The following is a 53,667-nucleotide window of genomic DNA, read 5'->3' as shown; positions in this document are numbered from 1 at the left end:
CTTTTACTGCGAAGGGACGCTGCAGGATCGGCTCCGCCCAGTCCTGCCATTCCAGCCAATGCGCGGTTTCGGTCACCCGCATCGTGTGGGCGGAAAATTCCGGATACAGGTGGGTCGACATCGGGATGCCTGCGGCACCGGCGATCGCGGAGGCCCGCAGCCATCCGGTAACGCCGCCGATCCGCATCAGGTCTGGCATAACGAAGTCGCAGGCCTTCGCAGCCAGCGAATCGGCAAGATCGCGCGGACCGTAGAAATTTTCGCCGAGCTGGACCGGCGTCTTGAGCTGCGCGGCCAGTTTGGCGGCTCCGGAAAAATTCTCGTACAGGATCGGCTCCTCGATCCAGGTCAGTCCCAGATCGTCGATCGCCGGACAGCGCGCGAGCGCTTCGGCCATGTCGAGCCCTTGGTTGAAATCCGCCATCAGGTCGATGTCGTCGCCGACGGCTTTCCGGATCGCCTCGATCGCCGCAACATCGTCGCGAAGCCGGTTGCGTCCGAGCCGGAGTTTCAACCCGCGGAAGCCGCCTTCGTCGCGCAGTGCCGGCGCCTCCGATGCAACCTCCGCCGCGTCCGCGAGCCAGAGCCCATTGCTGTTATACGCTCGCACCGGTCCGATGCTGCCGCCCAGCAACACACAGAGCGGCAAGCCCGCGGCCTTTGCCAGTGCATCCCACGCCGCCATGTCTAGCGCCGAAACCGCGATCATCGACACGCCGGAATAGCCCGTCAGGTGCAGCGACCGCCGCGCGTTCGCATAGAGATCGGCCGGCGCCACGGGCTGGCCCCTGAACAGAACGCCGAAGTCGCGAATGACCGGCAAGAGATACTGGATCGACGCGGCGTTGTACGGCCCGACATAGCTGCGGCCGGTGATCCCTTGCTCGGTCTCGAGATCAATCAGGATCAGCGGCCAGTCGGAAATGGTCATGATCCGCGCCACGATCGGGCGCTTCAGTTTCAACACGACCGCGCGCGCCGTGATACTGCGAAGGATGAGGGGACTGTGTTGCATTGTCCGCTCCGCAAAATGACGATGGAGCGTGTCAATCCCGCCGTCCGGTGTAAACTCACTGTGCGGTATATTTATCGGGAGCGCAGGCCATGCGCAGGAAAACCGAAATCACGCAACAGCGCATCGTCGATGCGGCCTATGAATGCTTCTGGCGGGCCGGGTTCACCCGCACCTCAATCGATACCATCGCTGCACGGGCCGACGTGACCAAACGCACGCTGTATTCCTATTTTCGCAGCAAGGACGACCTGCTCGCGGCGGTGATGTCGCATCACAACGCGCTCGCAGCGCAGCGGCTGCAACGCATCGGCGATCGCATGCCGCAAGATCGCGACGGCCTGATTGAATCGTTCTTCGGTCAGCTTTCCGGCTGGGCCAATGCAACGCCGCGATGGTCGGGCTCGGGATTCACGCGCCTGGCGATCGAGCTAGCAGATCTTCCCGGCCATCCGGCCCGCGCGCTTGCGCGCCGCGTCAAGGGCACGACCGAAAGCTGGCTTGCCGAACGGTTGGCGCGCGCCCGCGTCGTCGATCCGGCCGGACGCGCCTGCGAGATCATGTTGCTGATGGAAGGCGCCATGGCGTTGACGCTGATTCATGGACATCGCCGCTATTTCGTTGCGGCGGCACATGCGGCCAGGCGTCTTGTTGCTGCACCGGCGAAGCGCGCGAGGCGGTCCGGCTGACGCTCCGGCGTGCGGTGTCGCACATAAAAAAAACCGGGCCGCGAGGGGAGCGGCCCGGTTGAGTTTCATGTCGGCGCGGGAGGCCGACAATCACCTTCCAGAGGGGAATCACTGTCCGCGAAGGCCTGCGATCTGGGAGGATTCGAAAGCCGCCCGCGTCCAGTATCTGAAAAGTATGATCACCCGCAGCGCTTCCCGCAACGCATTGTCACGGTGGTCAGCCATGCGCGCCTCGCAAGACGATCTGCCATGCGCGCCCCGCAAGTCTGCTCCCGAAGGTAACGTGATGCGTAGCGATCAGAAGGTCCAGCGCTGCGCTTTCGACACCAGGAAGTCGCGGAATACCTGCACGCGGGCGACAGACTTGAGTTCTTCCGGATAGACGAAATAGGCATCCAGCGTGATCGGATCGGACTCACTCAGCAGCTGCACAAGTCCGCCATTTTCCTCGATCAGGTAATCCGGCAGCAGGGCGATACCAATTCCTTGCTGGCAGGCACGCAAGAGCGACAGGATGTTGTTCACGACCAGAGCCGGCGTGCGTGCGGCCTTGCCTTCGCGGCCCGCTTCCAGCGGCCAGTTGCGGTTCTGCAGGAAGGTCGGAATGTTCCCGCCGCCGAGCAGCATGATCCGGTGATTGTCGAGATCCTCGATCTTGGTCGGTGTGCCGAAACGCTTGAGATATTCCGGCGACGCATAGACGTGGAAATGCACCGAGAACAGCTTGCGCTGGATCAGGTCGGGTTGCGTCGGAATGCGCAGGCGGATCGCCACATCGGCTTCGCGCATGGCGAGGTCGAGTTCCTCGTCGGTCATGATCAGCGAGATGCGGATATCCGGATAGAGGTCGACGAATTCGCCGATCTTCGGCGTCAGCCAATGCGTGCCCAGCCCGACCGTGGTGGTGACCTTGAGGTCGCCGTTCGGACGCTCGCGGCTATCGGTCAGCTTGGCGCGCGCCGATTCCAGCTTCATGAACACTTCGTGCGCGGTGCGATAGAGCAGTTCGCCCTGTTCGGTCAGGATCAGTCCGCGCGCATGACGGTGGAACAGCGACACGTTGAGCGCCTGCTCGAGCGCGCTCACCTGCCGCGACACGGCCGATTGCGACAGGCCGAGTTGCTCGCCCGCATGGGTGAAGCTTCCGGCTTCCGCGGCCGCGTGAAAGACCTTGAGCTTGTCCCAATCCATGGCGCTCATCGCAAAACGTGATCGCTGCTGAAGCAAAGCGGCACCGCCTTTTATTCTGCAGCCGCGCGCAAGCCTTCCTGCGCGGCGAGGAATCGTTCCGCTTCCAGAGCGGCCATGCAGCCCATGCCGGCGGCGGTCACCGCCTGGCGGTAGATATCGTCAGTCACGTCGCCGGCCGCGAACAGGCCGGGCACCGAGGTCGCGGTGGAGAAGGGCGCGGTCGCGACATAGCCGTTCGGCTTCATCTCCACCTTGCCTTGCACCAGTTCGGTCGCAGGCGAATGCCCGATCGCAACGAACACGCCGTCGACCTTGCGTTCGGTCACGGCGCCGGTCTTGAGGTTGCGGACGAATGCGCCGGTCACCTTGTGCGGGTTGTCGTTGCCGACGAGGTCGTCGACCACCGAGTCCCAGATCACCTCGATCTTCGGGTGCTTGAACAGCCGGTCCTGCAGGATGCGCTCGGCGCGCAGACTGTCTCTACGATGCACCAGCGTCACCTTGCTGGCGAAATTGGTCAGGAACAGCGCTTCTTCGACCGCGGTATTGCCGCCGCCGATCACCATGACCTCCTTGCCGCGATAGAAGAAGCCGTCGCAGGTGGCACAGGCGGATACGCCATAGCCCTTGAATTTCTCCTCGAACGGCAGCCCGAGCCAGCGCGCCTGCGCGCCGGTCGCGAGGATCACGGCATCGGCGAGATAGATGTCGCCGGAATCGCAGGTCAGGCGAAAAGGCCGGCCGGAGGTATCGAGGTCGTTGATGTGGTCGGTCACGATACGGGTGCCGACATGCTCGGCCTGCTTCTGCATCTGTTCCATGAGCCAGGGGCCCTGGATCACATCGGCGAAGCCTGGATAGTTTTCCACATCGGTGGTGATCGTGAGCTGGCCGCCGGGCTGATAGCCCTGGATCAGGATCGGCTCCAGCATGGCGCGGGCCGCGTAGACCGCGGCCGTATAGCCGGCGGGGCCGGAGCCGATGATGACAACCTTGGCATGGGTGGTCTTGGACATCTGAAATCCGTCGGGAAAAGCCGAAAGCGCCGCGGCAGGGCCGGGAACACGCGCACTCGCGTAGGGAATTTAGGCATTTGCCGGAGCTATGCAAGTAACGCAACCCGGAGAACCGGGATAAGCAAGGAATGCTCCGGGACGGGTTTTCGCGCAATTTTATTTCGTGAATGCGGCGAACTGGCTATGGTCGTATGGAAGCGACCCCAACGGAGACTGAGGCGGCATGCTCGCGCGACTGGACGCGATCGACTGGAAAATCCTGGCGGAACTGCAGGAGGACGGCCGCATCACCAATGTGGAATTGGCCCGCCGGGTCGGGATCTCGGCTCCGCCCTGCCTGCGCCGGGTGAGGGCGCTGGAGGAGGCCGGCATCATCCGCGGCTATCGCGCCTTGCTGGACGAAAAGCGGCTCGGCTACGAGGTCACGGTCTTCGCCCTGGTCCATCTGTCGAGCCAGGCGGAGCCCGACCTGGCGGCGTTCGAAGCCTTCGTGCGCGCACAGCCATTGGTGCGGGAGTGCTGGATGCTGTCCGGCGAGGTCGATTTCATCCTCAAATGCGTGGCGCCCGACCTTTCGACCTTCCAGACCTTCGTGACCGAACTGACCGGCGCGCCGCATGTGCGCAATGTGAAAACATCGCTGACGCTTCGGGTGTCCAAGGACGCCGCGATGGTGCCGATGGAGCGATCGCGGCCTGCGGCGCTTTGACACTTCCAAACGATTGGCCTGTCGATAACATCGCCCCCACAAGTCGGGAGACGAACGCGCCGTACCATAATCAAGTTCGAATAAGTTGACGCGGCGCAGCCGAGAATAATGTCCGGAAAACCGGATGGCTCGACAGCGCGAAACCGTTCCTCGGGAGGAATCGACCATGCAATTCACACGACGGACATTTCTTGCCGGCAGCTCGGCGCTGGTGGCCGCAAGCGGCTTGCCGTTCCCGGCCTTCGCCCAGGACGAACTGAAGCTCGCGACATTCGTGCCGCCGTCCCATCCGATCCCGCATCACGTCTTTACGGCATGGTTTCCCGAGGTCGAGAAGCGGAGCGGCGGCAAGCTGAAGATCAAGCTGTTTCCCTCGATGCAGCTCGGCGGCAAGCCGCCCGAACTCTACCGCCAGATGATCCAGGGCGTATCCGACATCTGCTTCACGCTGCCGGGATATACGTCGAATGATTTCCCGCGGATGGCGCTCACCGAATTGCCCGGTCTGTCCAACACCGGCGAAAAGGGAACGCGCAATCTCTGGGCCGCGCTCGACAAATATCTGTCCCCCGAACTGAAAGGCGCCAAGGTTCTGGCGCTCTGGAACAACGACGAAGCGGCGCTGATGAGCAAGTCGAAGCCGATCCGTACGCTTGACGACATGAAGGGCATGAAGATCCGCACGCCGTCGGCCGCGCAATCCTCGCAGCTCGAAGCGCTCGGCGCCGTGCCGATCGATATGCCGGCGAACCAGATCTACAATTCGCTCGATCGCGGCGTGGTCGATGCCGCGATGATCCCGATCTCCGGCGCGATCGACTTCAAGCTGATCGAGGTTGCGCGTTACTTCACGCTGAATGCGCCGCTTGGCCGCTCGCCGTTCATGGTCGCGATGAACCAGGCGCGCTACGACAAGCTCGGTCCCGACGAAAAGAAGGCGATCGACAGCACCACCGGCCTCGACCTCAGCCTGAAGGGCACAGAGGTTTACGAGGCGCGCGGCCGCATGGCGGTCGAGCAGATCAAGAAGGATCGTGAGCTGATCGTGCTGTCGGATGCCGAGCACAAGCGCTGGATGGATGCGTTCAAGCCGCTGATTGCTAGCAAGGTGGCGGAGGCGGAAAAGGCGGGAATTCCGGCCAAGGGTCTGCTTGGCGCTTACGGTATGTCGGTGTAAGCGCAGCAGCGTGACGGCCGAGCGGGGGCGACGGCGATAAGATGAAGTCATTCGAGCGCGCACTACGCGCCCTCGCGCTCGCGAGTGGCTTCATCCTGCTGTTCGTGATGGTCTACACCGTCGCGGACGTGATGATGCGGTATGCTTTCAACCGGCCGTTCAGCGGCTCGGTTGAAGTCACCGAATTCTCGATGTCGCTGATCATTTTCCTCGCCTTGCCGTATACCGCTTGGGTCGGGGCGCATATCTCCGTCGATCTGTTCGAGAAGCAGCTGGACCGCCCGTGGCTGCGCTTCCTGCCCGCTGCGCTGTCTTTCATCGGCGCGGCGCTGTTCGCGCTGATCGCGTGGCGCGTGCTTCTCGAGGCGCTGGCCACGCTCAACCAGACCAGCAACATGCTGCGCATGCCGCATTATCCGTTCCGCTTCGCGGTGGCGTTCTGTTCGCTTGTCTTTGCGGTGGTGATGTCCATTCAGGGCTGGCAGGCACTGCGCCACCGCCCGGTGAGCAACGGCATGCATAAATGACACTCGACCGGGAGATGATCGGGGTCATCGGTATCGTCGTGATGCTGATCCTTCTGGCGCTGCGCATGCCGATCGGCATCGCGATGCTGCTGGTCGGCATCTCCGGCTTCGCCTGGCTCAACGGCATCCCGGCGGCGCTGTCGTCGCTTGGCAATGCGCCGTATTCCTATTCCACCGTCTACGATCTGGCCGTCATTCCGCTTTTCGTTCTGATGGGCAATTGCGCGGCGGTCTCGGGCATGAGCCGCGACCTCTATTCCGCGGCCTATGCCTGGCTCGGGCATCTGCGCGGCGGGCTTGCATCGGCGACGATCGCGGCCTGTGCGGGCTTTGCTGCGGTCTCGGGATCGAGCATCGCCTCGGCTGTCACCATGGGACGCGTGTGCCTGCCGGAAATGAAGCGCTACAAATATTCTGACAGCCTCGCCACCGGCACGGTCGCCGCCGGAGGCACGCTTGGCATCCTGATCCCGCCCAGCACCGCGTTCGTCATCTACGCGATCCTTACCGAGCAATCGATCGGCCGGCTGCTCCTCGCCGGCTTCCTGCCCGGATTGCTGCTGTCGCTGCTCTTCATCGTGACCATTATGATCTGGACTTATTTCAAGCCCGAGATCGGACCGCCGGGCGCGCGGGCAAGCCGCGAGGAGCGCCTTCGTACATTGATGCAGTCCGGGCCGATGATCGCGATTGTCGCAATCAGCATCGGCGGCATTTATGTCGGCGCCTTCACGCCGGGCGAAGCGGCCGCGGTCGGCGCCTTCCTGTCCTTCGGGCTCGCCCTGTGGCGCCGGACGATCACCTGGGAGTCGCTGTCGACCATCCTGATCGATACGGTGAAGACCACCGCATTCGTCTTTCTGATCCTGATCGGCGCATTCGTATTCGGGCCGTTCCTCGCACTCAGCGGCCTGCCGGAGGCCTTGGCGCAGGGCCTGCTCGCGATGGAATTGCCGCGCTATTTGATCCTGTTCGCCCTGATCCTGATCTACATCGTGCTCGGGATGTTCCTCGAGGGCTTTTCCATCCTCGTGCTGACGCTTGCGATCGTGATCCCGATCGTCGACGCCTTGGGGTTCGACCTGATCTGGTTCGGCGTGATCATGGTGATCGTGCTGGAGATGGGCCTGATCAGCCCGCCGGTGGGCATCAACGTGTTCGTGGTCAAGGGCCTGGTGCCGGATACGCCGATCGGCGAGATCTTCAAGGGGATCATGCCATTCTGGGCGGCGATGGCGGTTTGCATCGTGTTGCTGATCCTGTTCCCGCAGATCGCGCTGTTCATCCCGAATACGATGATCCGATAGCGGCGTGAAATCGCGCCGCTATCACGTGTGAGGTGCCGGATCGAACGAGCCTCGGCAACCCGATGCGTTCCGCCCGTGGTGCGCCGGTACATCGGCAAGCCGTCTTGCGGCGGTTTCGATTTCTGAAAAAAAATCGCCGGGCAGGCGCCCGGCGATTTTCAACAGACCAGCGTGAAGCGTTTGCGGGGCGTTACCGCCACTCGACCTTCAGCACCTCGTAAGCCTTGGCGCCGCCGGGTGTGACCACCTCGACATTGGCGCCCTTCTTCTTGCCGAGCAGCGCGCGCGCCAGCGGCGACGAGATCGAGATGCGGCCCGACTTGGCGTCGGCCTCAGGTTCGCCGACGATCTGCCAGACCTGCTTCTTCTCGGTATCCTCGTCGATCAGCGTGACGGTCGCGCCGAATTTCACGGTATCGCCCGACAGTTTGGAGACGTCGATCACCTCGGCCCGCGCCATCTTGTCCTCGAGCTCGGCGATGCGGCCCTCGTTATGCGATTGCGCCTCCTTGGCGGCATGATATTCCGCATTTTCCGAGAGGTCGCCGTGGCCGCGCGCCTCGGTGATTTGCTGAATAATGCGCGGGCGCACCTCCTGCTGGCAATGCTTCAGCTCGGTCTCAAGAGCCGTATAGCCCGCTGCGGTCATCGGGATCTTGTCCATCGTCATCCAACCTCCAGCCCCTGCGGCCGGTCCCGGCCCTTGGAGCGCGCCCTTTCGGGCAGATAGAGACAAAAGTGATGATCGCAGGCCGACGCGGATTTGTCCGGCACGCGATCGGAACCTCTGTCAAAAAACAACCGTCACCCAACACGCCGGGACTTGTTCAGTTCCGGCCGCCGAAATAGCTCTGCAGCGCGCGGACTTCGAGATCTCCCTCAAGGAAGGCTTTTATTCCTCGCGCTGCCGCGACGGCTCCGGAAAGAGTGGTGTAGTACGGGACTTTATGCAAGAGGGCTGCGGTCCTGAGCGAGGTCGAATCCGCCAGAGCCTGGGCCCCCTCGGTGGTGTTGAAAACCAGCTGGACGTCGCCGTTCTTGATAGCGTCTACAATGTGCGGCCGGCCCTCGAGCACCTTGTTGATCTTGGTCGAAGGCACCCCGTGCCCGTCCAGGTAGCGCTTGGTGCCGGAGGTGGCGATGATCCGGAACCCGAGGCCGACGAGCGTCCGGAGCGCCTCCAGAATCCGCGGTTTGTCGGAATCCCGGACCGAGACGAACACGGTGCCGGACCGCGGCACGCGGGTGCCGCCGCCCAGCTGCGACTTGGCGAAGGCGGTCTCGAAGCTCCGCGCAATGCCCATCACCTCGCCGGTGGATTTCATCTCCGGCCCCAGCACGGTATCCACACCCGGGAAACGGGCAAACGGGAACACCGCTTCCTTGACGCCGATATGCTCGATGCGCGGCGGCTTGAGGCTGAAGCTCGCCAGGCTCTCGCCGGCCATCACCCGCGAAGCAATCTTGGCCACCGGAAGGCCGATCACCTTGGCGACGAACGGCACCGTGCGCGAGGCGCGCGGATTGACCTCCAGCACATAGATGTCGCGATCCTTGATCGCGTATTGCACGTTCATCAGCCCGCCGACTTTCAGCGCCAGCGCCAGCGCGCGGGTCTGCTCCTCGAGCCGCGCGATCATCCCGGCATCGAGCGAATGCGGCGGCAGCGCGCAGGCGCTGTCGCCCGAATGCACGCCCGCTTCCTCGATATGCTCCATGATGCCGGCAATGAACGTGTCCTTGCCGTCGGCGATGCAATCGACGTCGACTTCGGTGGCGTCCGACAGATAGCGGTCGAGCAGCAGCGGGCGCTTCGCCGACACCACGAGTTCGGATGGGCGGTCGAGATCGCCGATCAGTCGGGCGAGATAGCGATCGAGCTGGTGCACGTCATGCACGATTTCCATCGCCCGGCCGCCCAGCACGTAGGACGGCCGGATCACGATCGGGAAGCCCATCTCGCCGGCGATCTTGCGCGCATCCTCGGGAGAGGTGGCGATGGCGTTTTCGGGCTGCTTCAGGCCGAGCTGATCGAGCAGCTTCTTGAAGCGGTCGCGGTCTTCCGCGAGGTCGATCATGTCGGGCGAGGTGCCGAGGATCGGCACCTTGGCGTTCTCCAGCGCTTCCGCGAGCTTGAGCGGCGTCTGTCCGCCGAATTGCACGATCACGCCATGCAGCGTCCCGCGCGAGCGTTCGACGTCAATGATCTCCAGCACGTCTTCCGCAGTCAGCGGCTCGAAATAGAGGCGATCCGAGGTGTCGTAATCGGTCGACACGGTTTCCGGATTGCAGTTGACCATGATGGTCTCGTAGCCCGCATCCTTCAACGCGAAGCAGGCATGGCAGCAGCAATAATCGAACTCGATGCCCTGGCCGATCCGGTTCGGGCCGCCGCCCAGGATCACGACCTTCTTGCGATCGGACGGGGCCGCCTCGTTCGACGCCTTGCCGGCGAACGGGGTCTCGTAGGTCGAATACATGTAGGCTGTGGGCGAAGCGAATTCCGCCGCGCAGGTATCGATGCGTTTGAACACCGGCCGCACGTCGAGCGCATGGCGCTTCGCCGTCACATCGGCTGCACTCTGCCCGGTCAGCTTGCCGAGCCGCGCATCGGAAAAGCCCATCGCCTTCAGCCGGCGCATCGCGCCCGGCGTCGTCGGCAGACCGCGGGCCTTGATCTGCGCTTCGGTGTCGATGATGCCGCGGATCTGCGCCAGGAACCACGGATCGATCTTGCAGCTTTCGTGGATCGTCTCGTCATCCTGACCTAGCCGCATCGCCTGCGCGACTTTCAGCAGCCGGTCGGGTGTGGGCGTGCCGAGTGCGGCACGGATCGCGTTCTTGTCGTCGCCTTCGTCCACGCCCTCGATCTGGATATCATCCAGTCCGGTCAGGCCGGTTTCGAGCGAGCGCAACGCCTTCTGCAGCGATTCCTGGAAATTGCGCCCGATCGCCATCGCTTCGCCGACCGATTTCATCGAGGTTGTCAGCACCTGCGAGGCACCCGGGAATTTCTCGAATGCGAAGCGCGGAATCTTCGTCACCACATAATCGATGGTGGGCTCGAACGACGCCGGCGTCGCGCCGCCGGTGATGTCGTTGGCGATCTCGTCGAGCGTGTAGCCAACCGCGAGCTTGGCCGCGACCTTGGCGATCGGAAAGCCGGTCGCCTTCGAGGCCAGCGCGGAGGAGCGCGACACCCGCGGGTTCATCTCGATGACCACGAGGCGGCCATCCGCCGGATTGACCGCAAACTGCACGTTCGATCCGCCGGTCTCGACCCCGATCTCGCGCAGCACCGCCAGCGAGGCGTCGCGCATGATCTGGTATTCTTTGTCCGTCAAAGTCAGCGCCGGCGCGACGGTGATCGAGTCGCCGGTATGCACGCCCATCGGATCGAGATTTTCGATCGAGCAGACGATGATGCAATTGTCCGCCTTGTCGCGGACGACCTCCATCTCGAATTCCTTCCAGCCGAGCACCGATTCCTCGATCAGCACTTCGTTGGTCGGAGACGCATCGAGCCCGCGCTCGATGATGTCGAGAAACTCCTCGCGCGTATAGGCGATGCCGCCGCCGGTGCCGGCCAGCGTGAAGGACGGCCGGATGATCGCCGGAAGGCCGATCACCGTCAGCGCTTCCAGCGCCTCGATCAATCCGCGCTCGATGTATTTCTTCTTGCGCTCGGCTTCGCCCGCGGCCCAGCTTGTGTTGAAGGCAGCGAGCGCCTTCGCCTCTTCCCCCGCCGGCAGTTTCTTCGCCTTGATCGCGGCGATTTCGGCGGTCTGTTTTTCGCGGTCGGCCTGTTTCAGGATCGAGGCATTGGCGAGCGCGGAACGCGGCGTCTCCAGCCCGATCTTCTTCATCGCCTCGCGGAATTGCTCGCGATCTTCGGCCTTGTCGATCGCTTCGGCGGTGGCGCCGATCATCTGCACGCCGAGCTTGTCGAGCACGCCCATTTTCTTGAGCGACAGCGCGCAATTCAGCGCGGTCTGCCCGCCCATGGTCGGGAGCAGCGCATCCGGACGTTCGATCTCAATGATGCGCGCAACGATCTCTGGCGTGATCGGTTCGATATAGGTGGCGTCGGCCAGTTCCGGATCGGTCATGATCGTGGCCGGATTGGAATTGACCAGAACGATCCGGTAACCCTCTTCGCGGAGCGCCTTGCAGGCCTGGGTGCCGGAATAGTCGAATTCGCAGGCCTGTCCGATGACGATTGGGCCTGCGCCGATGATCAGGATCGATTTGATGTCGGTTCTTTTGGGCATCGGCTCCGCTACATGTCCGGGGGCGGCTCGCGCATAAAAAAAGGGCGCGCCTTGCGCGCGTCCTTGGCCACCGGGCGGGACGGCTAATGCCCCGCGCGGGCCGGTGTCTAGACCAGAATCGGACGTGGGGGAAGGCAAAAGCGGCCGATTCCCGCAACTTTCACGGCTGCTTTGCGTTGGCGGAACAGGCTTGCCTTCGGCCGGCCGCGCACCGGTCTGCGGACCCAAATTTTCGGCCAATCCGGGATTTCATGTCCGTACAGGCGCACAAGGCTCAAAACGCGGAAACCCGGCCCACGCCCTTATGGGTGCAGGGTCTTGTCATGGCGGCCGCCTATGCGGTCGCCCGCTTCGGCGGGGGCAGCCCCGCCCGGGCTGCGGCAAAGCCGCGCGATCCACGTCCGGACATGCCGCAGGCCGCGGGTCTGGACGCGCCGTCCGGCATTGACGTCCATACGCGGGAGAAATCCGCATTCTTCGGTGAAACCAAGGTCGACGGGACGCCCGCCGAGCAGCGCGATCGCGCGGCGCAATCCGGGCGCGGCCGCCGCGCCGAATCTCCGCTCCAGATTCCACTGACGGGCTGGAAGGACATTGGATGGCGCGTCGTCGCCGGGATCGGCAATGACCGCCTGCTGGCGGTGGCGGCTGGCGTCGTCTTCTACGGATTGCTCGCCTTGTTTCCGGCGATTACCGCGCTGGTATCCTCTTATGCGCTGTTTTCCGAGGCGGCGACCATTTCTCGCCATCTGGCTTTTGTTGCGGCGTTGATGCCTCAGGGCGCTTTCGGGATTGTGGAAGAACAGATCACCCGGATCGCGCAGGGCAGCAGCGGCGGACTGAGCACGGCCTTTATCGTCGGCTTCCTGATCGCGTTGTGGAGCGCCAATGCCGGCATGAAGGCCATGATCGATGCGCTCAACGTGATCTATGGCGAGACCGAGAAGCGCGGCTTCATCAAGCTCAATCTCCTGACGCTCGCGCTGACCCTGGCCGGGCTGGTGTTTCTGCTGCTCGCCATCAGCGCGGTGATCGTGCTGCCGCTGGTTTTCGCGTGGCTCGGCATCGGCGGCTGGGCCGAATGGGCCTTCGCCTGGCTGCGCTGGCCCGCGATCATGATCGTCATCGTGCTCGGTCTCGCGGTGCTGTATCGCTTCGGTCCCAGCCGCGAGCACGCGCAATGGCGCTGGCTGACTGTCGGCGCCGTAGTCGCGATGGTGTTGTGGATCGCGGGCTCGGCCTTGTTCTCATGGTATCTGTCAAACTTCGCAGATTTCAACGCCACCTACGGCTCGCTCGGCGCCGGTATCGGCCTGATGATGTGGCTGTGGCTGACTTCCATCGCGATCCTGCTCGGGGCTGAGATCAATGCCGAGATCGAGCACCAGACGGCACGCGACACCACCACCGGCTCACCGAAGCCGCTCGGCACACGAGGCGCAGCGATGGCGGATACGGTCGGCGAGGCGCAATAGCAACAATACGGATTGCGACAACGATGGACGATGAGAGCACGACCAAACGGCAAGCCGTGTTTCCGCCCGGTCGCAGGGCGCTGTACGACAAGCATCGTTATTCGGCCGCCATACGCTCGGGCGATCTGCTGTTCGTGTCCGGCCAGGTCGGCAGCCGCGAGGATGGCAGTCCAGAGCCGGATTTCAAGCGACAGGTCGCGCTGGCCTTCGACAATCTCCGCGCCACGCTGACGGCCGCAGATTGCGGACTGGACGACATTGTCGACGTGACAACCTTTCATACCGATCCGGGCAGTCAGTTCGATACGGTCCTTGAAATCAAGAACACGATATTCCCCGAGCCGCCTTATCCCGCCTGGACGGCAGTCGGCGTCACCTGGCTTGCGGGCTTCGATTTCGAGATCAAGGTCATTGCCCGCATCCCGGCAAAGGCTTGACGCTTAGCCGGGCGCCTGCGCGGTAACCTTCAACAACGGCAGGAAACTTGTCGCGCGGAGCGGCGTTGAACTTCATGGCAAAAGAACCGATCCAACCACCCAAGCCGCCGGCGGAAGTGCCCGAGAAACCCTATCCGGTCGAAAGTCCGCCCGAGCCTCACCCGAATGAAGACCTGCCGCTGGTCGATCCGGTGCCGCCGGACAAGCAGTTGCCGCGCATGCAGCAACAGGACGCACGCGGCTCAATGAAGCGCGACCAGCCGTCGCAACCCAATGGCGCACCGGATCAGCAGCCGGGCGCGGTTCGCGGTCTTTGACGCGCGTTAAACGGTTCAACGCAACCGCGACCTTTTGGCCCCCAAAAAAAAAGAACCCGGCGCGAGCCGGGTTCTTTCATATCGGGTGGTTGAACGCTCGGCGACGCCTGCCGCTAATACGCCCAGGCGGTCCCGTAATAATCCGACACCTTGCGGCCGCGCGCCGGATCGTTCCAATCCCACTCATTCTCGTTGGCGTATCGTGGCGCGCCCTTGAGTTGATCCTCGGTGATGTGGGTCTGGTAGCCGCCCAGTTCGGTATTGTATTTCAACGAGGCCCACGGCAGCGGGTAATGCTCGTCGCCGATGCCCAGAAAGCCGCCGAAGCTCAGCACGGCATAATCGACTTTCCCGGAACGCTTGCCGATCATCACGCGCTCGATCGATCCGATCTTGTTGCCGTCCGGCCCATAAACGTTGGTGCCTTCGACCTTGTCGCTGCCGATCAGGTCGTAGGTTTCTCTGCTCTCGGTCATGGATGCTCCTCCTGTTGCCTACAGGATGAAGCGACAAGCCAACCGATGGTTCCTCTGTGTCATTTCACATAACGGAACGTGCTGCGCGTCAGCAACGTTGGCTCGCTGCGGAGATCATTCCGCAAGGGAGCAAGAAAGCCATGAGCCAGAACAATCAGCAGAACCAGCAAGGCGGACAGGGCGGCCAGCAGGGCGGCCAACAGGACCGTGACCGCGACAATCAGCAGCAACGCCAGAACCCGGGCCAGGGTGGTCAGCAGGGCGGTCAGCAGGATCGCCAGCCGGGGCAGGGTGGACGGCAGAGCGATCAGAACCGCTAGGCAGCGGCTCGCTGAAATTGATACGCGTCGGAAATGAAAAGGCGGGGCTCGATGATCATCGAGTCCCGCCTTCTAAACTGGAGGCCCGGCCTGGATTCGAACCAGGCTAAGATAAGGTCTTGCAGGACCTTTTGCGTCTCCGCTCCGCCACCGGGCCAACGCCGACGATAACGGAGCGGTGATTGCGGGCAAGCACAGCACGGCCCTACAGCTAACGTTTATGCTGAATACACTCTGTTAGGGTTAACTTGCCGCCGGTTCCCTGCGCGCGACAAAGGTCATCCGTGTCTGCAGATGTCCGATATTGCGCGCGGCGCGCGCGCTCTGAAAGCCCGCAGCGCCCAGTTTGGATGTCATCTCCTGTTCGCTGTAGCGCGTCAGTCCGGCATTCTTGCGCAGCTTCGCATAATCCGAGAACACCGTGCGCATGAGTCCGCGGAGTGCGGCGAGGAAGAAACCGTCGCGCCATCCGAAGCGGAGCAGCGCCAGCGCATCCTTCCAGGCCGGCGTATCGGGCTGAACCACGTCGCCGATCACGAGCTTGCCGGCCGGCTGCAGCAGGCGGCGAAATTCCGCGAGCAGATCTTCAAGATCCTTTGGAGACAGATATTGCGACACCGAATGCATGACGATGACGTCGAACGAGCCGTCCGGCAGCGCCGCGACCGCTTCCGGTGACAGCACCGCGATACTGCGCTGATGCGCGACGCGCGCGGCCAGGCGCTCGCGCAAGGTCGGCGCCGCTTCGCACAGCGTCAGTTGCCCGGCCTTGCGGAGCAGCCGCTCGGCATAGGCCGCCTCGCCGCAGCCATAATCCAGCACGCGGTCGCCGTCATTGATATGATCGAGCATGCCATCGCCGGTGATAATGGCGTGCACCTGCTTGTGCCGCGCATTCACATAGATGGCGTGATCGGAATCGAAGAAGGTAATCCAGTCGCTCATGCGGCCTTATAGCGTGCTGCGCCGGGCCGAAGCTACCGGCTATCGCCTCGGCCGATCGGCCACGAGACCGGACATTTCCACCACCTCGAAGTCTTTCGTGGTCACCCGGCGAAGCTCGCGCAGCGCCGCCATGTTCCAGCGCGGGTCCGGCGCGCCGGTGATGAAATTGTCGCTGCCATTGTCGGCGAGGATCATGCCGTAGGTCTTCAGCGCCTGCAGGATCACCCGCGCTTCCGGCGAGAAGCCTGACAGGTCGTAATCGGCCTTCAGACGCATGCGCATGCCCATCGGCGCCAGGTCGTCATCGAATGCCTTGCTTGCCCAGTGACTCGCCGGCGGGATGTAGGCGCGCCGTGTGTTCACCAGCGTGAAACGGATCGCGTGCTCGACCTTGCCGGCGCCGACTACCTCGTCGTACCGGACGAGACCCGGAAGGATCGGCAGGCCCGCGGCGTCAGCGGAAGTCCAGCGCGCCGGGCGCTCCTGGTTCTTTTTCAGGTCCCAGATCGCGCCGCTGCCCGCATTCCAGCCGCCCTTGCCATCCGGAAATGCGTTGAAGAGTTCGTACAGAACCCACGCATCGCGATCGAGCACCAGCACATGGCGATCGCCCTTGCCGTTCGGGCCGCCTTCGATTGGGGCGTCGGCGGGGATCGGGTAGGGGCCGGGATCGCTCTCCTGCGGCGCCTCGGTGAAGGCGACCGGCACGCGCGGCTGATGGCCCGGCACCACCACATACGGAATGCCGATCGGCGCGCCTTCATATTCGGTACCGAAATCGGGATGCAGCGGCTTGTCCCAGCCAATGCGCGCCAGGATGCGCGACGAGTTCGGATCAACCGGCTCTCTGGAGATGTCCCGGTGCCACGGGCTGTCATCGGGCAGGAGCCGCCGGCCCTTCAGATCGGCATTCACGCCGAGGTCGATGCCCGAACCCCGGTCGGCGGCGGGAGCAATCTCGAACTTGGGACGCGCATATTGCGCGTTGCTTGTCGTGAGCAAGACGGCGCTGCCGATCAGCGCCACCAGCAGGCGGAATGCATTCGTCATGGGAGACACGCGTCTGCGAACCTGGGGCAATCGCGGCAATGCAATCAGAACCGGCCGCTGCTGTCACGACCATTCGCGGATCAGCGGGCCGTCCCGCCCGAAAAACGGATCTGTCTCCGGCCGCGCCACGCCCGGTATTTTCACCAGCGCGCGTTCGTATTCCGGCCGCGTGCCGAGGCAAAGATCGTAGATGCCCTCGGCCGGATAGGCGCCGACGACCAGAAGATCTTCCGATGCCTCGATGCATTGGTGGCCGGTCCCGGCGGGAAGGACCGCCGCGTCGCCCGGCTCGACGCTGAAGTTTTCGCCATGCGCGCCGCCGAACCGCAATGTCGCGCTCCCGCGTGCGACGACGAGCACTTCGTGAATGCGCGGGTGGTAATGCGGGAAGGGGTACACTCCGTCGCGCCAGCTTCGGCCCCAGCGATTGGCGCGCAGTGTTCGCTCTATCGCTGCGGCAGGGTCGGACTCGCTCGTCAGTTCGAACACCCGCGGGTAGAACAATAACGGCAGCGACGGATTGTTCGGGATCGCGCCGTCATCGGGAAACATGAAGCCGTAGGCTTTTACCGTAGCGTTTGCAGTCATGACACGACCGCAACGCGCGATCCGTGCCGCCGTTCCGGGAGCCTGACTCGCGGATCATGATGCCGCCTTGTGGCGAGAACCGCCGATATGCGTCAGTGGCCTGACGAAGTTGAGGAGATAAGCCAGCATCGACCAGCGCGGCTCGTAAAAGCTGATCGCCACGGACAGCGCCGCGCTCGCGACCAGCAGCCATAGCGAGCGCGTGCCCTCGCGCAGGCCTTCGGTATGCCAGCCCTCATGGTCGGCGATGGAGTTGAGGCGGATCGAGACCAGCGCCGCGAACGCCATATTGGCGGCATAGATCCAGACCGCCGGCGCGAGATCGTCGTAGCGTCCGATCAGCATGGTGGAGAATGGCAGGCAGGTGATCAGGAACAGATGCAGCAGCGTCCAGCGCGCGAACTGGCCGGTCACGGTCTCCTGGCCGGCGGCGAGTTTGCTGTTGCCGAGCCAGCGCATGCCGACCACGAAGAAGGTGATCAGATAGACGAGGAATTTGGACTGCAGCTCGGTAATCGCGCGCCACAGCTCGGCGCCGGTTTTCGGATCGAACGCCTCCGGTAGCCGGATGTCGATCACCAGCAGCGTCATGGCGACGCCGAACATGGCGTCGGCCAGCGCATCGAGCCGGGTCTTGGAGATTGAGTCGCGGTGATGCAGCGGCACGACGAACCTAGCTCCGTCACCCTGAGGTGCCCGCGCGTCGCGCGGGCCTCGAAGGGGGACGGCCCGCACTTCGGCCGTTCATCCTTGGAGGCTCGCTTCGCTCGCACCTCAGGATGACGGAGCGAAAGTTGCGCCTGGATTAGAAAGTCTTACGCCTACGCCGCCTTGCGCTTGTGCTCGCGCATCAGTTCGACAAAACGCCGGAACAGGTAATGCGAGTCGCGCGGACCGGGCGAGGCTTCCGGATGATACTGCACCGAGAAGACCGGCTTGTCCTTCAGCGCGATCCCGCAATTGGATCCGTCGAACAGAGAAATGTGGGTCTGCTCGACATTGCCCGGCAGGGAGTCCTTGTCCACCGCGAAGCCGTGATTCATCGAGGTGATCTCGACCTTGCCGGTGGTAAGATCCTTTACCGGATGGTTGGCGCCGTGATGGCCCTGATGCATCTTCATGGTCTTGCCGCCAAGCGCGATGCCGAGCATCTGGTGGCCGAGGCAGATCCCGAACGTGGGCATCGACTTGTCGATCATCTCGCGGATCACCGGCACCGCATATTCGCCGGTCGCCGCCGGGTCGCCCGGTCCGTTCGACAGGAACACGCCATCCGGCTTCAGCGCCATGATGTCCTCGGCGGAGGTCGTGGCCGGCACCACCGTGATCTTGCAGCCGTTCGAGGCGAGCAGCCGCAGGATGTTGCGCTTCACGCCGAAATCGATCGCGACCACATGAAATTCCGGATTGTCGACCCGCGAATAGCCCTCACCCCAGACCCATTCGCCTTCGTCCCAGGTGAAGCGCTGCGCGCTGGTCACCATCGGCACCAGGTCCATGCCTTCGAGGCCCGGCCAGTCGCGCGCTTCTTTCTTGAGCGCGGCGATATCGAACGTGCCGGACGGCTCATGCGCGATCACGGCATTCGGCATGCCCTTCTCGCGAATGAGTGCGGTCAATGCGCGGGTATCTATGCCCGAAAGCCCGATGATGCCGCGGGCGCGCAGCCATTGGTCGAGATTGCGGGTGGCGCGGTAATTCGACGGATCGGTGATGGCGCCCTGCAGGATCACACCGCGGGCGCCCGGCGTCGCCGCCATGTTCACCGTCTCGATATCTTCATCGTTGGTTCCGACATTGCCGATATGCGGGAAGGTGAAGGTGATGAGCTGGCCGGCATAGGAGGGATCGGTGAGGATCTCCTGATAGCCGGTCATGGCGGTGTTGAAGCAGACCTCGCCGACCGCCGTGCCGGTGGCGCCGAAGCCGTAGCCTTCGAGAATGGTGCCGTCGGCCAGCACCAGGAGCGCGGTGGCCTTCGGCTCCGCCCAGCCGGACCCAGGTCCGGAATCGTGTAAGGTGTTCATAAGCGGCCTGAATAATCGCCCCGGACGCCAATGCCAACCCCGGACCGAGGGATATGAGAACTGCTTTTGTCTATATCTGTGCGGCGTTGGCTGAAATTGCGGGGTGTTTCGCGTTCTGGGCCTGGCTGCGGCTCCATCAACCGGTGTGGTGGCTTGTTCCGGGCATGGTCTCGCTCGCGGCATTCGCCTGGCTGCTGACGCTGGTGGACGCCTCCCATGCCGGCCGCGCCTATGCCGCCTATGGCGGGGTCTACATTGCCGCCTCGCTCATGTGGTTATGGGCGATGGAGGGTGCGCGACCGGACCGCTGGGACCTGATCGGCGCCTCCGTCTGCGTGGCCGGGGCGGCGATCATTCTCTATGGCCCGCGCCCGCTGCCGGCCTAGCCATCGGCGGCGCGCTTGGTTTTTGCGCGGCCGGGCGCTACATGCAGGCCGAATGCGGTGCGGTGCGCGCTGGCTCGAATGACGCGCGCTGCCGCCAGAGGAGATACGCCATGCTGCGCGACGACATCAACAACGCTCTCAAAGAGGCGATGAAGGCCAAGGACGAGCGCAAGATCGCGACGCTGCGGCTGGTTAATTCCACCTTCAAGAATGCCGATATCGAAGCGCGCGCTTCGGGCAAGACGCTGTCCGATGCCGATCTGCTTCCGGTGCTGCAGAAGATGATCAAGCAGCGCCAGGAATCGAAGGAGCTTTACGAGAAGGGCGGCCGCCCCGAGCTCGCCCAGCAGGAAGGCGAGGAGATCGCCATCATTACCGCCTATCTGCCGAAGCAGATGTCCGAGGCGGAGATGACGGCTGCCATCGATGCCGCGATCGCCGAGGCCGGCGCGGCCTCGATGAAAGACATGGGCAAGGTGGTCGGCGTGTTGCGCGCGAAATATGCGGGCCAGATGGATTTCGGCAAGGCCAGCGCCTTGGTGAAGGGCAAGCTCGGCGGCTGAGCGGGCGCGTTTCGCTCCGCTACGGCGGACGCAACCGCGTCAGCCGGCGCGCACGAGATGGTCCGCCGGAACACGGAATTGCCACCGGACACCTTCGGGCGCGAAATCCATCGAGACCTCACCGCCGAGCAGTTGCGCAACAACGCGTTCGCACACTATGTGTCCGAAGCCTTTTCGCGTCGGCGGCGCAACCTGAGGTCCGTCGCGCTCGATCCAGCATAGCTGCAGATCCCTGCTCGCCGCATTCTGCGTCCATTCGATCGTGACGGAGCCGGTGTCGTTCGACAGCGCGCCATGCTTCACCGCATTGGTCGCGAGCTCATGGAATGCCAGCCCAATGGCTTCGGCGGCCCGCGGCGTCACGATCATTGCGGGGCCGGACAGATGCAGGCGGTCGGTTCCGGCGTCGACGAACGGCGCGAGCTGACTTTCGGCGATCTCGGCGATCGACGCGCCCTGCCAGTCGCGATGCACCAGCAAGTCGTGCGAGGCCGCGAGCCCTTGGAGCCGCGACGAAAACCGCTCGTGAAACTCCTCGACCGTATTCGCGCTGCGACTGGTCTGGGTCGCGATCGAGAGGATGACGGCGAGCAGGTTCTTGGCGCGATGCGTCAGCTCGCGCATGATCAATTCGGTATGTTGCTCGGCAAGCTTCCGGTCGGTGATGTCGCCGACCACGTTGACCAGCCGGGACGCCCGGCCATCGGGCAGGCGGGCGACAACCTCCGCGCCGCCGGCCAGCCATCGTACGCTGCCGTCGGGTTTCACGATCCGGTATTCCACCGGAAACCAGTCCTGCCGGTCGGCGATCTCGTAGAATGATGGCGTCATGTGCCGGTCGTCGGGATGGACCGCCCGGCGAAACTCGTCGTTGTCGCCGCCGAAATGGCCGATCCCGTCCGGCACATCGATTCCGAACATGGCCATCGCTTCGGGTGTCCAGTGCCGCACACCCGCCGCCAGATCGGTTTCCCAATGGACCAGGCGACCGGCCTTCAGCGCAGATCGCAACTGCGCCTCGCTTCTGGCGAGTTCTTCGGTTCTCCGCACCAGCTGTTGCTGGGCCTGCAACAGGTCGCGTTCGGCGTGGCCTTGCGCAATTCCGCTCGCAGGTTGCGCGCTCGTTTTGCGGTGAGGCTCTTTGTTCTCGTCGAAGGTCATCCGGGTGCCGCCGTTCGATCGTCCGCTCAGCGATGTCGGCCGCCTCGCATCACGCTAGAATAATGATTGTAGGGTTGTTTACGCGCGGGACAAATCGCAATTGGGACACCACCTGCAAGATCGGTAGCGTGATCGCCGTTGCGCGCGAAATGCGGCCATTGGCCCCGGTCGTCGGGAAAGCAGGGCGGCATGACGGCACGGCGCACCGCACAAGCGGGTTTGCGCCCGGTCAAACCCGCCGCCACATTGTTTCGCTATAGGCATACCTCCTGTTGCCTTTTCGGGAGGATTTGCGTGGGCGTCAGATTTCTCGCCGCCACCATCATCGTTGCACTTGCGGCTTTTGCCGGGTGGTGGTGGCTGTATGGCAGCGGTCCCGAGGTCACGGTTGTCTCGCCGTCACGCGGCACCGCGGTCGAGATCGTCTACGCCACCGGTGCGGTCGAGCCGGTGCGCTGGTCGAAGGTGACCAGCCTCGTCCGGCAGCGTATCGTCGAAATCTGCAATTGCGAGAACAAGGCGGTGAAACGCGGCGACGTGCTGGCGCGGCTCGACGACAAGGAGATCCGCGCCTCGTTGCACGAATTGCGCGCGCGCGAGGACTTCGCCAAGCGCGAAGTGGCACGGACGACCGAGCTGGTCGGACGCGGCGCCGCCACCACCCAGGCGCATGAAAAATCGCTGACGGAGCTCCGCCAGGTCAACGGGCTGATCTCCGTGCTCGAGGAGCGCGTCGACCAATACACCATTACCGCGCCAATGGATGGAATCGTCCTGCGGCAGGATGGCGAAGTCGGCGAGATCGTCGAGGCCGGATCGATCCTGTTCCGGGTCGGCATGCCCAAACCGCTGGAGGTCGAGGCCGAAGTCAACGAAGAGGACATCCCGCGTGTCTCGGTCGGACAGCTTGTGCTGTTTCGCACCGACGCCTTCCCGGGCCGGCGCATCGAGGGCCGGGTGCGCGAGATCACGCCGATGGGCAATCCGGTCACCAAGACCTATCGCATCCGGGCCGATCTGCCCGACGATACGCCGTTGCGGATCGGCATGAGCGTGGAGGCCAATATCGTCACCCGCGAGAAGCCGGACGCGCTGCTGATTCCGACCGCGGCCTTGCAAGGCTCTCACGTCTTTGTCCTTGACGGGACAATCGCGCGCCGCCGCGAGGTCAAGGTCGGCATCAAGGGCACCCGCAACAGCGAGATCGTGGACGGTCTCAACGAGAGCGACCGCCTGATCTCGCCCGCACTCTCCAGCCTCAAGGACGGCCAGGCGGTCCGGGTTCGCGGAGTCGCGCCATGAGCCTGGTCTTCGACATCGCATGGACGCATGTGCGCTTTCGCGCGCGCCAGACCATGGTCGCGGTCGCCGGTGTCGCCACCGGCGTCGGCTTCTCGATCATGATGGCCTCGCTGATGGTCGGATCGCAGAACGACTTCATGCGGCTCCTGATCGATGCGTTGCCGCATATCGCCGTCTCCGACGAACGCCGCGATCCGCCGCCGCAACCGGCGGAGGGCGCATTCGAGGCTGCGCAGATTTACGGCCTGACGCCGGAGCAGCGCCGCAAGGGGATCAAGAATCCGCTCGCCACCATGGCCGCGCTGGAAGGCTGGGTCCCGGGCGACGTCGCGCCCTCGACCAAGACGCAGGGCATCCTGCGCTATGCCGGCCGGGATGTTGCGGTCAGCATCACCGGCATCGATCCGCAGCGGGAGCCGCGGGTGTCCTCGCTGCCGCAACATATGCGCGGCGCCACGCTGGCTGCGCTCTATCGTGCGACCAACGCGATCGTTCTCGGCGACCGGCTGGCGCAGAAGCTCGGTGCGCGTATCGGTTCGAATATCACGGTGCAGACCAGCGAAGGCGTTCAACTCGGCGCCCAGGTGGTCGGACTGTTTCACTCGGGCGTGCGTTCGGTCGACGAGGGAACCGCCTATGTGCTGCTCAAGACCGCGCAAATCCTGTCCAACCAGACCGGCCTGATCAATGAACTGCGCGTGCGCGTCGGCGATCCGATGACGGCGAACCTGGTGGCGCAGCGGATCGAGCACGAGACCGGCTACAAGTCGGTGTCGTGGCAGGAAGCCCACGAGGACCTGCTGTCCTCCTTCGTGATCCGCAATGTCATCATGTACACGGTGGTGGGTGCGATCCTCCTGGTCGCGAGCTTCGGCACCTACAACATCATCTCGACCATCACCCATGAAAAGGCGCGCGACATCGCGATCATGAAATCGCTCGGCCTGAGCGAATTGACGGTGCGCGCCATCTTCGTCGTCGAGGCGGCGCTGATCGGGCTTGCGGGTGCGCTGGCCGGGTTCGTGCTCGGTTATCTGATGTGCATGGCGCTCGGCACCATCGAGTTCAAAAGCCCCTTCATCGACTCGAGCCGCCTGCCGGTGGTCTATGATCCCTCGCATTATCTGCTGGCCGGCGCGGTAGCGCTGGTCTCATCGTTCGCGGCCGGCTACATGCCGGCGCGCAAGGCGGCGCGCGTTCACCCGGTCGAGATCATCCGGGGTGCGACATGATCCACAGCGATGGCGAGATCCTGATCGAGGCCAGGGACGTCACCCGCATCCTGTCCGGCATCGTGCCGGTGACGCTGGTGCAGGGCATTAACCTGGCAATTCACGCGCGCGAATTCGTCGCGATCACCGGGCCTTCGGGGTCGGGCAAGTCGTCGCTGCTCTATCTGCTGGGGCTGCTCGATATGCCGACGCAGGGCGAGGTGCTGATCCGAGGCCATGCCACCGTCCGCATGAGCGAAAGCGAGCGCGCGCGGACGCGGCTGTCCGACCTCGGCTTCGTGTTCCAGTTTCACTTCCTGCTGCCGGAATTCTCCGCGCTCGACAATGTGACCCTGCCGATGCGCGCCCTGGGACGGCTTACACCGCGGCAGATGCGCGAGCGCGGGGCGGACCTGCTCGCATCGTTCGGACTGGCCGAGCATATGCACAAGCGCCCCGACCAGATGTCCGGCGGGCAACGTCAGCGCGTCGCGGTGGCGCGCTCGCTCGCCAACGATCCGCCGGTGGTGCTGGCCGATGAGCCGACCGGCTCGCTCGATTCCGCGTCCAGCGAGCAGGTGTTTCAGATCCTGCGCGATCTGGTCGACAAGAACGGCAAGACGGTGGTGGCCGTCACCCACGATCTCGATCTTGCCGCGCGCATGGACCGGCGCGTTCATCTGGTCGACGGCCGCATCGTGCAGGACGAAGCGGCGCGCGTCTTGGCCGGCGCGGGCGGATGACTCCGGCAGGCTTGGTCGCCGCGCGCTAGCGCTCGTTCACCGCATCGCCCAGCTTGCGCAGCAACAGGGCGCGCTGCGCCGTCGCCTGCATCCGGCAATAGGCGCCGTCGCCCGGCAGCGAGCCCGGCTCGACCTTGTCAAAGACCGGGCACAGCGTGTCGCGCTGCTGCGCCCAGCTCTTGGCGGAATCTGTCAGCGCCTTGCTGATATCCTTGAAGCCGCCGGCACGCACGCGCTTGCTGGCCGCTTCGACGATGGCATTCCAGACTGCGAGTTCGCGTTGCGCGCAGGCTCTTTTCTTGTCGGTATCGTTGTCCGTCGTCTGCATGCAAGGATCGGCGATCAGCCCGATGCAGTCCGTGCCAAGCTTGTCGGCCTTGTCCGCGCGCTTGAGGCAGTCATTGATGGTCTTCAGGTCGGGCGCCCGCGCCTGTTGCGCGTGCGCTGACGAGCAGGCGCAGAGACCCAGCGCGGCCAGACCAAAGACAACGACCCCAAACAATGGGCCACAAGGCCGGGCCATCGTCCTGGACGGACCCGTGACCGGAGATCTGGCGTGCTGCATCGGCTCACTCTCGCGTCAATCGCGAAATCGTTAAGGATTTTTCAGTTGCGGCAGGTCAAGACGCAAATTCCTCAGGTCTTTACGCTATCCAAAAGGACAGAAGGAGCAGAATCATGCAGAGTTTCGATCAACTTGTTGCAGACCTGAAGCGGCTGCGTGACGAGGCACGGGTGAAGGCGCATCTCGGCTCGATGGAAGCGCAGGATGAATGGCGCAAGCTCGAGAGCAAGTGGGACAATTTCGAAGCCCGCGCCAAGCTTGATCGCAGCGCGAGGGACGTCGGCGCTGCGCTGGACTTGCTTGGCACCGAATTGAAGGCCGCTTATGAGCGCATTGCAAAGGCTGTATGAGCGATGACCGGACGCGGCGATCTGCAACGCGAGCTCGAGGCGCTGCGGCGTGAGTTGCGGCAGGTCCCGCGGGTTGCGGAAGAGGGCGATGTTGCCTCGGGTGCGGCCGCTCCGGCCAAGACGGATGTGCCGCCTCAGCCCGAGGATATCCGCGGCGAGATCGAGCGCGTCCTGCGCGAATTGCAGGACAAGCTCGGCGAAACCGCCGAGGAGGCCGAGGACGTGATCGCCGCCAATCCCTTCGCCTCGGTGGCCGCCGCTTTCCTGCTGGGCGTGCTGGTTGCCAATGTCATGTCGCGAGCGAGATAGCCATGGACCGCTTCATAAGTAACCTGCGCGTACTCTGGCGCACCGAGCGCGCGATAGCCGAAATCAAGATGCGGCATGTCATCGCCCGGTCCGGCCTCAATGCGGCCGCCGGCCTGCTGGCGCTGATCGGTCTTTTGATGTTTGAGGTCGCCGCGTTCTTCGCGCTGCTCGAAGTCTGGAGCACGATCGGCGCGGCACTGATCCTGGGCGCGGCGAATTTCGTGATTGCCGGCATCCTGATGCTGATCGCCAATCGCAAGACGCCCGGCCGCGAGCTCGAACTGGCCAACGAGATTCACGATCACACCATGCAGGCGCTGCAGGCCGATGCACGGCTGCTGCAGGCGGACATCGCCTCATTCGGGCAGGCGCTGCGGCATCCGCTCGACAGCGCGCTGCCGTCGCTGATCGTCCCGCTGGCGACGATGCTGATGGCCTTCCTGAAAAAGAAGAGCGAGACGAAATAGCTTTCGCCCTCAATCCTCGCTGTAGGGATTGTAGCGCGCAATCGCCTCCATCACGAGCTTTTCGGCGCCCTCGGCATCGAGCCATTTCACGATCGTGACCCACTTGCCCTTTTCCAGATCCTTGTAGTGCTGGAAGAAATGCGCGATCTGCTCGCACATGATCGTGGGCAGGTCCTTGTAGCTCTGCACGCCGGCGTAGAACGGATGCAGCGCATCCACCGGCACCGCCAGGATCTTCTCGTCGCCGCCGGCCTCGTCCTCCATCACCAGCGCACCGACCGGGCGGCAGCGGATCACCGCGCCTGCCACCACCGGTACCTGGCTGACCACCAGCACGTCGCACGGATCGCCGTCGGCCGAGAGCGTGTGCGGGATGAAGCCGTAATTGCCGGGATAGAACATCGCGGTATGCAGGAAGCGGTCGACGAACAGCGCCCCCGATTTCTTGTCGATCTCGTATTTGACCGGGACGCCGCCGAGCGGGATTTCGATCACCGCGTGGATGTCCTTGGGCGGATTCTTGCCCGATGTGATGCGAGAAATGTCCATGCAGCGACTCCGGATGATTTGCGCGAAAGCCTATCATACGGAGCCGCCGATGTCCGTCAGATGGCGCGCCGGTCAGTTGCTGCGCAGCGCCGCCGCCAGGCTGTCATACGATCCCGGAAAATACGACACATTGTGCCAGGGTCGCTTGCTCATGAAATCCGCGAGCTTGCGCGCCTGCGCGGCGTCCGTGCCGAACAGCAGGATCCGGCGATTGAAGTCATCCTCCGGCAGCGCCATTTTCTTCAGCTTGCCCGACACCACATCGTCGGCTGGCGCGCTGATGGCGCCGGGGATGCTGCCCTTGGCAAAGTCCTCGGCTGCGCGCGCATCGATATAGACGGCGGTCTGATCCGCCTTGAAGATGCGGGTGATGCCCGGAAGTTCGACCGCGACCGGCCCGCCGAGCGCGCGCCAGACCGGAATGCCGAGCTGATAGCGCTTCACGTTGGTGAAGCCCGCATCCGCCAGTTGCTCGCCGAGACGACGGCTCGCCTGGCAATAGGGGCCGTTGCAATACAGAACCAGGGCCTTGCTTTTGTCGCCGCCGGTCAGCGCCGTGACGGCCGCCACCTGGGCAGCCGGTGCCGCATCGAGATTGCGGGCGCCCGGGATGTGCCCGGCGTCGAATTCGGCGCGCGAACGGGTATCGAGTACGAGGGCGTTGCCGTCGCGCAGCGCGGCCCGCATCGTTTCGGTGCTGATCTCCGGCGTCTTTCCGGCCTCCCCGAGCGTGGCCTCAAGAATGCCGGCCGTCTGCGCGAAAAGCGCGTTGGAATTCAGGGTGAAGACGACCGCGAACGCGATCGATTTCCACAGCTTTCCAAACATCGATGCCTCCTGTTTCGCCGCGGCGCATCTGGCGCGGCCCGAAGCATCACACCGTGGCGGCATCGGAAAATCCAAGAGGATCGGCTGAGCGCAGCGCGCGGATTTTGCGCGCGCGCCGTCAGAGCGGATGCGCCAGCGGTCCCAATGCGTCGGTCACGATGGTGAGCGAGGCCCGTATCGCGCTGGCCAGTCCGTCCGCATTGCGGAAGGGGCCACGCTGGCGGGAGGATGCAAGATACAGCGTGCGGCGGATCGAAGGCTCGACGATCTGCCGGGCATCGAGCTTGCCTTCGGACTTCGTCGATCACGGCAAAATAGGGCAGGACCGCCGACGCCGCGCCGCGACCGACCAGGCTTTTCATGGCCGAGATCGACCGCACCTCGTAGGCAACGCGCAGATCGCGATTGAGATCGCGTGCCGCCTTGGCGATGGCGGTGCGCACCGTATCGCCTTCCTCCGGCATCGCCAGATCGAGCGTAAGCGTGTCCGCGAATGCGATCGGCTGGCGCGGGGACTCGCCGGGCAAGGTGACCAGCACAAGATCGTCCTGCAGGATCGGCATGCGCGCGACATGCGGCAATTCGGGGACATCGTAGCAAAGGATGAAATCGGTCTCGCCGCGTGTCAGCGTATCGGCCAGCACGTGGCTCATGGCCTCGACCAGACTGAGCGAAACGCCGGGCAGGCGCTCGCGCACCACCATCGCGATCTCGGTGCCGACGATCAGCATCAGCGCAGGCGTGATGCCGAGCCGGATGAATTCCTTCTCGGAATCGGCGCCGGCCGACAATTCCTTGCGGGTCTGCTCGACCAGCTTGAGAATGTCGATCGCGCGATCCCGCAATATCGTTCCGGCCGCGGTCGGCTCGACGCCGCGCGAATGGCGGACCAGAAGCGCAACGCCGAGGCTTTCCTCAAGCTGCTTGATCTGCATCCCCAGCGCGGTCTGCGCCACATGGAGCTGCTCGGCCGCACGGGTCATGTTCCCGGTCTCGACCACGCTCAGGAAATAGCGGAGCTGACGGAGATTCATTGCGGCGGTCCGCGAGAGGCGCGGACGCGAGCATAGACCAGCCGGGTGAGAGCCGCCTGGTCAATCTTGCGTCAGCGCAGAGCGTGAATGCCGTAACTCTCGTCGCGCAGTCGCTTCGCCTCTACCAGCACCCGGCACATCCGCTGCGCCCAGGCCCGCTGGTCGGCTTCGGTCTCGATCAGGTCGTGGCGGATCTCGATCGCCACATGCGGCAGGCCCCGCTGCTCGCCGTGCACGGGGATCGTGTAGTCGGTGTCGTCCGAGACCGTGTAGGGCTCATTGTCGCCGACGGTCATCTCGTCTTCCTCGCGCAGGAGGCGCAGCACGAACGCCGCAAAGCGCGAGTCGCGATTATAGAGCACACCGGAATGCCACGGCCGGCTCACGCCCTTGTAGACCGGCGTGAACGAATGCATCGCCACCAGGAAGGCGGGCAGGCCCTCGCGCTGTCGCCGGTCGAGTTCGGCCGTGATCGCGTCGTGATACGGCGCGAAGATTTCGCGCCGCCGCGCCGCGATCGCGTCCTCGGTGAGTTTCACATTGCCGGGAACCGGCGTGCTTTCGCTGACCTTCGCGACCGAACTGTGCGCCAGGAACGGCCGGTTGCAGTCGATGACGAGGCGCGAATAGGGCTGCAGGATCGCGTGGGCGTCGAGTTCGTCGGCCATGAAGCGCACCACCGGCTCGATGCCGACGTCCCAGGCGATGTGCCGGCGCAGCTCGCTCTCCGATACGCCGAGGTCGCCGAGCGCACGGGGAATCCGCCGTCCGGCATGGTCGCTGACCAGCAGGAACGGGGAACTGCTCTGCGGCTTCAACGTGACGACCGCAGGCGGTTCGTCCGGTCCGAGAAGCCGGTTCATGCGAAAATGCCCAGGAAATGGACAGCACGGCCCGGATGCCGGCATTCAGGCCAACGCGATTTCATCGGGAACCCTCAAAAGCCTTTGAAAGACGGGGTGATTCGGGTGCTCAATCGAATTTGCCACGATTCTTGCTTCTTCGATGCCGGAGCCCGGACGTCCAGATGCCAATCCTGACCATTCATCACAAGACCGAATATCGCTACGCCCGACCGGTGACCTTCGGCGAACATCGCATGATGTTGCGGCCGCGGGACGGCCACGACCTGCGGGTAATCGGCGAGCAACTGACCATCGAGCCCAGGCCGGTGTCGGTGCGGTGGATCCGCGATGTGTTCGGCAACACCGTCGGCATCGTCAGGTTCGCCGGTCAGTTCGAGAAGCTCGTGTTCGACAGCAAGGTGAAGGTCGATCACCGTCCGTTGCGCGGCCTGCATCTGTCGGCGGAGGATTACGCGTTCCTGCATCCCTTCGCCTATGACGAAGACGAAATGCCGGACCTCGCCTTGTCGATCCAGCGCTCATTCGACGATCCCGATCGCAAGATCGAACTCTGGGCGCGGCAATTCGTGCGCTCCGAAGGGCAGACGCTGACGCAGGACCTGCTCACCGACATCACCCACGCAATCAAGCGCGACTTCGTCTATCGCCGCCGTTACCAGCCAGGCGTGCAGACGCCACTTGAGACGTTGCGCACCGGCATGGGCACCTGCCGCGATTTCGCGCTGTTCATGATCGAAGCGGTGCGCTCGCTGGGCTACGCGGCACGCTTCGTGTCGGGCTATTTGCATGTGCGCGGCAGCGATCACGAGCGGGTCGGCGGCGGCTCCACCCATGCCTGGGTGCAGGTTTATCTGCCGGGCGCGGGCTGGGTCGAATTCGATCCGACCAACGGCATCGTCGGCAATACCGATCTCATTCGCGTTGCGATCGCGCGCGAGCCGCGCCAGGCGGTGCCGCTCTGGGGCAGCTATACCGGCAAGCCGTCGGATCATCTCGAGATGAAGGTGAATATCCGCGTGGTGTCGGAAACACAGAACTGATGGTCCGATCCGAACATGGAACGGTCTTGCCGCCTCGCATCCATTCCTCTTTGTCAATGTGAAAACGGGAACTTAAGGCACGGCAAGGAATTGCAGCTTTCGCGGGAATGAGGGCTGTTGCGAACTGGCCCTTTGAACATCAGGGCCATTTGCGTTCATGCAGATCAGGATCGGTTACGACATCGGCTACGGCGCGGACGCAGCCACGCCGATGGTGATCATGCTCAACGTGCATCCGTCGCGGCACGGCGATCTGGTCGGCACCGAAATGATCACGACAGCGCCCGATACGCCGATCACCTTCTATCGCGACGGCTTCGGCAATGTCTGTGGCCGGCTGGTGGTGCCTGCGGGCGGCGTCGTCATCTCCTGCCGTGGCGTCGTGCGCGATACCGGGTTGCCGGATGCGGTCGTGCCGACCGCGATGCAGCTTCCGATCGATCAATTACCGGACGATTGCCTCGTCTACCTGATGGGCTCGCGCTATTGCGAGACCGACAAGCTCACCGATCTGGCCTGGTCGCTGTTCAAGGACACGCGGCCCGGCTGGGAGCGGGTGCAGGCGATCTGCGACTATGTGCACAATCACCTGACCTTCGGCTATGAATTCGCCGCGCCGACCAAGTCCGCGCATTCGGTGCATGACGAGCGCCGCGGCGTCTGCCGCGACTTCGCCCATCTCGCGGTCACGCTGTGCCGCTGCATGAACATCCCGACCCGCTATTGCACCGGCTATCTCGGCGATATCGGCGTGCCGCCGGACGAGGCGCCGATGGATTTTTCAGCCTGGTTCGAGGTCTATCTGTCGGGCAGCTGGTACACCTTCGACGCGCGCCACAACCACCCGCGCATCGGCCGCATCCTGATGGCGCGCGGCCGCGACGCCGCCGACGTGCCGCTCTCCAATTCGTTCGGCCGCACGACGCTGACCAAGTTTCAGGTCTATACCGACGAAGTGGTTTGACTCGTCATTCGGGACGCGCGGAGCGCGATCCGGATCGGGCGGTCTACATCACAGTCGTCATGCCCGCGCTTGTCACGGGCAAGCACCTCCCATCCGTCTGCACACGGGTGACCGGTACAAGCCGGGTAATTGGCGCGATTTTTGCTCTGGTTCAAAGGTCGAAAGCCGACCATCCTTCGCGATGCAGGTCTGTAAGCCGGATGCCGTGCAAAAATTTATATGAGAAGGTGGTGGGTGGAACATGACCTCGCGACTGCCCGGAATGCTGCGAACAATATCGACCGTGCTTGCTACTGTGGTGGGATTTGCCTTCACGGCGCAGTTTGCCACTGCTGCGCCCTGCATGACTGTCACATTGACAGGAACCAAAGGGGGGCCAGCAGCCGTCAATGGCCTCGCCGGAGTTGGCACGCTCGTTCGTTACGGTGACGACGCCAACAATTGCAGTGCGGTTACGCTGCAATTCGATGCTGGCCGAGCGACAAGCGTCCGGCTTTCGCAGATCCCGGTCTCAGTTGGAGACATCGACGCGATCTTTTTTACGCACATTCACTCCGATCACACGGACGGCTTCGCAGATATGATGCAGTTGCGCTGGCATTACGAATCCGCGCGGCCGAAGCTTGATGTGGTTTGCGCGGCCGACGCGAAATCGCCGCTCGGTCACGTTCTCAGTTGCAGAAAATTCGCGGAGAACATCGGATCGGTGTTTTTGCAATCCGGCGAAATCGCGCAGCGACACGCTGAGCGCAAGAGCCCTCCGGCGGGAGGACCCGCAGAGTTGCTGAATGTGATCAACTTCGATCCGGCCGACGAACCAAAGCTGGTCTGGTCTTCGGGTGATGTAAAGGTCACTGCGATCAAGTCGGCGCACGTTCCCGGCCATGCTTCCTATCGCGTCGATACCCCCGCAGGCAGCGTGGTGATTAGTGGCGATGCGTCGAACGACAAGCCGTCCCCGCCGCGTGCGCATTCCACGTCCGATCAGGTGGAACGGCTGGCAAAGAACGCCGACATCCTGGTGCATGCGAGCACCCATCCGAATATGGGGCCGGAGAAAGGAGGCGGAATGCCAGCGCCGATTTTCTATCGGCAAAGCACGGTCTCCGATGTCGGCGCGATGGCACAGCGCGCGGGCGTTAAGATGTACGTGATGACCCATCTCACGCCATCGCTGGGCGAGATTGACCGCATCGATAAATGGAACATCCCCGGAGCGCCCCTAACCGAAACCGATTTTCGCAAGGCCGCTGAGGAGAGTGGGTTCACTGGCAAGATCGTTGTGGGCGCGGATCTCGCGAGCGTTCGTTTGCCGGCGAAATGATATGCGGCTGTGCAGCTACGCCCGCTTATTGCTTTTCTGGCTCGCGTTCATGAAGCTGCGCAGCACGGCGTTGATGCGCTTCTGATAGCCTGCGCCCTGCTTCTTGAAGAAGTCGAGGACGTCTTCGTCGACGCGAATTGAGATCGGCTGCTTTTTCGGCGGCACGATAATGACGGCTTCGGTCCAGCCTTCTTCGTCCCAATCCGGATCGCCGGCAATCGAGGCGTTGATCTCCTCGTCGGTCAGCTTGCGAAGCTTCTCAAGATTCGTCTTTCCCCGTCGCGGATCGTCCCGGGAGATGATGGTGATATTTTTTTCTTTCATCGCGCCTGGCTCGTCTTGCCGAAATCACATGGCAAATGTCGCCACGGAAGGTGCATACGAAGGTTACTTCGACATCGTCCAGAAATCCGAAAACCATGAAACGGATTTCTCCGTGCCGGTCGGATCGCCGTACCGCATAGGGTCCGTCCAGAACGAACCGCATGTCCTCCAAATCGATATCGCGCTCCCTCAGGTTTTTGTCCCGTTTCGCGGGATCAAAACCGAAGTCCCTGATGTCGTCGAATAGCCTTTGGATTTCTTCCGTGGTCACATGATCGAATGCCAGATGTATATACAAACGTATTTCATTTTGGTCAATCACCAGGCCGTAGCTTAATTGCTCTGTGGATAGCGGGAAAACCAATGAGTTATCGCGCAAAAATGCGGTTTTCCAAATCTCCGCCTTCGTGGGTCTTCCTTTAATCCAACCGATTCGGGCTATAGCCATACGCCATGCGCTTCTCGCCCGACTTCCTCGACGAAATCCGTACCCGCCTGCCGGTTTCGGAGGTGGTGGGACGGCGCGTGAAGCTGAAAAAGGCCGGGCGCGAGTGGCGCGGGCTGTCGCCGTTCAATCAGGAAAAGACGCCATCGTTTTTCGTCAACGACCAGAAACAGGCCTGGTTTGATTTTTCGTCCGGCAAGAACGGCTCGATCTTCGATTTCATCATGCTGACCGACGGGGTGACGTTCCCCGAAGCCGTCGAGCGGCTGGCAGTGATGGCCGGCCTGCCGATGCCGAAGGTCTCGCGCGAGGACGAGGTCCGCGAGCATCGCCGCAAGTCGCTGTACGACGTGATGGAACTGGCGACGAGATTCTTCGAGGCGACATTGCAGTCGCGGGCCGGCGCCAAGGCGCGCGGCTATCTCGCCGATCGCGGGCTGGGTCCCGAAACCCAGCTGAAATTCCGCATGGGCTATGCTCCGGCGGATCGCTTCGCGCTGAAGGAGCATCTCGGCCAGCAGGGTATTCCGGTCGAGGACATGATCGACACCGGCTTGCTGATCGCCGGCGACGACATCCCGGTGCCCTACGACCGCTTCCGCGACCGGGTCATGTTTCCAATTGCCGACTGGCGCGGGCGGCTGATCGCCTTCGGCGGACGCGCACTCGATAAGGATGCGCCCGCAAAATATCTCAATTCGCCGGAGACCCAGCTCTTTCACAAGGGCTCGATCCTGTTCAATGGCGCCAAGGCCCGAATGGCGGTGCATGAGGGCAAGTCGCTGATCGTGGTCGAGGGTTATGTGGACGTGATCGCGATGGTAACCGCCGGCTTCGAAGGCGCGGTGGCGCCGCTCGGCACTGCGCTCACCGAGGAGCAGCTGGGCCTGCTCTGGAAGATCGCCGACGAGCCGATGCTGTGTTTCGATGGCGACAAGGCCGGGCGGCGCGCGGCCTATCGCGCGGTCGATCTGGCTTTGCCGAAATTGCAGCCGGGCAAGAGCCTGGCCTTCGCGATGCTGCCGGAGGGGCAGGACCCGGACGATCTGATCCGCTCCGGTGGGCGCGCCGCGATGGAGGAAGTGCTGAAAAGCGCGCATCCGCTCGCCGATATTCTCTGGATGCGCGAGACCGAGAGCGCATCCTTCGATACGCCGGAACGCCGGGCGGCGCTGGAAGCCCGAATCGGGGAAATCCTCGGCGGCATCGGCCACGAGTCGGTTCGCAAATATTACCGGCAGGATTTCGATGCGCGGGTGCGGGCGCTGTTGGCGCCGGCGCAGTCGCAGGGCGGATACGAGCGTGGCCGCAGCTTCCAGCAGGCCGGCCGGCGCGGCGGTCCGCGCGGCGACTGGCGCACCGCGCGTCAGGCCCGCGATCCGTTCACCCAGTCCGCGAGGCTCGGCCAGAGCCCGCTGGTGCGCGGCTTCCGCAGCGCGATTTCGCCGCGCGAGGCGCTGATCCTGCTCGCGGTGATCGAGCATCCCTGGCTGCTCGAGGCCCATACCGAGGAATTCGCCGAGATCGAGTTCCAGCATCCCGATGCCGATCTGCTTCGGCGCAGCATCCTCGATGCGGTGTCCGGGGAGGCGGTGCTCGACCCGCGGGTGCTGCAGGAAGCCCTGTCGGCACGGGGTTTCGGGCCGCTGGTGTCGCGGGTGCGGGCGGCGATCACCCATACGTCGGACTGGCCGGCCCGCCCGGGAGCCGGAGAATCGGACGTTGCGCAATGGTGGGCGCACATCGTTACCTTGCATCGCAAGGCACGCACGCTAAATAAGGAGCTCAAGGACGCAGAGCGCGCGCTCGGGGACGATCCAAGCGAAGCCAATCTGGCCTGGATCCGGGACGTTCAGAACAGGCTCGCGGCGCTCGAGGGAACCGAGGCGCTGATCGAGGGGTTCGGGGCCTCGTCCGGCCGGCCGGTTCGTGGCGTATGAGGTTTGGCCCCGTTTTTGCGGGGCTTTTTTGGCGATTGGGCTTTTGATCGCAGGCCCAAGGGGTTACGGGGTTAATCCCCACTTAACGAGCCCCCACGATTGTAGGTGTGTTGATTCGGTCACCCGGCCTGGCGGGACTCGCTGTATGATGTGGGTTCAGGCCATAGGGTAGGGGTGGACGAAACGGCGGGGAATGCCCCGCCGCAGGAGAGAGAAGCTTCATGGCGAGCAAGAGCGCGGCAACGAAAAGCGCAGCCGGCAAAAGTGCAGCTGGCAGGGGCGCTGCCGGCAAGACGGCCGCCAAGACGGCCGCCAAGGTCAAGAATTCGATCAAGAACACGGTCAAGTCGCTGTTTCGGGGCGCCACCGGCAAGTCCCCGTCCAAGCCGGAGCCGAAGGCCAGAGAAACCGCCAAGGAGCCGGTCAAGGAGCCGGTCAAGGCCACCCCTAAAGTGTCCGCAAAAGAGGCCGCCGCAAAAGAGACCAGTCCGAAGTCTACCGCCAAGCCCGCTCCCGCTGCCAAGCCTGCTCCCGCCTTGAAATCCGCTCCTGCTCCGAAAGTGCCTCCCATGCGTCAAGAAGTGTCCCGTACCGCCGCTCTGAAGGCCGGCGCCAAGGCCGTCTCCGAAAAGGAGGCCGTGAAGGCCAAGGTTGCCGCCAAGGAAGAGGCCGACAAGGACACCGAGACGACGCCCGATACGCCGCTGCCGCTGCTCGATCTCTCCGACGCCGCCGTCAAGAAGATGATCAAGCAGGCCAAGAAGCGCGGCTACATCACCTATGAGCAGCTCAATGCCGTGATGCCGTCGGAGGAAGTCACCTCCGAGCAGATCGAGGACACGCTGTCGATGCTGTCCGAGATGGGCATCAACGTGATCGAGCAGGACGAGGCCGACGCCGACGCCGAGAAGGAAGAGGACGACGACGACGAGGGCGGCGAGCTGGTCGAGGTCACCTCCAAGCCGCTGATCGTCAAGTCCGACAAGGAGCCGTCCGAGCGCACCGACGATCCCGTCCGCATGTATCTGCGCGAAATGGGCTCGGTCGAACTGCTCTCGCGCGAAGGCGAAATCGCCATCGCCAAGCGCATCGAGGCCGGCCGCGAGGCGATGATCGCAGGCCTGTGCGAAAGCCCGCTGACCTTCCAGGCCATCATCATCTGGCGCGACGAACTGAACGAGGGCAAGGTCTTCCTGCGCGACATCATCGACCTGGAAGCGACCTATGCCGGCCCCGACGCCAAGCTGCCGGCGCCGGTCGGTCCCGACGGCAAGCCGCTGCCCGGCGCCGACATCGCCACGCAGGACTCGCCGCCCTCCGCGCCGCCGCAGGCCACCCCGTTCAAGGCCGCGCCCGCAGGCGACGACGCCGTGGAGAAGGACCCGGCCGAACTCGCGGCCGAAGCCGACATGGAGGACGACGAGTTCGAGAACTCGATGTCGCTCGCCGCGATCGAGCTCGAGCTGAAGCCGAAGGTGCTGGAGACCTTCGACACCGTCGCCAACGAATACAAGAAGCTGCGCAAGCTGCAGGAACAGGACATCGCCAACCGCCTGCAGAACGAGTCGCTGTCGCCCTCGCAGGAACGCAAATACAAGAAGCTGAAGGACGAGATCATCACCGCGGTGAAGTCGCTGCGCCTGAACCAGGCGCGCATCGATTCACTGGTCGACCAGCTCTACGAGATCAACAAGCGCCTCGTCGGCCTCGAGGGCCGGATGATGCGGCTGGCCGAGAGCCACGGCGTCGCGCGCGAGGATTTCCTGAAGAACTATTTTGGCTCGGAGCTCGATCCGCGCTGGCTCAACCGCGTCTCGAAACTTTCGGCAAAAGGCTGGAAGAACCTCGTCGCCATCGACAAGGACCGGCTGAAGGACCTGCGCGGCAACATCCACGGGCTTGCGTCGGAGACCGGGCTCGAGATCGGCGAATTCCGCAAGATCGTGCATTCGGTGCAGAAGGGCGAGCGCGAGGCGCGCCAGGCGAAGAAGGAAATGGTGGAGGCCAACCTCCGCCTCGTCATCTCGATCGCCAAGAAATACACCAATCGCGGCCTGCAATTCCTCGACCTGATCCAGGAAGGCAATATCGGCCTGATGAAGGCGGTCGACAAATTCGAATATCGCCGCGGCTACAAGTTCTCGACCTATGCGACATGGTGGATCCGGCAGGCGATCACCCGTTCGATCGCCGACCAGGCGCGCACCATCCGCATTCCCGTGCACATGATCGAGACCATCAACAAGATCGTGCGCACGAGCCGCCAGATGCTGAACGAAATCGGCCGCGAGCCGACGCCGGAGGAGCTGGCCGAAAAGCTCGGCATGCCGCTGGAGAAGGTGCGCAAGGTTCTCAAGATCGCCAAGGAGCCGCTGTCGCTCGAAACGCCGATCGGTGACGAAGAGGATTCGCATCTCGGCGATTTCATCGAGGACAAGAACGCGATCCTGCCGATCGACGCGGCGATTCAGTCGAACCTGCGCGAGACCACGACGCGCGTGCTGGCCTCGCTCACCCCGCGCGAGGAGCGCGTGCTGCGCATGCGCTTCGGCATCGGCATGAACACCGACCACACGCTGGAAGAAGTCGGCCAGCAATTCTCGGTGACCCGCGAACGCATTCGTCAGATCGAGGCGAAGGCGCTGCGCAAGCTGAAGCATCCGTCGCGCTCACGGAAGCTGCGGAGCTTCCTGGATAACTGACGGTTTACAATTTGCGCTGCGGAAGCGCGTCATTGCGAGGCGCAAAGCGCCGAAGCAATCCATCAGAAAAGCGAAACCCCGGCGAAAGCCGGGGTTTTTTGTGCTTGTGTTTTAACGAAGGTAGTTGATCTATCAGGCTGTTGAAAGAGAAACAATAAAACGGTCGACTTCATCAAAGTCTGTCATCTCTGACAGATTGAGCTGCGAAATTTGTTTGAGCGCATTAATGCGGCTAGTTGGATCATAAAGATGGGGTGCTAGCCGTTCCGCTAAGGGAATCGGTATTCCTGCCTCGTCCAGTTCCTTCATCCAGGCTGGTCTGAACCACGTTTCTAAACCCACGATGTATGGACCGTACGCAATATCCTCATCCGGTCTTAGGTGAAGAACTATCGCTTCAGCGGCTGCAAGTGTACGAGGAAATGAAAATTCGCATGCTTGGAGGAACTGAAAGGCTGCGTCGACACCAGCTGCCTTGTCATGCTCAAACCATACACCCGAAAACCAACGAAGAAATTTGGGCAATGTTTTAATTCTACTGAGTTGTGACCATGCCCAGCCGATCATCGGCGCCGTATGAATGCCGGTTGGGTCGCGGCGACTGTGTGCAACCATTAAGGCCAGTTCAGCCACCGCTTTGCGTTGTTCTTTATCTGGAAAGCCAGTCCAAGTTAGCGTTTGCGGTTGAGTATCCAACATCTCTTCGATTCGGTCACGAAGCGCCATAAGGAGTTCTGTTCCAAGATTTCCGTGCTCTCGAAGGATTTCAGAGCTGAGATCAGTAGCGCGTGGCAAGCTTTCCTGTCGTTGGCGGCCAGCTTGAGAGAGTTCTGCGCGATCTACATTCATAACTAGGAAATCTGTGGATGCGCCTGGATCGTTCAGAATCGGAACTCGCACGCTGGTTTCAACTTCGTGTGGCGGCTCGTGATACAGGAATGCGTTTCCTACGAAGTGTCGCATCATTCGGCCCACACGGCCCCGAATATTGGCAAAGGAAAAGAAGTCAAAGTCAGATCGGTTTATTTTTTTGTCGTATATAAATACATTGGCTGCGGATGTGTTTACCCCCTCTATTAGAGTGGACGTACAAATTAGAACTTTGATTTCGTTCTCATTAAAGAGATGCACGAATAGCTGTCCCAATGATCGCGGCAGTCGACCGTGATGGACAGCAATGCCGCGCTCGTTGCCACGTGCTACGGGCCACGCTGGATGATAGTTTTTCTCGATCCAGGTTGCGATCTTCGGCCCGAGATTGGAATGGTAGGCTACTTCAGCCCCCACAATATCGTCCATCAGCGTTTGCGCCGTATGGGGCGTGGCGGTAAAGACCAGCGAACTTTCTTCGCCAACGCTAATGAGGTCGTCCAAGAAGGTCTCGAAAAGTTCACCGCTCGCTGATCGGTCGATTATATTGACCGTTACCGTGCGATAGTCTGTCCGGACGAAGCGAAAATTGCCCGACCATCTTGGACCTAGCTCGATATTTCGAATATGTGGCCCGGCCATGAAGCTCTGGCGGGCCACGGGTAGCGCTCGATAGAGAGCCAAATTCAACGTTTCAAAACGGCTGTCGCCACGATCTGGATCGAGCTTGTAAAATTCGTCGACGAATAGAAAATCGATCTTTAGCTCATCTTTGCGCTGCAAGAATCGCTCTTGAGTGAGGACGAAAATGGTTGGTTGGGTCGCTTCGTAAAGTTCCGATATCGTTGTGATGATGCGATAAGAGTCGCTCAAGGTCTTCCTGTATCGCCGACGTGTTTCGTCTATGAGCGCGATGGTGGGAAGAATAACTACAACAGTATGAGGCTGTTTTCGCGCTATGAACGCGTCAACCAAAAGGCTCTTGCCGAAACTGGTGGGAGCGCTCAGGACGACGCTGTCGCCTTCCAGCAGCCAAAGCAATATCTGCATTTGCTTCGAATGTAGATAGAGCTTTTCATCAAGTTGAACGGCATGGGCTTCGATAACTGTTTGTGTGAGAAATCCGAAGTGGTCTGCGTCAATGTAAGGGTATAATCCGCATTCTTCTGCGAGAAATTCCACCGCTCCTACGCAGCCGTCTGGTACTTGCCCTTTGCGGCGCGCTTCCAGAAGTCGGATTGCAATTTCGAGTGCACTCTCTGCTTCGCGGTCGCTATTACTTAGAACTGACCCGGCAGCAAAAATTGCATCGAAGATTTGACCGGAGGTCAACGTCTCATGGGGTTTGATATTCTTTAAGTCATCAAGTTCGCTCATAGAAATGCTTCCAGAAGTTTATCGAAACTATCGACAAGGTCTTTTTTCTTTCCAAGTGGCACGAATATCAGTTCGACCCGGAGGGTAATGCCCTCGGATTTCGCGGCAAAGTATGTCTTAAGCTTCGCGATTTCTTCCTCAAGGCTCTTTATGAATGCTTCGGCGACGATTGTATGGCTAGAGATCGATCCGCTTTCATAGGCAATCAATACTGGGAAAACTGCGCGCTTTAGTAATTCGTCTCCCGAAGTTTGGGATTTAAATAGCTTGATGACTTCTTCGCGATGCGGAATATCCGGTGCCACGTGACCAAAGATCATCGCCTTTTCTGTGATGAGAAACGATGGTAGGATGTGCTCCTTGATTGATTTTATCGCTTCTCGAATTGCGTCTTCTGGATCGATGTAGAATTTCGACTCGCCGAGCCACAATTCGAACGATGTATCGCTTTTTGGAAGAAGATGTACGCCGTCGAAACCTTTTACTGTATCATTCGATGAAGTCTTCAGTATCAGTTTGCACATCACCGGGATCGTCTTGAACTGAAGAATACAAGCCAGATGCAGTATCAGTTCGCCAATTTCACCCCGTGTTGCAGTTTTTTTTGTATTGTAGATATGCGCCGCTGCTAGGCGGAGCATTTCAACAAAGTTGTGGGCGCTGAATGCAAGTTGATGTTCTTGAGACAGTGCTGCATACGGAAGCCAGTTGAAGAGATGGTCTGCGAACCGCGCGTTTCGCCACACGCCTCCGTCATAACCGGCGCATAGACCTGTTGTTGGGGGATACGGATCGAGCGTGTAGTAGCGCACTTCCAAAAATGGGGGTGGGTAGACCACCGGCATGGTAAAACCCTAGGTTGAAGTGGCCATTAAATCAGCGACGTTGACCGAAAGCTAGAACTAGAAAGAAGCACAGGGCGGTAGAGGAAGGTAATTTTTCGCAGTCATATTGACAATATTCCTATCTAAGACTATATACCCATTCACCTCGTCCGCCGAGGGGCGCTCTCATGAGGCGTCGTGAGTGCGGGACGAAGGGGAGGGCGCGGCCGGAGTTTCGGCGATGCCGCCCCTGGGCATGTGCGGGCAATTCCCGCGCGTGACCGGTACGGCGCCCGCGGGCCGGCTTCGCAAGCCGGCACTCGGGCGGCGCCGGGGCCCCGCCCGGAGGCACTACGGCCTCCTGCCGGGAGCCGGCTGACGCCATGCGCAGATCAAGGCGCATGGAGGCAAAGCGCGGCCCGGCGCCGCAAGGAAAACGCCGTGATGGTGCGTCGGAAGACGCGGCGATCCTTAAAGGATCGCACGCTTGAAGGAAGGTTGCGTCGTCCGGCGCACCATTCCCCTCTCTTTCGTCGCGCGACATCGGGACGGCCCGATGCGCGCTGCGGAGAGGCCCGGCAACGGAAGGCGCGCCCGGCGCCTCAAATAATACGGGCGATGACGCGCGCGCTCTTGCAAACATACGGGCGCTCAAGAGCGCCCGCTTGCAAACAAAACGGGCGCTGACGCGCGCCGGCTGCAAACGAAACCGGCGCGCGTGTTGCTGAAATGTAAAGTTGCCGCGCGTGACTCATTTCAGCCGCTTTTGTCGCCGCGATTGGATGCGGGGATGAGAGCGAGCCTTCAAGGCATCGATCCGGATCAGGGCATCCGGACGCGACGCGCCTTCGGGGCTCGCGCGTTCAGTCCAGCGAAGGGTCATCATGCAAACGGGATCGGGCAGCGTGTCGGTCGCGGCAAGCCGGCAGCGCATCAGTGCGGCCTTGCTGGCGCTGGCGCTGACGGCTTTGAGCGGCACGGCGCAGGCGCAGGGCAAAAGCCAGGCGCGCGCGCAGGGCGAGGCGCAAGGACAGGGACTCGCTTCGTCCGACGCGGCCGGCATCCGCATCGTCGATTTCGACTGGATCGATGCGGCGCGCGGGCGCGCGGTGCCGGCGCGGCTGCACTGGCCGACGGATATCGGCGCGAGCGCGCGGGTGCCGCTGGTCGTGTTCTCGCATGGCATGGGCGGCTCGCGGCGCGGCTATTCCTATCTGGCGCGCGCCTTCGCGGCGCGCGGCGTCGCCAGCCTGCATGTGCAGCATGTCGGCAGCGACCGTTCGGTCTGGGCCGGCAATCCGTTCGCCATTGTGCAGCGGCTGCAGACTGCGGCGCAGGAGAGCGAGGCGCTGGCGCGCGGCAAGGACATCCGTTTCGCGCTCGATCGCGTGCTGTCGCAGGAAGCCGGGCCCTATGCGGCGCGGATCGATCGCCGGCGCATCGTCGCGGCCGGGCATTCCTATGGCGCCAACACCGCGCTGGTCGCAGTCGGCGCCGGCGTGATGCGCGACGGCCGGCGGCTGGAGGCGAAGGACCCGCGCTTCTCCGCGGCGATCCTGATCTCGTCGCCGCCGTTCTATGGCGAGAAGCAACTGGCGCCGGTGCTGGAGAATGTCAGCGTGCCGACGCTGCATGTCACCGCCACCGAGGACGTGATCCAGATCCCCGGCTATTACTCGCCGGCGGCCGACCGGCTCGCGATCTACAACGCCATCGGCACGCCGCGCAAAGCCATCGCCGTTTTTCAGGGCGGTTCGCACAGCATGTTCACCGATCGCGCGGTGACCGGCGGGGTCGAGCTCAATCCGATGGTGAAGGCCGCCACCGCCGAGCTGGCGCTGGCCTTCCTCGGCGCGGTCTATGAAGGCGACCGCGCGTCGATGTCGCGCTGGAATGACAAGTGGAAGCCGATCCTGGCGCTGGCGCCGGGGGTGTCGCCGCTGGCCGGTCCGGTTGCGCGGGCGGGTGCTGTGCGCTAGCGGCCGTCAAACCCCGCGCATCGTCGGCGGATTCGTTCAACAAGCATCACGTTGCCCCCGCCGGGGGCGGCCGCACTGACGCTCCTTCGCATGTCCGTTTGACCGATGCTGTGCCTTCTGGTTGCCGATCTGCATTATTCGCTGCCGAAATTCGACTGGCTGCTGAAACAGGCCGGCAAGTACGATGTCGTGGTGCTGGCGGGCGATGCGCTCGATCTCGGCGCCATCGCCGATTTCCGGGCGCAGACTGCGGTTGTACGGAAATATCTGGCGCGCATCAGCCAGACCACGCGGCTGATCGTCTGCTCCGGCAACCACGATCTGGATTCGCAGAGCGAGAGCGGCGAGAAGGTCGCGCGCTGGATCGACGAGCTGCGCGACGCCAATCTCGCGCGCGACGGCGACAGTCTGGTGATCGGCGATACGCTGTTCACCATCTGCCCGTGGTGGGACGGTCCGGTGGTGCGCGAGCGGCTCGCGGCGCAGCTTGCGCGCGATGCCGAGCGCCGCGAGGGCCTGCGCTGGATCTGGATCCATCACGCGCCGCCGATCGATTCACCGACCAGCTGGACCGGCGCGAAATCGTTCGGCGATGCCGAGGTCGCGGGCTGGATCGCGCAATATCGGCCGGACATCGTGTTCTCCGGCCACGTCCATCAGTCGCCCTTCACCAATGGCGGCTCGTGGGTGGACCGCATCGGTCCGACCTGGATATTCAATGCCGGCTTCGAGTTCGGCACCATCCCGCCGCACATCCTGGTCGAGACCGCGCTTGGCGAGGCGGCATGGCTGTCGGCGATGGGCGTGCAGGTCGTGCAGCTCGACCAGCCGCTGGTGCGGCCGCTCGCATTCGCCAGCGCGTTGCCCGCTTGGGTCGGTGCGACGATCGCGCAAAGCGCGCCGAATCCGGCGGCCTGAGATCAGACCTGATTTCAGACCTGCGGCAGGCCGCGGTCGCGGTCCGAGCCCGGATGGAAATCGCGCTCCTGCTGCAGCAGCAATGTCTCCAGCACCTCGCCGACCATCTCGAGGTGATCGCCGTAATGGGCGAATTGCCGCTTCAGGTCGACCAGATAGGTGGTGGCGGCATTCAGCCGGTTGGCGAGCAGACGCGCCACCAGCCACGACAATTCGGGACGCGCGCGGAAGAACGCAGCAGCATCCTCGATCACGTGAATGCGGCAGGGGCCGAGCGTACGCGCGGTCGCGGTATGCGGAATGTCGAGCAGGAGCGACATCTCGCCGACCAGCGAGCCCGGCTCGTCCAGCACCGTGATCTGGGTGTCGCCCTTGAGCACCTCGATGCGGCCCTGCGCCAGCACATAGACGCGGCCGGTCTTCTGTCCTTCGGCGAGCAGCAAGGTCCCGTCCGGAATCTCGCTGACCGGAATGTCTTTGCAGTGATTCAGAATGGCGCGCATGTCCGGTCCTTCTGGAGCCGCATTCTAGCTGCGCAGCACCTCGTGCGGCTCGCCGGCGGCCGATACATCCAGCCCAGCGTCACTCTGGGCGAGCCGGCGATAAACCTGCTCCAGCCTCAGGCAACGCGCGCGGCAGTCGTCGTCGCTGGTCTCGCGGGCGAGTTTGGCGCAGGCGAGGGCGCGTCGCAGCAGGAATTTCGGACTTGCCAACACGCGGCCTCCACGCTCGCCACAGATATTGCATCGCACCATATTTTGGTTTGCGACGCAATAGTGACAGGGGAACTCAAGGGATCGGGAACTTAGGGATCGGAAACTCGCTGCGTGCGCAGCGCCAGGTGTGAACGCCGGGCGCGGTTCCGAGTTCCATTCTACATACGCCCGGCTGCGTGCGGCTCAATCCGGGATGGTGGTTAAGCGGGGTCGCCACACGCCCAGCACCACATTGGCGGTGGCGACCGCGAGCAGGATCCACAGCGACATGGTCTCCGCCGGCAGCGACACCGCCAGTTCCGAGACCGGCGCTTCACCCGCCAGCGCGCGGGCGGCCAGTTCGGCTTCCTGCTTCATCGGGCCCTGCACGCCGATGAAGCCATATTCGAACAGCAGGATGCCGGACAGCGCCTTGACCCAGGGCCATCCGACATTGTGGAAGGCGCGGTTGACGGCGATCGCCAGCAGGCCGGCGACCAGCGTCAGCATCAGCGAGGGCAGGAAGATCCAGGTGGCGACCCGGCTGATCGCCTCCCGCATCAGCGCGTATTGCGCGAGTTCGGCGGGCGCGGGCGTCATCTGCAGTAGCACCAGCAGGCACGCCATCGCGCCCATCAGCCCGATGGCTCCCATGGTGTGCAGGAATTTCATCAGGCGTCGCATGGTGATGCGCCCGGTTTTGCGCGGCCAATCGTAGGCCCTGCCGAATTACGAGGCAAAAGCGCGCAGGTTTCGCGCGATGGGTCATGCGAACCTTCGCGCCGCTGCACCGTTGTCTCCGGGGCCATTCACTCACGGAGATACGCATGCCAGGACAACTGGACGGAAAACGCATCCTCATCCTCGCCACCAACGGCTTCGAGCAATCCGAGCTGGAACAGCCGCGCGACGCGCTGAAGGCGGCAGGCGCCGAGGTTCACATCGCCTCGCCGGAGCAGGGCGAGATCAAGGGCTGGGACAAGAAGGACTGGGGCCGGCCGGTGAAGGTCGACAAAGCCATGTCCGCAGTGAAGGCCGCCGATTACGACGCCATCGTGCTGCCCGGCGGGCAGATCAATCCGGATGTGCTGCGCACCGACAAGGACGCGCTCTCGCTGATCAGGGCGTTCTTCGACGCCGGAAAGACCGTGGCCGCGATCTGCCACGCGCCGTGGCTTCTGATCGAGACCGGCATCGCCAAGGGGCGAAAGATGACGTCCTATGCCTCGATCAAGACCGACGTGATCAATGCTGGCGCGCAATGGGAGGATTCCGCGGTGGTGACCGATAACGGCGTCATAACGTCGCGTAATCCGGGCGATCTCGACGCCTTCTCGAAGAAGATCATTGAGGAGGTGCGCGAAGGCCGCCACCAGCGCCGCGCGGCGTAACCCTCTGTTTGAAAGACTGCCGCCGGAACGGGCAAGGGACCGAGAAAAGGCCGTCCGTTCCGGTCGCTGCGGCGGTGCGCTCTCTTCTAAAGCCACAATTGGCATGCGATATTGCGCCGAATCCGGTTTCGAGGCACCCCCGCATGCTTGTCCGACTGATTGCCAAGGTTCTGGCCCTGCCATTCGCGCTCGGTCTTCTGGCCAGCCCTGCGCTGTCTGCCCAATGCGGCGGCGATTTCAACCGCTTCATCGCGGAGTTTTCGCGAGAGGCGGCGGGGAAGGGCATCTCGCAGCCCGTGATCGCGCAGGCCTTCGGCGGCATCACTGTCGATCCGAAAGTGATGGAATTCGACCGGCGGCAGCGCGGCACCTTCAAGAAAAGCTGGGAGGACTATGCCCGCACCCGCGTCGGTCCGGCCCGCATCAAGCGGGCCAAGGCGATGATGCAGAAACATGCGGCCCTGCTGGGGCGCGTCGAGCAGCAATTCGGCGTGCCGAAGGAGCTGATCGTCTCGATCTGGACGATGGAGACCGACAACGGCGCCGATATGGGCAAGATGCCGATCGTGCGCACGCTCGCGACACTGGCGCATGACTGCCGGCGCACCGATCTGTTCCAGCGCGAATTGTTCGCAGCGCTGCAGATCCTGCAGCGCGAGGACCTGCCGTTGAAGGAAATGATCGGCGCATACGCCGGAGAGATCGGCCAGACCCAGTTCCTGCCGTCGTCCTATATCAAGTACGGTGTGGATTACGACGGAAACGGACATGTCGACCTGCGCCGGTCGGTGCCGGACGTGCTCGCGTCCACCGCCAACCTGCTTAAGGTGAATGGCTGGCAGCGCGGCCAACCCTTCGACATCGGCAGCAAGAATTTCGAAGTGATGCGCGAGTGGAACCGGTCCGAAATCTACCGGCGCACCCTGCATTACTTCTCGGAGCAGCTGAAATAGCTGAGCCGCTACTATTACCGGAGAGCGCACGCGCCGCGAACGGGTTAGACGACGGCGCGTACCCATGCGCTGATGCCGCAGCCAGAAACCGGCAAAATCAGCTGCGTCCGACTTCCCCGTTACGGCCGGTTGTCACGCGGCGCGTGCTTGAGACAGGAACGCCGCAGCGCCAACAAGGTTCGCCGGTGGCCTGATAATTTCCTGTATGGCGCATCGGCGATCCGCTGTCCGCGCGCGTGACTTCGCTTATCATCAGGTCAGGCGAATCGGACGATCCATCCCCATGACCGAGCGCAAGCCCGCAACAGGGCTCGCCAGACTGACACGGCTCGAGCGGCGCTCCGAGCACGTGATCGCACGCCGTCATTTCGCAGCGCGGATGGGTCTGGCGCTGCTGATGTGGGCCGGGCTCTCCTGCTTCGGGCTGGCCATCGGCATGACGGGATACGCGTATTTCGAGGGCATGGGCTTCATCGACTCTTTCGTCAACGCCGCCATGATCCTGTCCGGCATGGGGGTATTCGACCAGCTCAAGTATCAGAGCGGCAAGATCTTCGCCGGCTTCTATGCGCTGTTGTCCGGCCTCATCATCCTGATCGCCACGACCTTCGTTCTGGCGCCGATCTTCCATCGGATCCTGCACCGCTTCCATGTCGAGACAGGGCGGGAAGGCAGGGACTGAGCGCCTCGGTTCGTCACTTGCGCTTCACTTGCGCTTCTTGGCCGCGCGCCGGGGGAGCGACTTGCGTTCGGTGCCTGCCAATTCACGCAGTTCGGACTGGGTCATCGATTTCGCCATGCTGCGTGATGCGCCGCGCAAGCTCGCCTTCGAGCGCTCGCCGCGTTTGGCTGATAATGCGGCGCCTGCCGCCATCTGCTGTTTCTTCGATCGTGCCGGCATCTGAAAGCTCCTCATCCTCGGGCCACGGTCGCCGCGACCCTGCGACGATCAACGGGCGTCCGATGTCCGGAGTTCCGGTCTATCGCTTCGCCAATAGCCTGACCGGGACCGGTTCTTGCTGGTCGCGCATGCGGGCCCCGCCCGAGGGCGGCGCATCGCGCCGCGCGATGGACATGATCGCAGTGCCCATAGCGGCGCTGCCGAAGGTGATGAGAAAGCCGAAGAGCAGCAGTCCGAGGGCCACTTCCGGCGACTGATCCGAAAGGATGAGTTGGCGCAAATTCGCCGGATTGAGCGCAAGCAGCCCCCCGAACAGAAGGGCGGCGGCCGCCGTCCCTATGCCCAGATTGACCAGCAACAGCCGGAACAGCGGGTCGCGCGGGCGCAGGTGTTTGAGCATCGTCAAAGCCGGTTCGCCTGATCCGAATGGCCGCCACCAAATCCGTCTTGGCGTGGCGCGATCGCCATTGCATACAGATATCCGGGCGGTTTCGGGGCGACATGCGAAGATGACGGAAGCAACGACAATCGACGGGCGGCCACGCGGCGCACTCACCGTTCGCGTCATCGCCATGCCGGCGGACACCAATGCCAACGGCGATATCTTCGGCGGCTGGGTGCTTTCGCGGATGGACCAGGCGGGCGGGATTGCCGCAGTCGAACGGGCCAAGGGCCGGGCGGTGACCATCGCGATTGAGGCCATGACCTTCATCCGTCCGGTCCGGGTCGGCGACGTGCTGGAGGTCTATACCGAGCTTGAAAAGGTCGGACGGACCTCGATGAAGATCCACGTCGAGGCCTGGGCGCGGCGGTTCATGACGCACCATCACGAGAAAGTCACCGACGCGAATTTCACCTTCGTCGCCATCGACGAGGACGGCCGCCCGCGTCCAATCGCGCGGGAGGGCCAGGCATGATCCGGCATGCTTTGCTGCTGGCGGGAGCGGTGCTGTGCTGCGCTCCGGCGGAGGCCGCGAAGAAGGAGCCGCGATCCGGTCTCGGCCCCTGCCGGATCGGCGCCCAGACCCTGATCGCCTATCTCGACGACGGCAAGGAAAAGACCGGTGAATATGCCCATGCCTTCGTTGGCGTGGTCGACACCTGCGGCCCGGCGCGACCGGCAAAGGCCAGGTCGATCCCGGCGCAGCCGGTTACCGATCGCGGGTTCTGCCGCAATCTCGCACTGCGCATGCTGGACGAACTCGACGAGAACCGGATGAATCGGCCTTCTTTCGTAAAGGTGCGGGACGAATTCGCGGTCAAATGCGGCCCTGCGGAAGGGGTCGAACCAAAAGCGCCCTGAGTGCATTGAGCAATCCGGATTGTCGGCCGTCCGGAATTCGGCCGTCATCCGCCGGTGATACGACCGGACCGGGACACCGCCGATTCGACCGTGCACCGTGGCCGGGTGATCGGTCCGGGGTCATCAGCCGGGATAAAACGTGCCGGGGGCATATGGACGATACGCTGGTTCTTCTGAATGCGCGCGCCGGCGCCTTGATCGATGCGGGACCGCAGCGCGTGCGCGAGGCGCTGGCGTCGGCATTGAAAGGCCACACCGACCGCGCCGAAATCCGGCTGGTGCGCCCAGCCTATCTGAGAGACGAGATCCAGCGGGCCGCGCAGAGCAACATTTCCACTCTGATCGTTGGCGGTGGCGATGGGTCGGTCGGATGCGCCGCGCATGCGCTGGCAGGCTCCGACAAGACCCTCGGCGTACTGCCCTTCGGCACGATGAACCTGTTCGCCCGCGATCTCGGCATGCCGCAGGATATCGAACAGGCTATCGGGCTGTTGGGCGATGCGCGCCCCCGCAGGATTGACCTGGCCCGTGTCAATGGGCGCTACTTCCATTCGCTTTCCGGTCTGGGCTTTTTCAGCCAGATGGCAAAGGCGCGCGAGGAAGTGCGCGGTCACAAGCTTGGCCGGCTGGTCGGGGTCGGTCTTGCAGCGATGCGCGCGCTGCGACGGACCAGTCCATTCACGCTCGACATCCGCACCGAGAACCGGCGCGAGCATGTGGAGGCGCTTGCGGTGCTGGTGACGAACAATCGGTTCGGCCCGGACTGGCGCCGGCCGGTTCTCGACGAGGGCGTGCTCGAAATCCATATTGTCGAGAATGCCGGAGCCTTGTCGAAGCTGAAGGCGAGCGCCAACCTTCTCGCCGGCACCTGGCGCAACGATGACGACAGCGATGGCATACGCACCATCGTTGCGCGTCATGTCGTGATCGGAAGGACGCGCCGCCGTACCTTCGCGTCGACCGATGGCGAACTGCGACGCGAATATATCCCGCTTCGCTACGAGATGCGTCCGGGCGCGCTGACGGTGTTGTCGCTGTGACCCGAAAAGCGGCTTGCGTGAACGGGGGACCTAGATCCGGATCGCCGGCGCCAGCTCACCGATCTGCTTCAGATCGCGGACGAACGCATCATATTCACGCTTCGCCGTCTCGTCGCCCGGCTCGCGCGGCAGCCGCAGGAGATAGGACGGGTGCACGGTTATGAATCCGCGTTGTCCGGCAAAATCGAACGGGCCGCGCATTTTTGTCACCGCGAGCGCGCGCTGTGCCAATGACTGAACAGCGGTCGCGCCCAAAGCCACCACCAGCTCGGGCTTGATCGCCGCAAGTTCGCCGTCGAGCCACCAGCGGCAGGCTTGGATCTCCCCCGCATTCGGCTTCTTGTGAATCCGGCGTTTGCCACGCGGCTCGTATTTGAAATGCTTGACCGCGTTGGTGACATAGGCACGGCTTCGATCAAGCCCGGCATCGGCCAGAGCGCGGTTGAATAGCTGCCCTGCAGGTCCGACGAAGGGATGGCCGGCGAGGTCTTCCTGGTCGCCCGGCTGCTCGCCGACAAACACCACCGGGGCATCGCGCGGACCTTCGCCGAAAACGGTTTGGGTGGCACCCTTGTAAAGCGGGCAACGCGTGCAGGTTGCGGACGCGCGGCGCATCGCATCAAGACTGCCTTCGGCATGCAGTTCCGTCTGCTGACCGGTGTTGGCCCGGCGTGTCGAAATCCGTTCCGCGAAAAGCTCTGGCTGGTCGGCGCTCATGTCCATCATTCCGGTCACGCGGCGTTCGGCTTCGGCCACCATTTCCGGAATAATCGCGGTTTCCGGCATGTTGTTCCAGTAATCGCGCGGCATGTGGTTGACCATGGTTTTCAGCCGCAGGCGGGCCGGGTTGAACGTGGTGCGGAAATAGGTGAGCCACAGCCCGTCCAGCACGTCATCGCGATCGGCGTCGGCCGGTTTCGGGCCGGGCGGAGCGAATGTCAGCGATCCGTCGCGCCAGATCGCCGTGCCGCGCGGCGTCGCGATCACGAAATCCATGTTGCTGAAACGGTCGACGAAGAACGGGACTGCACGCCGCAGGATATGATGGTGCGGCTCGAACCAGGCCGTGTAGACGCTGCGTCCGTCGATCGCTCGCTCCCGAAAGCGCAGGAAGGCATGCATCTTGTGGATGTCGCGCCTGACCGAGTGCCGATAGTCGATCAGCCGCGCCACATGCGCGTCGCTCGCGCGGTCGGCAAGGTCGCGCTCGCCGGCAATGATGCGCCACAGCACGTTGTACAGCAGCGCGAAGCGGTCCGGTGCGCTGTGGCAGATCGCGTCATGCATCAGGCCAGCAAAACTCCGCGGCACGCTGATCGCGGGATCGTTCTCACCTGCGGGCAGCGGCGGCAACAAGGTCGGCTCCTGCGGCGAGACGAACGCGATGTCGGAGGGCGCCAGACTGCGCGAGAGGCACGCCTTCGCCGCGGCCCGGAACGCGGCCTCGTCGGCGTCGTTCTCCAGCGTCACTGCAAACATCGGCTTATCCGAACAGCGATAGTTGCTTCGGCTGTTTGACGAAGCGGGCGCGCAGATGGACGCTATCGAGGGTTCGCGGCCGGTGGTCCGGCGTCACGATGAAATCGCGCGCCCGCGACATCGCACCGGCGATGCGGGCGACATCGCCGTAGCGCAGCAGCCCGGAGCGACGTGACGCAATGATGCGGTCGACGGCACGAGTGCCAAGACCCGGCACCCGCAGCAAGGTCTCGCGATCCGCAATGTTGACGTCGACCGGAAAGCGTTCGCGATGGGCGAGGGCAAAGGCAAGTTTGGGGTCGATGTCGAGATCGAGCATCCCGCCCCTCATGGCGCTGCCGATTTCCGGAAGGTCGAAGCCGTAAAAGCGCAACATCCAGTCGGCTTGATAGAGCCGGTGTTCGCGCAACAGTGGGGCAGGCGCCGCCGCGAGTTTTTGCGAGGGATGCCCGGTCGGCGAAAACGCGGAGTAATAAACGCGCTTCAGCGCATAGGACGAGTAGAGCGTGGTGGTGGCGCCGAGGATGGTCCGATCGTCGGTCGCATCGGCGCCGACGATGATTTGCGTGGATTGCCCCGCTGGTGCAAAGCGCGGCGGTCTGGCTTTGCCGATGCGGCCGTGACCGGGACCGGCATCCTTCGAAGATTCGATATGCAGCCGTGTCGTGGCGAGTCCCTTGCGAATACTTGACGCCGTCTTTTCCGGCGCGAAATCCTGGAGCGCCGTATCGGTTGGCAGTTCCACGTTCATCGACAGCCGATCCGCATAGCGGCCGGCCTGTGCGATCAGCGCTTCGCTGGCGCCGGGGATGGTCTTGAGGTGGATGTAGCCGCGAAAGCCGTGATCCTCGCGCAACGACTTCGCCACCCGAACGAGGTCGGCCATCGTATCGTCTTCCGACCGCGCAATGCCCGACGACAGGAACAGCCCCTCGATGCAGTTGCGCCGGTACAGGTCCAGCGTCAGCTTGACCACCTCGTCCACCGTGAAGCGCGCGCGCCGCACGTTGCTCGAGCGCCGACTGACGCAATAGGCGCAATCGAAGATGCAAAAATTCGTCAGCAGGATTTTCAGAAGCGAGACACAGCGTCCGTCCGGCGTGTAGGCGTGACAGATACCCGCGCCGGTCACCGAGCCGATGCCGCCGCTGCGCGCATTGCGTTTGGTACCGCCGGATGACGCGCAGGATGCGTCATATTTTGCAGCGTCGGCGAGAATTTCGAGCTTTTGTTCGAGCGTCAGCGGCATGTCTGCTCAACGTTTAAGTTCGCGTTTTGTTCTTTAGCGGCAGATAGACTGCCGACGCAAGACGGAACCTCAGGTTCCGTC

At 63.1% G+C, this 53,667-nt stretch carries 59 protein-coding genes and 1 tRNA gene (2 of these 60 cut by a window edge); 30 read left to right on the top strand and 30 right to left on the bottom strand.

The window, feature by feature from the left end:
- A protein-coding gene (locus AC5I5I_RS08205) for an enolase C-terminal domain-like protein (protein WP_495971764.1) crosses the window boundary here: on the bottom strand, nt 1-1,015 show its 5' portion. It extends 86 nt beyond the left edge of the window; the window shows 1,015 of its 1,101 coding nt (coding positions 1-1,015); its start codon is at nt 1,013-1,015; its stop codon lies beyond the left edge, outside the window.
- An 89-nt stretch (nt 1,016-1,104) separates the two neighbouring features.
- Between AC5I5I_RS08205 and AC5I5I_RS08200 the strand changes: the two genes are divergently transcribed.
- Entirely contained in the window at nt 1,105-1,701 is a 597-nt protein-coding gene (locus AC5I5I_RS08200; RefSeq protein ID WP_495971762.1) for a TetR/AcrR family transcriptional regulator, read from the top strand.
- A gap of 297 nt (nt 1,702-1,998) precedes the next feature.
- Here AC5I5I_RS08200 and AC5I5I_RS08195 read toward each other — a convergent pair whose 3' ends face one another.
- Together AC5I5I_RS08195 and trxB are read right to left on the bottom strand one after the other, a co-directional pair.
- On the bottom strand, nt 1,999-2,892 hold the full coding sequence (locus tag AC5I5I_RS08195; RefSeq protein ID WP_495972557.1) for a LysR family transcriptional regulator: 894 nt from the start codon (nt 2,890-2,892) through the stop codon (nt 1,999-2,001).
- Between the two features lie 50 nt (nt 2,893-2,942).
- The gene (gene trxB, locus AC5I5I_RS08190; protein ID WP_495971760.1) at nt 2,943-3,908 is read right to left on the bottom strand and encodes a thioredoxin-disulfide reductase; all 966 of its coding nucleotides are present in this window, start codon (nt 3,906-3,908) and stop codon (nt 2,943-2,945) included.
- Between the two features lie 223 nt (nt 3,909-4,131).
- Here trxB and AC5I5I_RS08185 point away from each other — a divergent pair, with 223 nt between their 5' ends.
- The 4 genes from AC5I5I_RS08185 to AC5I5I_RS08170 all read left to right on the top strand — a co-directional run bounded on the left by AC5I5I_RS08185 (nt 4,132) and on the right by AC5I5I_RS08170 (nt 7,628).
- The gene (locus AC5I5I_RS08185; protein ID WP_495971758.1) at nt 4,132-4,617 is read left to right on the top strand and encodes an Lrp/AsnC family transcriptional regulator; all 486 of its coding nucleotides are present in this window, start codon (nt 4,132-4,134) and stop codon (nt 4,615-4,617) included.
- A gap of 166 nt (nt 4,618-4,783) precedes the next feature.
- Nucleotides 4,784-5,794, top strand: coding sequence for a TRAP transporter substrate-binding protein (locus AC5I5I_RS08180; RefSeq protein ID WP_495971756.1), 1,011 nt, complete (start codon nt 4,784-4,786; stop codon nt 5,792-5,794).
- A 41-nt stretch (nt 5,795-5,835) separates the two neighbouring features.
- Entirely contained in the window at nt 5,836-6,321 is a 486-nt protein-coding gene (locus AC5I5I_RS08175; RefSeq protein WP_495971754.1) for a TRAP transporter small permease, read from the top strand.
- On the top strand, nt 6,318-7,628 hold the full coding sequence (locus AC5I5I_RS08170) for a TRAP transporter large permease (protein WP_495971752.1): 1,311 nt from the start codon (nt 6,318-6,320) through the stop codon (nt 7,626-7,628). The genes AC5I5I_RS08175 and AC5I5I_RS08170 overlap by 4 nt, the downstream gene beginning before the upstream one ends.
- A 190-nt stretch (nt 7,629-7,818) precedes the next feature.
- On the opposite strand, the gene greA is transcribed toward AC5I5I_RS08170, so the two are convergent.
- Nucleotides 7,819-8,292 carry a transcription elongation factor GreA gene (gene greA / locus AC5I5I_RS08165; RefSeq protein WP_495972555.1) on the bottom strand — a complete coding sequence of 158 codons (474 nt, stop codon included), beginning with the start codon at nt 8,290-8,292 and terminating at the stop codon, nt 7,819-7,821.
- Nucleotides 8,293-8,455: 163 nt separating this feature from the next.
- Entirely contained in the window at nt 8,456-11,899 is a 3,444-nt protein-coding gene (carB, locus tag AC5I5I_RS08160; protein ID WP_495971750.1) for a carbamoyl-phosphate synthase large subunit, read from the bottom strand.
- Between the two features lie 323 nt (nt 11,900-12,222).
- Here carB and AC5I5I_RS08155 point away from each other — a divergent pair, with 323 nt between their 5' ends.
- The 3 genes from AC5I5I_RS08155 (at nt 12,223) to AC5I5I_RS08145 (ending at nt 14,128) form a co-directional block, all read left to right on the top strand.
- Nucleotides 12,223-13,374 carry a YihY/virulence factor BrkB family protein gene (locus tag AC5I5I_RS08155; RefSeq protein WP_495971748.1) on the top strand — a complete coding sequence of 384 codons (1,152 nt, stop codon included), beginning with the start codon at nt 12,223-12,225 and terminating at the stop codon, nt 13,372-13,374.
- A 23-nt stretch (nt 13,375-13,397) separates the two neighbouring features.
- On the top strand, nt 13,398-13,811 hold the full coding sequence (locus AC5I5I_RS08150) for a RidA family protein (RefSeq protein WP_495971746.1): 414 nt from the start codon (nt 13,398-13,400) through the stop codon (nt 13,809-13,811).
- Nucleotides 13,812-13,885: 74 nt separating this feature from the next.
- Nucleotides 13,886-14,128, top strand: a complete 243-nt coding sequence (locus AC5I5I_RS08145; protein WP_495971744.1) for a hypothetical protein — start codon at nt 13,886-13,888, stop codon at nt 14,126-14,128.
- Between the two features lie 113 nt (nt 14,129-14,241).
- Here AC5I5I_RS08145 and AC5I5I_RS08140 read toward each other — a convergent pair whose 3' ends face one another.
- The gene (locus AC5I5I_RS08140; RefSeq protein ID WP_495971742.1) at nt 14,242-14,604 is read right to left on the bottom strand and encodes a PRC-barrel domain-containing protein; all 363 of its coding nucleotides are present in this window, start codon (nt 14,602-14,604) and stop codon (nt 14,242-14,244) included.
- A 140-nt stretch (nt 14,605-14,744) separates the two neighbouring features.
- Between AC5I5I_RS08140 and AC5I5I_RS08135 the strand changes: the two genes are divergently transcribed.
- Nucleotides 14,745-14,924, top strand: coding sequence for a hypothetical protein (locus AC5I5I_RS08135; protein ID WP_495971740.1), 180 nt, complete (start codon nt 14,745-14,747; stop codon nt 14,922-14,924).
- Nucleotides 14,925-15,002: 78 nt separating this feature from the next.
- Here AC5I5I_RS08135 and AC5I5I_RS08130 read toward each other — a convergent pair.
- The 6 genes from AC5I5I_RS08130 to carA all read right to left on the bottom strand — a co-directional run bounded on the left by AC5I5I_RS08130 (nt 15,003) and on the right by carA (nt 19,534).
- Nucleotides 15,003-15,081, bottom strand: a tRNA-Ala gene (locus AC5I5I_RS08130).
- A gap of 86 nt (nt 15,082-15,167) precedes the next feature.
- Nucleotides 15,168-15,869: a class I SAM-dependent methyltransferase gene (locus tag AC5I5I_RS08125; RefSeq protein ID WP_495971738.1), complete on the bottom strand. Its 702-nt coding sequence runs from the start codon at nt 15,867-15,869 to the stop codon at nt 15,168-15,170.
- Nucleotides 15,870-15,908: 39 nt separating this feature from the next.
- Complete coding sequence (locus tag AC5I5I_RS08120; RefSeq protein ID WP_495971736.1) at nt 15,909-16,919, bottom strand: hypothetical protein; 1,011 nt, start codon at nt 16,917-16,919, stop codon at nt 15,909-15,911.
- A 63-nt stretch (nt 16,920-16,982) separates the two neighbouring features.
- Complete coding sequence (locus tag AC5I5I_RS08115; RefSeq protein WP_495971734.1) at nt 16,983-17,507, bottom strand: cupin domain-containing protein; 525 nt, start codon at nt 17,505-17,507, stop codon at nt 16,983-16,985.
- A gap of 54 nt (nt 17,508-17,561) precedes the next feature.
- Nucleotides 17,562-18,173, bottom strand: a complete 612-nt coding sequence (locus AC5I5I_RS08110; RefSeq protein WP_495971732.1) for a TMEM175 family protein — start codon at nt 18,171-18,173, stop codon at nt 17,562-17,564.
- A gap of 155 nt (nt 18,174-18,328) precedes the next feature.
- On the bottom strand, nt 18,329-19,534 hold the full coding sequence (carA, locus tag AC5I5I_RS08105; protein WP_495971730.1) for a glutamine-hydrolyzing carbamoyl-phosphate synthase small subunit: 1,206 nt from the start codon (nt 19,532-19,534) through the stop codon (nt 18,329-18,331).
- A gap of 53 nt (nt 19,535-19,587) precedes the next feature.
- On the opposite strand from carA, the gene AC5I5I_RS08100 reads away from it, so the two are divergent.
- Complete coding sequence (locus AC5I5I_RS08100; RefSeq protein ID WP_495971728.1) at nt 19,588-19,920, top strand: YnfA family protein; 333 nt, start codon at nt 19,588-19,590, stop codon at nt 19,918-19,920.
- A gap of 110 nt (nt 19,921-20,030) precedes the next feature.
- Entirely contained in the window at nt 20,031-20,483 is a 453-nt protein-coding gene (locus tag AC5I5I_RS08095) for a GatB/YqeY domain-containing protein (protein WP_495971726.1), read from the top strand.
- A gap of 39 nt (nt 20,484-20,522) precedes the next feature.
- Here AC5I5I_RS08095 and AC5I5I_RS08090 read toward each other — a convergent pair whose 3' ends face one another.
- Nucleotides 20,523-21,644 (bottom strand): sensor histidine kinase, encoded by a 1,122-nt coding sequence (locus AC5I5I_RS08090; RefSeq protein WP_495971724.1) that lies wholly within the window; start codon nt 21,642-21,644, stop codon nt 20,523-20,525.
- Between the two features lie 294 nt (nt 21,645-21,938).
- Here AC5I5I_RS08090 and AC5I5I_RS08085 point away from each other — a divergent pair, with 294 nt between their 5' ends.
- Genes AC5I5I_RS08085 through AC5I5I_RS08075 form a run of 3 tightly spaced genes read left to right on the top strand, consistent with a single transcriptional unit; the run spans nt 21,939 to nt 24,900 of the window.
- A complete protein-coding gene (locus AC5I5I_RS08085; protein ID WP_495971722.1) occupies nt 21,939-22,946 on the top strand; it encodes an efflux RND transporter periplasmic adaptor subunit in 1,008 nt (335 codons plus the stop codon).
- On the top strand, nt 22,943-24,178 hold the full coding sequence (locus tag AC5I5I_RS08080; RefSeq protein WP_495971720.1) for an ABC transporter permease: 1,236 nt from the start codon (nt 22,943-22,945) through the stop codon (nt 24,176-24,178). The genes AC5I5I_RS08085 and AC5I5I_RS08080 overlap by 4 nt, the downstream gene beginning before the upstream one ends.
- A complete protein-coding gene (locus AC5I5I_RS08075; protein ID WP_495971718.1) occupies nt 24,175-24,900 on the top strand; it encodes an ABC transporter ATP-binding protein in 726 nt (241 codons plus the stop codon). Before AC5I5I_RS08080 ends, AC5I5I_RS08075 begins: the two co-directional genes overlap by 4 nt.
- Nucleotides 24,901-24,925: 25 nt before the next feature.
- Here the strand turns inward: AC5I5I_RS08075 and AC5I5I_RS08070 are convergent, their stop codons facing one another.
- Nucleotides 24,926-25,402, bottom strand: a complete 477-nt coding sequence (locus tag AC5I5I_RS08070) for a lysozyme inhibitor LprI family protein (protein ID WP_495971716.1) — start codon at nt 25,400-25,402, stop codon at nt 24,926-24,928.
- Nucleotides 25,403-25,578: 176 nt separating this feature from the next.
- On the opposite strand from AC5I5I_RS08070, the gene AC5I5I_RS08065 reads away from it, so the two are divergent.
- Genes AC5I5I_RS08065 through AC5I5I_RS08055 form a run of 3 tightly spaced genes read left to right on the top strand, consistent with a single transcriptional unit; the run spans nt 25,579 to nt 26,591 of the window.
- A complete protein-coding gene (locus AC5I5I_RS08065) occupies nt 25,579-25,815 on the top strand; it encodes a hypothetical protein (protein WP_495971714.1) in 237 nt (78 codons plus the stop codon).
- Between the two features lie 3 nt (nt 25,816-25,818).
- A complete protein-coding gene (locus tag AC5I5I_RS08060) occupies nt 25,819-26,124 on the top strand; it encodes a hypothetical protein (protein ID WP_495971712.1) in 306 nt (101 codons plus the stop codon).
- Between the two features lie 2 nt (nt 26,125-26,126).
- Nucleotides 26,127-26,591: a phage holin family protein gene (locus AC5I5I_RS08055; RefSeq protein ID WP_495971710.1), complete on the top strand. Its 465-nt coding sequence runs from the start codon at nt 26,127-26,129 to the stop codon at nt 26,589-26,591.
- A gap of 9 nt (nt 26,592-26,600) precedes the next feature.
- On the opposite strand, the gene ppa is transcribed toward AC5I5I_RS08055, so the two are convergent.
- The 4 genes from ppa to AC5I5I_RS08035 form a co-directional block, all read right to left on the bottom strand.
- Nucleotides 26,601-27,140: an inorganic diphosphatase gene (gene ppa / locus AC5I5I_RS08050; protein WP_495971708.1), complete on the bottom strand. Its 540-nt coding sequence runs from the start codon at nt 27,138-27,140 to the stop codon at nt 26,601-26,603.
- A gap of 72 nt (nt 27,141-27,212) precedes the next feature.
- The gene (locus AC5I5I_RS08045) at nt 27,213-27,968 is read right to left on the bottom strand and encodes a rhodanese-like domain-containing protein (protein ID WP_495971706.1); all 756 of its coding nucleotides are present in this window, start codon (nt 27,966-27,968) and stop codon (nt 27,213-27,215) included.
- On the bottom strand, nt 27,917-29,002 hold the full coding sequence (locus tag AC5I5I_RS08040; RefSeq protein ID WP_495971702.1) for a LysR family transcriptional regulator: 1,086 nt from the start codon (nt 29,000-29,002) through the stop codon (nt 27,917-27,919). The genes AC5I5I_RS08045 and AC5I5I_RS08040 overlap by 52 nt, the downstream gene beginning before the upstream one ends.
- A 71-nt stretch (nt 29,003-29,073) precedes the next feature.
- The gene (locus tag AC5I5I_RS08035; protein WP_495971700.1) at nt 29,074-29,865 is read right to left on the bottom strand and encodes an N-formylglutamate amidohydrolase; all 792 of its coding nucleotides are present in this window, start codon (nt 29,863-29,865) and stop codon (nt 29,074-29,076) included.
- A 164-nt stretch (nt 29,866-30,029) separates the two neighbouring features.
- On the opposite strand from AC5I5I_RS08035, the gene AC5I5I_RS08030 reads away from it, so the two are divergent.
- The 3 genes from AC5I5I_RS08030 to AC5I5I_RS08020 all read left to right on the top strand — a co-directional run bounded on the left by AC5I5I_RS08030 (nt 30,030) and on the right by AC5I5I_RS08020 (nt 33,196).
- On the top strand, nt 30,030-30,908 hold the full coding sequence (locus tag AC5I5I_RS08030; RefSeq protein ID WP_495971698.1) for a transglutaminase family protein: 879 nt from the start codon (nt 30,030-30,032) through the stop codon (nt 30,906-30,908).
- Between the two features lie 157 nt (nt 30,909-31,065).
- Nucleotides 31,066-31,872 carry a transglutaminase-like domain-containing protein gene (locus AC5I5I_RS08025; protein ID WP_495971696.1) on the top strand — a complete coding sequence of 269 codons (807 nt, stop codon included), beginning with the start codon at nt 31,066-31,068 and terminating at the stop codon, nt 31,870-31,872.
- 241 nt (nt 31,873-32,113) lie between these two features.
- The gene (locus tag AC5I5I_RS08020) at nt 32,114-33,196 is read left to right on the top strand and encodes an MBL fold metallo-hydrolase (protein ID WP_495971694.1); all 1,083 of its coding nucleotides are present in this window, start codon (nt 32,114-32,116) and stop codon (nt 33,194-33,196) included.
- Between the two features lie 15 nt (nt 33,197-33,211).
- On the opposite strand, the gene AC5I5I_RS08015 is transcribed toward AC5I5I_RS08020, so the two are convergent.
- Nucleotides 33,212-33,520 (bottom strand): BrnA antitoxin family protein, encoded by a 309-nt coding sequence (locus AC5I5I_RS08015; protein WP_495971692.1) that lies wholly within the window; start codon nt 33,518-33,520, stop codon nt 33,212-33,214.
- Nucleotides 33,456-33,683, bottom strand: coding sequence for a BrnT family toxin (locus AC5I5I_RS08010; protein WP_495972553.1), 228 nt, complete (start codon nt 33,681-33,683; stop codon nt 33,456-33,458). The genes AC5I5I_RS08015 and AC5I5I_RS08010 overlap by 65 nt, the downstream gene beginning before the upstream one ends.
- Nucleotides 33,684-33,973: 290 nt before the next feature.
- Here AC5I5I_RS08010 and dnaG point away from each other — a divergent pair, with 290 nt between their 5' ends.
- Nucleotides 33,974-35,905, top strand: a complete 1,932-nt coding sequence (gene dnaG, locus AC5I5I_RS08005) for a DNA primase (RefSeq protein WP_495971690.1) — start codon at nt 33,974-33,976, stop codon at nt 35,903-35,905.
- Between the two features lie 221 nt (nt 35,906-36,126).
- Nucleotides 36,127-38,607, top strand: a complete 2,481-nt coding sequence (gene rpoD / locus AC5I5I_RS08000) for an RNA polymerase sigma factor RpoD (protein ID WP_495971688.1) — start codon at nt 36,127-36,129, stop codon at nt 38,605-38,607.
- Nucleotides 38,608-38,739: 132 nt separating this feature from the next.
- On the opposite strand, the gene AC5I5I_RS07995 is transcribed toward rpoD, so the two are convergent.
- A complete protein-coding gene (locus AC5I5I_RS07995; RefSeq protein WP_495971686.1) occupies nt 38,740-40,854 on the bottom strand; it encodes a DEAD/DEAH box helicase in 2,115 nt (704 codons plus the stop codon).
- Nucleotides 40,851-41,699: a HamA C-terminal domain-containing protein gene (locus tag AC5I5I_RS07990; protein WP_495971684.1), complete on the bottom strand. Its 849-nt coding sequence runs from the start codon at nt 41,697-41,699 to the stop codon at nt 40,851-40,853. Before AC5I5I_RS07990 ends, AC5I5I_RS07995 begins: the two co-directional genes overlap by 4 nt.
- Nucleotides 41,700-42,562: 863 nt before the next feature.
- On the opposite strand from AC5I5I_RS07990, the gene AC5I5I_RS07985 reads away from it, so the two are divergent.
- Together AC5I5I_RS07985 and AC5I5I_RS07980 are read left to right on the top strand one after the other, a co-directional pair.
- On the top strand, nt 42,563-43,657 hold the full coding sequence (locus tag AC5I5I_RS07985) for an alpha/beta hydrolase family protein (RefSeq protein ID WP_495971682.1): 1,095 nt from the start codon (nt 42,563-42,565) through the stop codon (nt 43,655-43,657).
- A 105-nt stretch (nt 43,658-43,762) separates the two neighbouring features.
- A complete protein-coding gene (locus AC5I5I_RS07980) occupies nt 43,763-44,575 on the top strand; it encodes a metallophosphoesterase family protein (protein ID WP_495971680.1) in 813 nt (270 codons plus the stop codon).
- Nucleotides 44,576-44,589: 14 nt separating this feature from the next.
- Here AC5I5I_RS07980 and AC5I5I_RS07975 read toward each other — a convergent pair whose 3' ends face one another.
- The 3 genes from AC5I5I_RS07975 to AC5I5I_RS07965 all read right to left on the bottom strand — a co-directional run bounded on the left by AC5I5I_RS07975 (nt 44,590) and on the right by AC5I5I_RS07965 (nt 45,954).
- Nucleotides 44,590-45,078, bottom strand: coding sequence for a Crp/Fnr family transcriptional regulator (locus AC5I5I_RS07975; RefSeq protein WP_495971678.1), 489 nt, complete (start codon nt 45,076-45,078; stop codon nt 44,590-44,592).
- 24 nt (nt 45,079-45,102) lie between these two features.
- Nucleotides 45,103-45,288 carry a hypothetical protein gene (locus AC5I5I_RS07970; protein ID WP_495971676.1) on the bottom strand — a complete coding sequence of 62 codons (186 nt, stop codon included), beginning with the start codon at nt 45,286-45,288 and terminating at the stop codon, nt 45,103-45,105.
- 186 nt (nt 45,289-45,474) lie between these two features.
- Nucleotides 45,475-45,954, bottom strand: coding sequence for a hypothetical protein (locus AC5I5I_RS07965; RefSeq protein WP_495971674.1), 480 nt, complete (start codon nt 45,952-45,954; stop codon nt 45,475-45,477).
- Between the two features lie 143 nt (nt 45,955-46,097).
- Here AC5I5I_RS07965 and AC5I5I_RS07960 point away from each other — a divergent pair, with 143 nt between their 5' ends.
- From AC5I5I_RS07960 to AC5I5I_RS07950, 3 genes are all read left to right on the top strand, one after another.
- Complete coding sequence (locus AC5I5I_RS07960) at nt 46,098-46,661, top strand: type 1 glutamine amidotransferase domain-containing protein (RefSeq protein WP_495971672.1); 564 nt, start codon at nt 46,098-46,100, stop codon at nt 46,659-46,661.
- Nucleotides 46,662-46,804: 143 nt separating this feature from the next.
- Complete coding sequence (locus AC5I5I_RS07955; RefSeq protein ID WP_495971670.1) at nt 46,805-47,614, top strand: lytic murein transglycosylase; 810 nt, start codon at nt 46,805-46,807, stop codon at nt 47,612-47,614.
- A gap of 283 nt (nt 47,615-47,897) precedes the next feature.
- Entirely contained in the window at nt 47,898-48,296 is a 399-nt protein-coding gene (locus AC5I5I_RS07950; RefSeq protein ID WP_495971668.1) for a hypothetical protein, read from the top strand.
- A 24-nt stretch (nt 48,297-48,320) separates the two neighbouring features.
- Here the strand turns inward: AC5I5I_RS07950 and AC5I5I_RS07945 are convergent, their stop codons facing one another.
- Together AC5I5I_RS07945 and AC5I5I_RS07940 are read right to left on the bottom strand one after the other, a co-directional pair.
- On the bottom strand, nt 48,321-48,515 hold the full coding sequence (locus AC5I5I_RS07945) for a DUF3008 family protein (RefSeq protein WP_495971666.1): 195 nt from the start codon (nt 48,513-48,515) through the stop codon (nt 48,321-48,323).
- 79 nt (nt 48,516-48,594) lie between these two features.
- The gene (locus AC5I5I_RS07940; protein ID WP_495971664.1) at nt 48,595-48,915 is read right to left on the bottom strand and encodes a hypothetical protein; all 321 of its coding nucleotides are present in this window, start codon (nt 48,913-48,915) and stop codon (nt 48,595-48,597) included.
- A gap of 109 nt (nt 48,916-49,024) precedes the next feature.
- On the opposite strand from AC5I5I_RS07940, the gene AC5I5I_RS07935 reads away from it, so the two are divergent.
- The 3 genes from AC5I5I_RS07935 (at nt 49,025) to AC5I5I_RS07925 (ending at nt 50,858) form a co-directional block, all read left to right on the top strand.
- On the top strand, nt 49,025-49,432 hold the full coding sequence (locus tag AC5I5I_RS07935) for an acyl-CoA thioesterase (protein WP_495971662.1): 408 nt from the start codon (nt 49,025-49,027) through the stop codon (nt 49,430-49,432).
- Entirely contained in the window at nt 49,429-49,818 is a 390-nt protein-coding gene (locus AC5I5I_RS07930; protein ID WP_495971660.1) for a hypothetical protein, read from the top strand. The genes AC5I5I_RS07935 and AC5I5I_RS07930 overlap by 4 nt, the downstream gene beginning before the upstream one ends.
- Nucleotides 49,819-49,970: 152 nt before the next feature.
- Entirely contained in the window at nt 49,971-50,858 is an 888-nt protein-coding gene (locus tag AC5I5I_RS07925) for a diacylglycerol/lipid kinase family protein (RefSeq protein WP_495971658.1), read from the top strand.
- A gap of 30 nt (nt 50,859-50,888) precedes the next feature.
- Here the strand turns inward: AC5I5I_RS07925 and AC5I5I_RS07920 are convergent, their stop codons facing one another.
- The 3 genes from AC5I5I_RS07920 to AC5I5I_RS07910 all read right to left on the bottom strand — a co-directional run.
- A complete protein-coding gene (locus AC5I5I_RS07920; protein ID WP_495971656.1) occupies nt 50,889-52,337 on the bottom strand; it encodes a UdgX family uracil-DNA binding protein in 1,449 nt (482 codons plus the stop codon).
- 4 nt (nt 52,338-52,341) lie between these two features.
- Complete coding sequence (locus AC5I5I_RS07915; RefSeq protein WP_495971654.1) at nt 52,342-53,586, bottom strand: putative DNA modification/repair radical SAM protein; 1,245 nt, start codon at nt 53,584-53,586, stop codon at nt 52,342-52,344.
- Nucleotides 53,587-53,655: 69 nt separating this feature from the next.
- Nucleotides 53,656-53,667 carry the end of a hypothetical protein gene (locus AC5I5I_RS07910; protein ID WP_495971652.1) on the bottom strand. It continues 648 nt past the right edge of the window, so 12 of the gene's 660 nt are visible here — the last part of the coding sequence; the start codon falls outside the window, past its right edge — the gene reads right to left on this strand; the stop codon is at nt 53,656-53,658.

This window comes from Pseudorhodoplanes sp., assembly GCF_059499825.1.
The sequence above is the reverse complement of the archived record's forward strand: the minus strand, read 5'-3'. Positions and strand labels throughout refer to the sequence as shown.

Excerpts from the sequence above, each read along its gene's own strand:
- carB (WP_495971750.1), bottom strand. The coding sequence starts at position 11,899 with ATGCCCAAAAGAACCGACATCAAATCGATCCTGATCATCGGCGCAGGC.
- dnaG (WP_495971690.1), top strand. The coding sequence starts at position 33,974 with ATGCGCTTCTCGCCCGACTTCCTCGACGAAATCCGTACCCGCCTGCCG.
- AC5I5I_RS08075 (WP_495971718.1), top strand. The coding sequence starts at position 24,175 with ATGATCCACAGCGATGGCGAGATCCTGATCGAGGCCAGGGACGTCACC.
- AC5I5I_RS08125 (WP_495971738.1), bottom strand. The coding sequence starts at position 15,869 with ATGAGCGACTGGATTACCTTCTTCGATTCCGATCACGCCATCTATGTG.
- AC5I5I_RS08115 (WP_495971734.1), bottom strand. The coding sequence starts at position 17,507 with ATGACTGCAAACGCTACGGTAAAAGCCTACGGCTTCATGTTTCCCGAT.
- AC5I5I_RS08015 (WP_495971692.1), bottom strand. The coding sequence starts at position 33,520 with ATGAAAGAAAAAAATATCACCATCATCTCCCGGGACGATCCGCGACGG.
- AC5I5I_RS08170 (WP_495971752.1), top strand. The coding sequence starts at position 6,318 with ATGACACTCGACCGGGAGATGATCGGGGTCATCGGTATCGTCGTGATG.
- greA (WP_495972555.1), bottom strand. The coding sequence starts at position 8,292 with ATGGACAAGATCCCGATGACCGCAGCGGGCTATACGGCTCTTGAGACC.
- AC5I5I_RS08195 (WP_495972557.1), bottom strand. The coding sequence starts at position 2,892 with ATGGATTGGGACAAGCTCAAGGTCTTTCACGCGGCCGCGGAAGCCGGA.
- AC5I5I_RS08140 (WP_495971742.1), bottom strand. The coding sequence starts at position 14,604 with ATGACCGAGAGCAGAGAAACCTACGACCTGATCGGCAGCGACAAGGTC.
- AC5I5I_RS07985 (WP_495971682.1), top strand. The coding sequence starts at position 42,563 with ATGCAAACGGGATCGGGCAGCGTGTCGGTCGCGGCAAGCCGGCAGCGC.
- AC5I5I_RS07980 (WP_495971680.1), top strand. The coding sequence starts at position 43,763 with ATGCTGTGCCTTCTGGTTGCCGATCTGCATTATTCGCTGCCGAAATTC.
- AC5I5I_RS08200 (WP_495971762.1), top strand. The coding sequence starts at position 1,105 with ATGCGCAGGAAAACCGAAATCACGCAACAGCGCATCGTCGATGCGGCC.
- AC5I5I_RS08155 (WP_495971748.1), top strand. The coding sequence starts at position 12,223 with ATGGCGGCCGCCTATGCGGTCGCCCGCTTCGGCGGGGGCAGCCCCGCC.
- AC5I5I_RS07930 (WP_495971660.1), top strand. The coding sequence starts at position 49,429 with ATGATCCGGCATGCTTTGCTGCTGGCGGGAGCGGTGCTGTGCTGCGCT.
- ppa (WP_495971708.1), bottom strand. The coding sequence starts at position 27,140 with ATGGACATTTCTCGCATCACATCGGGCAAGAATCCGCCCAAGGACATC.
- AC5I5I_RS08185 (WP_495971758.1), top strand. The coding sequence starts at position 4,132 with ATGCTCGCGCGACTGGACGCGATCGACTGGAAAATCCTGGCGGAACTG.
- AC5I5I_RS07915 (WP_495971654.1), bottom strand. The coding sequence starts at position 53,586 with ATGCCGCTGACGCTCGAACAAAAGCTCGAAATTCTCGCCGACGCTGCA.
- AC5I5I_RS07975 (WP_495971678.1), bottom strand. The coding sequence starts at position 45,078 with ATGCGCGCCATTCTGAATCACTGCAAAGACATTCCGGTCAGCGAGATT.
- AC5I5I_RS08035 (WP_495971700.1), bottom strand. The coding sequence starts at position 29,865 with ATGAACCGGCTTCTCGGACCGGACGAACCGCCTGCGGTCGTCACGTTG.
- rpoD (WP_495971688.1), top strand. The coding sequence starts at position 36,127 with ATGGCGAGCAAGAGCGCGGCAACGAAAAGCGCAGCCGGCAAAAGTGCA.
- AC5I5I_RS08100 (WP_495971728.1), top strand. The coding sequence starts at position 19,588 with ATGAGAACTGCTTTTGTCTATATCTGTGCGGCGTTGGCTGAAATTGCG.
- AC5I5I_RS07940 (WP_495971664.1), bottom strand. The coding sequence starts at position 48,915 with ATGCTCAAACACCTGCGCCCGCGCGACCCGCTGTTCCGGCTGTTGCTG.
- AC5I5I_RS08145 (WP_495971744.1), top strand. The coding sequence starts at position 13,886 with ATGGCAAAAGAACCGATCCAACCACCCAAGCCGCCGGCGGAAGTGCCC.
- AC5I5I_RS07995 (WP_495971686.1), bottom strand. The coding sequence starts at position 40,854 with ATGAGCGAACTTGATGACTTAAAGAATATCAAACCCCATGAGACGTTG.
- carA (WP_495971730.1), bottom strand. The coding sequence starts at position 19,534 with ATGAACACCTTACACGATTCCGGACCTGGGTCCGGCTGGGCGGAGCCG.
- AC5I5I_RS08025 (WP_495971696.1), top strand. The coding sequence starts at position 31,066 with ATGCAGATCAGGATCGGTTACGACATCGGCTACGGCGCGGACGCAGCC.
- AC5I5I_RS07925 (WP_495971658.1), top strand. The coding sequence starts at position 49,971 with ATGGACGATACGCTGGTTCTTCTGAATGCGCGCGCCGGCGCCTTGATC.
- AC5I5I_RS08055 (WP_495971710.1), top strand. The coding sequence starts at position 26,127 with ATGGACCGCTTCATAAGTAACCTGCGCGTACTCTGGCGCACCGAGCGC.
- AC5I5I_RS08150 (WP_495971746.1), top strand. The coding sequence starts at position 13,398 with ATGGACGATGAGAGCACGACCAAACGGCAAGCCGTGTTTCCGCCCGGT.
- AC5I5I_RS08040 (WP_495971702.1), bottom strand. The coding sequence starts at position 29,002 with ATGAATCTCCGTCAGCTCCGCTATTTCCTGAGCGTGGTCGAGACCGGG.
- AC5I5I_RS08045 (WP_495971706.1), bottom strand. The coding sequence starts at position 27,968 with ATGTTTGGAAAGCTGTGGAAATCGATCGCGTTCGCGGTCGTCTTCACC.
- AC5I5I_RS07935 (WP_495971662.1), top strand. The coding sequence starts at position 49,025 with ATGACGGAAGCAACGACAATCGACGGGCGGCCACGCGGCGCACTCACC.
- AC5I5I_RS08065 (WP_495971714.1), top strand. The coding sequence starts at position 25,579 with ATGCAGAGTTTCGATCAACTTGTTGCAGACCTGAAGCGGCTGCGTGAC.
- AC5I5I_RS08120 (WP_495971736.1), bottom strand. The coding sequence starts at position 16,919 with ATGACGAATGCATTCCGCCTGCTGGTGGCGCTGATCGGCAGCGCCGTC.
- AC5I5I_RS08175 (WP_495971754.1), top strand. The coding sequence starts at position 5,836 with ATGAAGTCATTCGAGCGCGCACTACGCGCCCTCGCGCTCGCGAGTGGC.
- AC5I5I_RS08080 (WP_495971720.1), top strand. The coding sequence starts at position 22,943 with ATGAGCCTGGTCTTCGACATCGCATGGACGCATGTGCGCTTTCGCGCG.
- AC5I5I_RS07955 (WP_495971670.1), top strand. The coding sequence starts at position 46,805 with ATGCTTGTCCGACTGATTGCCAAGGTTCTGGCCCTGCCATTCGCGCTC.
- AC5I5I_RS08020 (WP_495971694.1), top strand. The coding sequence starts at position 32,114 with ATGACCTCGCGACTGCCCGGAATGCTGCGAACAATATCGACCGTGCTT.
- AC5I5I_RS07990 (WP_495971684.1), bottom strand. The coding sequence starts at position 41,699 with ATGCCGGTGGTCTACCCACCCCCATTTTTGGAAGTGCGCTACTACACG.
- AC5I5I_RS08180 (WP_495971756.1), top strand. The coding sequence starts at position 4,784 with ATGCAATTCACACGACGGACATTTCTTGCCGGCAGCTCGGCGCTGGTG.
- AC5I5I_RS08030 (WP_495971698.1), top strand. The coding sequence starts at position 30,030 with ATGCCAATCCTGACCATTCATCACAAGACCGAATATCGCTACGCCCGA.
- AC5I5I_RS07950 (WP_495971668.1), top strand. The coding sequence starts at position 47,898 with ATGACCGAGCGCAAGCCCGCAACAGGGCTCGCCAGACTGACACGGCTC.
- AC5I5I_RS08010 (WP_495972553.1), bottom strand. The coding sequence starts at position 33,683 with ATGCGGTTCGTTCTGGACGGACCCTATGCGGTACGGCGATCCGACCGG.
- AC5I5I_RS07965 (WP_495971674.1), bottom strand. The coding sequence starts at position 45,954 with ATGCGACGCCTGATGAAATTCCTGCACACCATGGGAGCCATCGGGCTG.
- AC5I5I_RS08095 (WP_495971726.1), top strand. The coding sequence starts at position 20,031 with ATGCTGCGCGACGACATCAACAACGCTCTCAAAGAGGCGATGAAGGCC.
- AC5I5I_RS08135 (WP_495971740.1), top strand. The coding sequence starts at position 14,745 with ATGAGCCAGAACAATCAGCAGAACCAGCAAGGCGGACAGGGCGGCCAG.
- AC5I5I_RS07920 (WP_495971656.1), bottom strand. The coding sequence starts at position 52,337 with ATGTTTGCAGTGACGCTGGAGAACGACGCCGACGAGGCCGCGTTCCGG.
- AC5I5I_RS07960 (WP_495971672.1), top strand. The coding sequence starts at position 46,098 with ATGCCAGGACAACTGGACGGAAAACGCATCCTCATCCTCGCCACCAAC.
- AC5I5I_RS08090 (WP_495971724.1), bottom strand. The coding sequence starts at position 21,644 with ATGACCTTCGACGAGAACAAAGAGCCTCACCGCAAAACGAGCGCGCAA.
- AC5I5I_RS08060 (WP_495971712.1), top strand. The coding sequence starts at position 25,819 with ATGACCGGACGCGGCGATCTGCAACGCGAGCTCGAGGCGCTGCGGCGT.
- trxB (WP_495971760.1), bottom strand. The coding sequence starts at position 3,908 with ATGTCCAAGACCACCCATGCCAAGGTTGTCATCATCGGCTCCGGCCCC.
- AC5I5I_RS07945 (WP_495971666.1), bottom strand. The coding sequence starts at position 48,515 with ATGCCGGCACGATCGAAGAAACAGCAGATGGCGGCAGGCGCCGCATTA.